We start from the raw sequence: 57,671 nt of genomic DNA, 5'->3' as shown, positions 1-57,671 counted from the left end.
CATATCCGTCCGGCCCACCGCCAGCCAGACCCGCACACCCGACGGCACCGGAATCATCGCCGCTCCAGAATGTTGAGGACACGGCGGAGCGCCCTGCCATCAACCGTGGCCTCAACCCGGAGGCGGTAGCCGTTCGGCAACTCGATCTCGATCCGCCCAGCATCCGCCGGTGCCGACCTCTTCTCCGCGCTTCGCACGTCCGTGATCGTCACAGGCAGCAACGCGAGGCCGTCCTCACACGTAGGAGCCAGCAGACCGTCGCCATACTGCCGCCGCCAGATGAACAGCTGGTTGGTGTTCACGTCGTAACGCCGCGCAACCACCGAAGCCGACGCCCCAGGCTCGAACGACGCTGCCACGATCTCCCGCTTCAGCGCTTCACTCCACGTCCGACGTCGGCGCTTGCCGCCCATCGTGTCCATTATCCCGTTCGTGGACACTTCCCACCCTCACAGGCCAGATCTCCTGCCATCTTCAGCGAACAGCATCACGGATGAAAGGCGGCCCTCGCCGGAGGAGTACTATGAGGCGGCATCTGAACGGTCAGGTTCAAATGCCGCGCGTATTATTCATGATGACGAATCCCTTGGTGCCGGGTTCGGGGCATGGGGCGACGACGTGGTCAAATCGGCTTGAGGCTGTCGACCAGCGCCCTGACCCCCTCGGCAAAAGCGTCTTGCGAGAACATTTGCGCGCGGGCGCGGGCGGCGGTTCCCATGCGCTTCAACTGATCCGCGTTCGGTTTGGAGAGCAGTGCCAGGGTCTTTTCCGCCAGCGTGTCGGGTGAGTCGTAGAGGAAACCCGTCTGCCCATCCGCGATGATCTCGCGGGGCCCGCCGGAATTCAGGGCGAAGGGGACGGCCTGTGCCGACATCGCTTCCAGCACGGTGATGCCGAAATGTTCGGCCTTGCCGGGTTCCCCGTTGAGATCGGCGCCTATGCCCGTGCCGTGCCAGTAGATGGCCGTGTCGCGATACAAGGCCTGCAGGGCATCGGCGGAGACATTGACGTGCAGGTGGATGGGATGACCTTCGGCCGCCGCCCGGATCTTGGCCAGATAGTCCATGTGCTCCGGCCCCGGCATCGACGAACCGGCTACATGCAATTCCACCGGCTCGCTGAACTGCGGCGCGATCTTCTTGAAGACGTCGATCAGGACATCGTGGCGCTTGGAATGGCCGCCGACGAAGAAGCGCCCGACGGTGAGGATCATGCGCTTCTTGGCGGGGACCTCACCCTGGATGAGTGGCACCGGTGGGTAGAGCACCTCGACCGGCCGGTCGGGAAGCTGATAGGCGCTCAGATTGGCGAAGATGTGGGCGCGGGTGTAATGGGAATAGACAATGATTTTCTGATAGCCGGCGTAGGTTTCCCGGTCCGCCGGCGCCACGGGGCGCCCCAGGGGGTACGGGAACTGGCAGATATAGACATTGGTCTTGCCCCGGGCGGGGGCCGTCGGAATGATGTGGTTGCCCAGGGTGACCATCAGGTCCGGCGCATCGGCCTTCGCGAATTCTGTCTCGATCATCACGTCCAGGCGTGACAGGTCCAGGTTGAATTCGCACCCCAGGTTGCGCAGCCGCAGGCGGCTGTAGCGCCAGGGCGTCACCACCGTGACGTCATATAGTTCACTGAGCGTCATCGCCAGGGTCAGCAGGAAACGCTCACCGCCGCCGGGCGTCAGTTCATAAGGCGTGTAGACCACGGCCCTGGGCCGCTCCACCCCGGGAGCCAGCGTGGCCATGGGCGGCAACAGGGGGGCCGAGGGCAGGAATTGCTGCCGCACGGCACGCAGGTGCGCCTGCCGCCGGGTTTTCAGGTAGTCACCCCAGCGGGCGGTGAACTTGTCACGGTTGAGGTCGCCCAACGCCGTGCGCCGCGCCGTGGCGGCGGCGTCGCCATTGGCGGAAGAACCCTCGATATGAACGACCCGGGCGTCGGGGCAATACAACACCTTGTGCCCCAGCGCCTGGATTTTCAGGCAGAGGTCGGTGTCTTCGTAATAGGCCGGCTCATAGGCCAGGTCGAATCCGCCCACGGCCATGAAAATGTCGCGGGGGACCAGAAGGGCGGCGGCGGAAATATAGTCGACGAACTTGGGCCGCAGAATCTCCGCCGAGGCCTCCTGCTCACCCCGACCGAAGCGGATGGGATAGCCGCCCGGATCGACGATGCCGCCGGCCTCCTGGATGGTTTCGTCGGGATAAAGGAACAGGGGGCCGGTGGCGCCCACCCGCGGATCCGTCTGCAAGGGGGTGATGAGGGCGGTGAGCCAGTCGCCGCGCACGAAGGCGTCGTTGTTCAACAGGCAGAGATAGCGGCCTTGGGCAGCCTCGGCGGCGATGTTGTTGGCTTCGCCGAAATACCGGTTCCGGCCCAACTCCAGCAGGCGGATGCCGGGGCCCAGGTTGCGCAGCTTCGCCACGTCGTCCGGGGCGCTGCCGTTGTCGGCGATGATGATTTCGTAGGTGTGGCTGTCCGTCTGGGAACTGATCTGGCGGATGCATTCCAGCGTCAGCGAGGCGGCGTTCCAGTTGATGATCAGGATGGAAACGTCCGGGTTCCGATCCGTGCAGTAACGCGCCGCCTTGGTGAAGGCGGCGGCCGTATCGTAGGCCTGGGCGCCTGGGAAGGTGACATCGGCGCCGGTCTCCGTGGTGCCGGCCGGCGGCGGCACGAACCCGACGGGCGGGACGGTATCCAGCATGTCCAGGAACGTGTCGCGCCACTCCGCCGGGACGAAGTCCCGCAGGATGTGGTCCTCAGCTTCGCGCCGGGCCGCCTGGTCACCGAGGGCGCGGGTGAACAGGTCAATTGCCCCGTCCGTATCGTCCGTCGAGAAATACCAGGCGAAATCACCGCCGTTGGCCTGGATCTCGGGCAGGTCGGACGTCAGGCACAGCTTCCCGTACGACAGGCTTTCGACGACAGGCAGGCCGTAGCCCTCGCTCAAGGACGGGAACGCGGTGAACAGGCAGCGGCGATACAGATCGGCGATCTCCGCGTCCGTCAGGTTTTCCAGGACGCGGATCTTCCCCCGGGCGAACAGCGGCGCCATGGCGCCATCCGCCTCGGCGATCTTCAGGTCGTCGCGGCCGGCCAGGACCAGCAAGGGCAGGGCCTGATCATCCAGCCGCTCGGCCAATTGCGCCCAAAGGCGGCACAGGAACAGCTGGTTCTTGCGCTTGTCGATGGTGCCGACACACAGGACGAACTCTTGCCCTTCCGGAATGACGGCCGTTTCGGCGCCGCGCGTGCTGTCCTGTTGCCCGATGGCGCGGCGCAGGCCGAAGGTGATGGTGACGATCGTCGGTACGGTCTGGATCTTCTGCAGAAGGGCGAAACGCGCGATCTTCTGTTTCACATGGTCGTTCGACACATAAATGACGGTGGCGGTTTGCAGGACCGTCACCATCCATTCCGTGAACATCTTGAAATAGTCGGGCCCGACCAGGTCGGGGTTTTCAATCGGAATGATGTCGTGGACCAGCACGCTGAAGCGGATGCCCAGCGACTTCAGGTGCTTGAATCTCTCGGCGAAGGCCGGGCCCCAGACCAGGCCGGTGAAGAAGACGTGGTCGCCGGGAAGCGGCGAATGCCGGGGCTCCACCGCCAGTGCCGCGGTCGGCCGGCCGGCCAGGGGACGTTTCAGTTCGTCCGACAGGTATTGAACATGGTCCGTCGCCGACGCCGTGACGATGCCGGAGGGCGAATCGCCAAAGACACAGGGTTTGATCTCTATGTTGCTCGAATTCTCGATCGCCGCGAAAAACAGTTCCGTCGACACGCGGCCAACGCCGGTGAGACTGGGTTTCGCCTTCAGCCAGTCGACGCTGTCGCCGATGAAATACCAATAGGTCGGGTTGGTCGCCGGCAGGATGACGGAGACCGAGAACTTCCGCCCTTCCGCACGGCCATATTTGATGAAATGGACGAGCGGGTTCAGGCCGGAAGCGGCCACGTCGGGATTGGCCTCCAGATATCCTCCGCTATTGAAATCGGGTCCCGGCTGTCGCCCTTCCCGGGCGCCATGGTCCAGATAATGCTGAATTGGGTCCAGCTTGGCGGCCGCGACATCACTGTAAGTCAGCAGGTACCAGGCCGGGCTGAACAGGGACGAGGAGGCGAGAGTCAAATAGTCGTCGGAGGGGCCTCGGGTCTGTTGCCGAATGTTCCTTGCGCGCAGGCCGTCCACCAATGAAGATAAGCGACGCTTATGGCGGGATAATACAGACCTGTAGGTATTGTTTTCGCGCAATTGAGAAACCTCCAATATGACAAAATAAAAATCAGTTTTCCGGTATTTCACCGATACCCTTCGATCGGCATCCTGATACCGCTATCATCTGTCTCAGATCTAATCTGGCCTCGACGCGTCACATTCTCAGGAAAAGGTGCCATGCTCCTGGATGTGCGGAATTTTCCCACCATGGCCCAACTACCTTGAATTCATTGCTATAGGCCTGTTTTCGCATCCATAAGCCCAAAACCCCGGTAGGCCGGTCCCCAGTCTTATGAATGGCGCCTATTCAATCGCCTCAATGGGCGGAGGCTGTCAATCGGTGCTTTCGACTTTTGGCAGGCCATCGTCAACGGATGCCGGGCCGCCCCGGCGGCCGGCCGGGCGCCTTGCCGGAACGTCGTCCCCGGCCGCTTGTTCATGGGTGTAATCCACCGTTGCGCCGGTCCCGACCGATAGCCTAAGACAGTTGCAGGAACGGGTGCGGTGCAACAGATCCGGCAGGCCGCGCCGCCGTTTTTTGGCGATGATCGCTTACGAGGAAAAAGTGGATAAGCAACAGCTTGCTGATGGGCCGATGTCCTCGGAAACCGGTGAAGCGATCCTGGGCAAAATCCGCCCCGTCCTGTTGTCCGGCGGCGTTGGTTCCCGCCTGTGGCCCCTGTCGCGGGAGCGTTATCCCAAGCAGTTGCAGCCCGTCCATGGCCACCGCAGCATGATCCAGGACACCGCGCTGCGCGTTTCGGACACCGGGGTCTTCGCGAACCCCCTCATCATCTGCAATGAGGACCACCGCTTCATCATCGCCGAGCAATTCCGTGAAATCGCGATCACGCCGGCCTCGATCATTCTTGAGCCCTTCGGCCGCAACACCATGCCGGCGGCGGCCGTCGCCGCCCTGGTCGCCCTGGCCCAGGATCCGGACGCCGTCCTGCTGCTGCTGCCGGCGGACCATGCGATCCTGAACAATGACGCGTTCCAGGCGGCGATCGGCACCGCCCATGCCCTGGCCCGCCAGGGTTATCTGGTGACCTTCGGCATCACGCCGCAGCATCCGGAAACGGGCTACGGCTATATCCGCCGGGGACAGCCTTTCGATACCCAGACGAACGCCTACACCGTGGCCGCCTTCGCCGAAAAGCCGAGCCAGGTGGTGGCGGAGCAGTTCCTGGCCGAAGGGTCGTATTACTGGAACAGCGGCATGTTCATGATGTCGGCCGCCGTGCTGGTGGCCGAACTGGAAACCCACGCGCCGGAGACCCTGGCGGCGGTGCGGGCCGCCTTGGACGCGGCCCAGCGGGACGTCGATTTCCTGCGCCTGGACGCCGACGCCTTCGCCCGGGCGCCCAATGTGTCCATCGACTACGGTGTCATGGAAAAGACCGACAAGGCGGCCATGGTCGCCGCCGACATCGGCTGGACCGACATCGGTTCCTGGTCGGCCCTGTGGGACATCAGCGACAAGGACGATGCCGGCAATGTCGCCGTCGGTTCGGTCATGCACATCGACAGCCGCGACACCTATGTCCGGTGTGAGGACGGCCGCATCGCGGCGGTGGTGGGCGTGGACAACGTCATCCTGGTGACCACCGACGATGCCGTGCTGCTGGTGCATCGTGATCGCGCCCAGGACGTCAAGAAGGTGGTGGACGGCCTGAAGCGCGACCAGCGCACCGAATATCTGGAACACCGCAAGGTGCACCGCCCCTGGGGCAACACCCAGGGCCTGCTGCATGGCGAGCGTTACGCCGTGCGGCGCCTGTCGGTGAAGCCGGGCGGCAAGCTGTCCCTGCAAAAGCATTATCACCGGGCGGAGCACTGGGTGGTGGTGCGCGGCACCGCCCTGGTCACGCGCGACGGTGAGGAGATCCTGGTGCGGGAGAACGAATCCGTCCACCTGCCGCTGGGCTGCGTCCACCGGCTGGAAAACCCCGGCCGGGTGCCGCTGGAACTGATCGAGGTGCAGTCCGGCGCCTATCTGGGCGAGGACGACATCGTCCGCCTGGAAGACAGCTACGGCCGGCTATAGGGGCCAAGCCCCCCGCGCTTTGCAGGGCGGGGGGCGGTCTTGTCAGCCTGCGTACTTCTTCACCACGGCGTACAGGAACTCCCGTCCCTCATAGAGCGAGCGCACGCGGATGCGTTCGTTCAGGCCGTGGACGCCGCTGCCGTCGGGGTCGCGGAACATGCCGCTGAGGCCGTAGGTGGCGATGCCGGCGGCGTTCAGGAAACGGCCGTCGGTGGCGCCGGTGGACTGGGTGGGCACCACCGGGATGCCCGGCCACATCTGGGCGGCCACGTCCTTCACCGGGCCCAGCACCATGGGCGACAGGGCCGGCGGCGGCGACACCGGGCTGGGCTCACCCACCGCACTCACCTTGATGGCCGGATCGTCCAGCACCTTCACCAGGGTCTGGCGCACCTCCTCCAGCGGCTGGCCGGGCAGGATGCGGCAATTCACGTTGGCCTGGGCGTGCTGGGGCAGGGCGTTGGGCGCGTGGCCGGCGTTGACCATGGTGGCCACACAGGTGGTGCGCAGGGTGCTGTTCCAGCCCGGATCCTGGCTGACGCGGGCCAGGGCGGCCGCATCGGGATTGTCCTTGGTGACGGCCAACAGGTCGGCGCCGGTGGCGCCGCCGATGACCGGCGACAGGGCGGTGAAATAGGCCTTGGTCACCGGGTTCAGCGCCACCGGGAAATCATAGGCCGCCAGGCGGTCCAGGCCCGCCGCCAGATGGTAGATCGCGTTGTCCTTGGCCGGCCGCGAGCTGTGGCCGCCGGGGTTGGTCGTCTCCAGCGTGAAGTCCTGGTAGACCTTCTCCCCCGCCTGGATTTCCAGGGCCAGGTAGTTGCCGTCCTTGTCCAGCCGCCCGCCCGCCCCCTCGTTCAGGGCGAATTCCGCGTCCACCGCGTCGCGGTTATGGTCCAGCAGGTATTGCACGCCGTCGAAGGTGTCCGACGTCTCCTCCCCGCAGGTCAGCGCCAGCTTGATGTCGCGCTTGGGGCGGAAGCCTTCCTGGCGCAGGCGGACCAGCAGGTCGGCGAAGACGGCGGCCATGGCCTTGTCGTCGCTGGAGCCGCGCCCGTAGAAATAGCCGTTCTCCTCCACCAGGGTGAAGGGGTCGCGCTGCCAGTCCTCGCGCTTGGCCTCCACCACGTCGATGTGGGCCAGCAACAGGATGGGTTTGGCCGACTTGTCGGTGCCCGGCAGCACCGCCGCCAGCGCGCCGTCCTTGGGCCGGCCCTCGGGGATCAGCACGCGCACGTCGCTCTTGCGCAGGCCGATGGACGTCAGCTTGGTGGCGATGTTCTGGGCGGCGGCGGTGCAGCTGCCCACCGACAGGGTGGTGTTGGTCTGCACCAGCTGCTGGTACAGGTTGCGGAAGGCGATCCAGTCGGGGCGGGTCAGGTCGACCTTGATGCCCTCCGTCTTGGCGCCCGCCGCCAGCGCGGTGCCGGACAGGGAAAGCGCCGTGCCCAGGGCCAGTGCAGCTGCCGCTCGTGTCGTCTTCCTCATCACCCGCCATACCCTACGCTGGTTATCGTTGGGCGATGATAGGGAACGGTTCCGCAAAATCCACAAGCATCCGTCGCGCGGATGGCCCAGACCGCCTCGTGGACAGGATGAAAAGCCATCGCGGTGCGACTTCGTCGCCCATGCCATCTTGCCCGCCAATATGCTTGTGTGCTCAACCAACACCGGGCAGCGCCACCACGCAAAACAGCAATCCGACCACCGGCCGCATCGTCGCGGCCGGTTCGATCACCCGTGGAATGTGTGCGATGAAATCGAGTGTGCGTGCCCTGGCCTTGATCATGACCGTGGCCTTCTCTCCCCTGGCGCAGGCCGAGTCCGGCGTCTCCCGCCCTGACGCCACCGCGTCCGCCGCCGCGCCTTTGCCGGCTTTGCTGGCGGAATGGAACCAGGCGGGTTTCGCCGCCCCGGCCAAGCCGGGCCAGCCTCTGGTGCACGGCCGCAACGGCGCCGTCACCACCGGTGCCGACTACGCCACCCTGGTGTCCCTGATCCGCACCGCCACCCAGGCGACGCGGGAAGGCCGCGGCCAGGACGCGGCCGCGGCCATCGCCAAGGCGCACGTCCTGCTGGCGGCTTCCCGCGCTTAATTATGTGCGCGGCCTTTGATCGATCCCGATCAAAGGCCCCCTCACGCGCCGGGCGCCAGCATCCGCTGGCTTGGGCTTCCTCCCTTTCCAGTCCGCCTTTGGCTTCCCGGAAAGGTCCGGCGGCCCCCGTCGGGGCCTAGAAGCGGCACATGCCGCTACCGGTCCAAATCCCCCGCCGGGCAGCCGGCGGGGGCCGTCACCGGGTTGCAGCGGGCGGCGACACCACCGGGCAGGGCGACGACGAAGCCGTTGGCCGCCGGTTCGCTGGCCGGATAATCGGTGCTGATGATCTGCGCACCGCTGCCCAGCGCCATGTCGCGCCGGCGGGTGTCGTTGGCCCGCGCTTCCTTGGTGTCGGCGTCGGACCGGGTGCGCACCAGGTAGCCCTGGCGCACCAGGGCCGCGATGGCGTCGCCGGGGCCGTCGTTCATCTCGATGAAGGCGGCATCGTCGGTGCCGGCCTGGGCATTGGTGAACATCACCCGGCCCTTCAGGGCGGCGTGGCCGTCCAGATACCGGTCGCTGATCTTGCGCTGGTCCAGCAGGAAGACGACCTTGCCCCGGGCGTCCGCCAGGGTGGGCCAGCCGTGCTGGCTGATGGCGGCCGGCAGGGTGGCGGTGGTCCCGCGCACCCGGTCGGGGGTGATGACCTCATCCGCCTGGAACACCGACAGCACTTCCCGGTCCAGCGCATCCAGGCTGGCGGGGGTCAGCGGCTCCGGCTTCACCGTGGGGAAGGGCAGGGGCAGCGCCTCCTCCTTGGTTTCCACCAGGATGAAGATCGGGGCGTGACCGGGGTGGGCCTTTGACCAGGTGCGGATTTCCGACAGGCAGGCCGTGAAGGGCTGGCAGGTGCTGCGGTAGTCCACGTCCTGCACGTGCATGACCTTGAAGCCCGGCTTGTCCATCACGTGATTGGGATCGAACGCCGGATCGGCCGGCAGGCCCGCCTTGGTCACCAGGCCGGGGCCGGCGGGGTGGGCGTACAGGCCGCCCTTGCTGTCGGCATAGACGTCCAGTTCCACCTGCCGCACGCCGGCCGACAGCTGCGCCGTCAGGCTCTGGTGGTGATAGTCCAGCAGGGCGTACTGGTCGGGGTTGGTCTTCTTCCACAGCACCGATTCATTGGCGGCGATGCCGGCGTGATAGCTGTTGTGGGTGCCGATCACCTGAATCTGGTTCAGGCGCAGGCCGTCATCCTTGGGCGTGGCGGCGCAGGAGGTCACGGACAGGGCGATGCCCGCCAACAGCAGGGCGCGGAATGAGGGGGGGACCATCAGGCGGGGTTCCTTCAGGGGGCCGGCGTCGGGGCGACGCACAGCATGGGCCGGTCGGTCTTGGCGTCCGACAGCGAGGGCGGCGGGGTGGTGGTGCCCCAGGAGGTCGGTTCCGGCCCCATGACCAGGTCCAGCACGCCGCCGTCCTTGATCTGGCCATGGCGGAACCAGTTGGTGTCCAGGGGCTGGCCGTTCAGGGTGGCGGACTGGACGTAGCGGTTGAACCGTTCGCCATCCAGGTTATGGGCAATGATCTTGAAGGTTTTGCCATTGCCCAGGTCGATGCTGGCCTCGGGGAAGCTGGGCGTGCCGATCAGGTAGATGTCCTGCCCCGCGTTGGGGAAGAAGCCCAGCATCTGGAAGATCAGCCAGCTGGACATGGCGCCGCTGTCGTCGTTGCCGGGGATGCCGCCGTGGGTGCCCAGGAATTCCCGTTCCAGGCCATAGACGGCCATGTCGGCGGTGCGGTCGGGCCGGCCGATCCAGTTGTAATAGAGCGGCAGCAGGAAGCCCGGCTCGTTCGACATGTCGAAATGCCGCTTCAGGAACAGGGTGTCCAGCCGGCGCAGGAAACCCATCTTGCCGCCCGACATGGCCACCAGGCGGGCCACGTCATGCGGCGCGTACAGGGAATAGGTCCACTCATCCCCCTCATAGAAGAAGTCGGGCCAGGTGCCGCGCTTCAGGGTGTTGGGCGGACCCCAACTGCCGTCGGGATTCTTGGGCCGCAGGAAGCCCTTCACCCCCTCCTTGGCCAGGTCGGGGTCCCACAGGTTGGCCCAGTTGCCGGAGCGCTGGGCGTACAGCTTGGCGTCGTCCGTGCGGCCCAGACCGCAGGCGACCTCGGCGATGGCGAAGTCGTCGTAGGCGTATTCCACGGTGCGGGAACCGGAGCGTTCGCTGTCCAGGCTGATATAGCCCTTGGTGTTGTATTCGGTCAGGCCGCCGCGGCCCCATTTGCGCGGGTCCTGGGGCGGCACCTCGGCGTCCTTGCGCATGCCGGCGTAGGCGGTCTTGTAGTCGATGCCGGTCAGGCCCTTCACATAGGCGTCGGCGATCACGACCTCCGCATTGCTGCCGCCCTGGGTGCGGCCGGTGTCGTTACCGCTGCGCCCGTCGGGCAGGTAGCCCTCATGCCGGTAGATGTCGATCAGGGACCGCACCAGGTCGCGCTGGCGATCCGGGGCGATCAGGGTCAGCAGGGGCCCCGACGTGCGGAAGGTGTCCCACAGGGTGTAATAGTCGTCGTAATAGGGCTCGGTGGATTTCCACAGCGGGTTCTCCCCCGTGCGGTCCGCCGGCATCAGCATGATGTGGTAGAGGGCGGTGTACAACTGGCGGCGCTGGTCGTCGGTGGCGCCCGCCACGGTGATGGGCGACAGCGCCCGGTCCCACCCGGCCACGGCCTGGCGACGGGCGGCGTCGAAGTCCCAGCCCGGCGCCTCCTTCTCCACATTGCGGCGGGCCTGGTCGGTGCTGACGAAGGAGATGCCGACCTTGACCTGCACCACGGTGCCCGGCTGGGCGGTGAGGTCGAAGCTGGCGCCGATGGCCTGGTCGCCATCCACCTTGGCGGCCGGCTGGTCGCTCAGCGTGGTGCCGGTCCAGGTGCGGACGTGGGCGTCCTTGGCATCGATCTCGATATGGAAATAGACCTTGTACTCCCCACCCTCGTTCCAGCCGCCGGTGTAGCGGGCGACACCCTCGATGGCGGTGGCGGAGACGGCCTTGACCTCGGCGCCCAGGAATTTCTGGGATTCCGAACCGGAACCCTTGCTCAGGCACTGGTCCAGATCGATGGTGATATGGGCGTCGCCGCCGGCCAGGAAGGTGTAGCGGTGCAGGCCGACGTGGGGGGTGGCCGTCAGTTCCGCCCGCGTCTGGTAGCGGGTCAGGGTGGCGGCGTAATAACCGACCTTGGCCACCTCATCCACCCGCACCGATTTGATGTCGGCGGGGGTCAGGGCGCCGGTGACGGGCGCCACCAGGATGTTGCCGTACTTGCCCGACGCCCCGCTCAAATGCAGGTGGCTGAAGCCCAGCACCCGCCCCGTGCCGTAGTAGCCCGACCCGATGCGGAAGCCGTCGAAGGTTTCCATGTCCGGGCCGACCTTGACCATGCCGAAGGGCGTGGTGGCGCCCACGAACACCTCGCCCCCCCAGTCGATGCCCAGATAGGGATAGACGGCGTCGCTGGGCGTTTGCGCCAGGGCGGGGAGGGTGACGGCGGTCAGCAGCATGGCGGAGGCCAGCAGGATCTTCTTCAGCAAGGGGGGCACCCGGATGATGGGAGGAAATGGGCAATGGGGGCGGCGGTTCCGCCACCGCCCCTTGTGATCCACCAGCAGCGGCGTGAGCTTTTGACTCACGCCGCTGCTGTAGCCCGCGACCGCGGGCGCCGGAGCGAGCACCGCAGGGCGCAGTGAGGAAGCCACCGCGGATGCGGCCGCGCGGCGCCCGAGGGACGCATCAGAAACCGACGGTGATGGAGCCCATGTAGTTGCGGCTGGGCAGGTAGTAGTAGGTGGGGTTGGTCAGGCTGCCGCTGCCCTCGGTGGCGGTGCGGCTGTCGAACAGGTTGTTGACCATGAAGCTGACCTTCAGCCGGTCGCCCATCTTGTAGCCCACCACCACGTCGGTGAAGGCGTAGTCGGGCAGCTTCACGTTGGAATTGCCGTCGGCGCGCTCGCCCGTGCCGGCGTAGCGGGTGCCGACATACTTGGTCATGACCGACCCGAACCAGTTGTCCTTGTCGTACAGGGCGCCGAAGGCCAGGGTGCTGCTGGGGGCGTTGGCGATCTGCAGGCCGGTGGCCTTGGTCGCGGCGCTGTTCAGGCTGCCGTTGGCGGTGACGGCCAGGCCGTTGAACAGGGTGTAGGTCACCTCCGCCTCGATGCCCTTATAAATCACGCCGCCCTGGTTGTAGTAGACGGTGGTGTTGGCGATGCCGTTCACCGTCTCCAGGTCGCTGCCGACCTTGTTGCGGAAGTTGATGTAATAGCCGTCGAAGTCGGCGACCAGCCGGTCGGTCTTGTAGACGACGCCGGCCTGGTAATTGATGGTCTGCTGCGGCGTGACGCGGTTGGCGCTGGACCCGCTGGTCTCCAGCACGCTGACCTGCGGCGCCTGGAAGCCCATGGCCCACTGGCCGTACACCGCCATCTGGTCGTTGACGCGGTAGTTGACCATGGTGGAGCCCAGGTCGGCGCTGTAGTCGCCCCGGCTGTTGTAGGGCACGAAGTTAAGCGTGCCCTGGAAGGTGCGCGAGAAGTCGATGTGCTTGAAGCCGGGGATGATGGTCAGGTCGGGGATGGGGTGCCATTCCACCTCGAAGAAGGGCTGGGTGGTGTCGCTCTCGGTCGCGTAGTTGAAGATGGTGCTGCCGTACTTGGTGTAGGGCGTGAACGGCATGATGGTGCCGGTCTTCAGGTCGACCGACTGTTCGAACTGGGTGTCGCGGGCGTGTTCCGCCCAGACGCCGGCGCGCAGCGTGCTGGTGAAGAAGCCCTCGCCCACGTCCTTTTCCACCTTGGCGATGTCGCCCCAGGCCCGGTAGTACCCGGCGACGTTGGCGCCCGGCACGCCGCTGGACAGCAGGCCGGAGTTTGGCGTGGCGCCGCTCTGGTCGGCGCCGCCGGTGGCCTTGTCGTCCAGGGCGTAGGTGTAGGCCTTGTTGTCGATGCGCAGGAAACCCAGGTCGCTTTCGACGCCGATATACTCGAAGTCGGACTTGCGATGGTCGACGTTATAGTCCTGGTACTGCTGCGAATTGGGGTCGTTGTTCAGGTTGGCGAAGGACTTGCCGTACTTCGCCGTGGCGGCCTTCGTCTGCTGGGTGAAGTTGTTCCAGGTCAGGTCGCTGTAGTCGGCGAAGGCGGTGACGGTGGTGCTGGCCCCGATGGGCTGCTTCACCTTGATCATGCCGTTGTCGCGGTTGAAGCCGGCGTAATCCAGCAGGCCGTCCGACTGGGTGTGGTCATAGTTCAGCAGGATGCTGGTGCCGGTCTCGGGCAGGGTGCCGGTGTTGACGCTGCCGCCGCTTTCAAAGCCGCCGCCGCTGGCGAAGGCCATCATGCCCTTGCCGCCGAAGGTGTCGGTGGGCGTGCCGGAGGCCAGCGCCATGGTGCCGCCGAAGGTGGCGTTGCCCACCGTGCTGGCGGTGCCGGGGCCGCGGTCCACCGTCACATGGTCCAGCGTGGGGGCGGGGAAGAAGGACGTGGTGGCGTGGCCGAAGGCGTTGGGGTCGCCGAAGGGGATGCCGTCGAAGGTGACGTTGTATTCGCCGTCCTGGAAGCCGCGGATGGTGGCGTTCTTGCTCGACATGCCCATGCCGTTGGGCGTGGAGTTGCTGCTGGACGGCGAGAATTCGACGATGGCCAAATAGTCGGACATGGGCGAGGCCACGTCCTCGATGAAGTGGCTGTTCAGCAGCGACTGCGGCTGCACGGCGGACAGCGAGGCCTGGGTGGGCGCCAGGCTGGCGGCGGTCCCCCGCTCCCGGTCGGCATTGACCACCACCTCTTCCGACACGCCGCCGGAGGCCGCCGCCGCGTCGGCGGACGCGTCGGCCTCGGCCGCGCGGGCGGTGCCCTGGGCGATGGCGGTCAGGGACAGAAGGGAAACACTGAGAAGAAGGACGCGACGCATGGGGGTGGGCTCCGTTCGGTCGTGCGGCATCGTTCGCCCTTCCGGGTGGGAAGGACGCGGCCGCGTTCGGGTGTGGAACGGCACCGACGGACAAGCCGGTGCCGGATGGTTGCAGAAAGAAGAAAATTGAAAAATTAATTACGAAGCCCAGACGCCTTGCTGAGTGAAGGCAAGCCGCAGTCACAAAAATTTGAACGCCGATTCTTTAAAATCGCGTGTATTAAGACGACATGGGGGATCACAGAGTTCAGGCGTGCTTGATTGCGCCCGATTCTACCTTAGGGTGTCTGCCAATCTTTTGTTTGGTTACTTCCTTCGATAGCGAAAGCTATCGAATAAGTTTTGCGGATTTATGTCAGATAGATAACTTTTCGTGGGGGAAGGCGTGCCCATGCGCGGCCCTGCCCCGCCACCGGGATGGGGGGGCGGTTTGCGGGCGGCTCGGCAAAGGTGGGGCTTTTCAGCCGGCTCGCGCTGTCGCGGCCAGTTCCGCTTCGCGGTCGGCGAACTTCTGGAAATAGCGGACCACCATATCCGCGATCTCACGGTTGATGTGGTCGGCGTCCAGGCCGGGTTCGTCGAACACCATTTCCGTGGCGCTGTACATCACCTCCACCGACAGGCGGGTGGCCAGCCGCAATTCGGCCTCGCTGGCGGACGGGTAATAGGCGCGGACTTCCCGATAGGACCGCTCGGCGACGAAGTTGTGCGATTCCAGGCGAACCTGCTGCAGGATGGGCACGGCGCGCAACGCCCGCAGGATCCAGACGGCGCCGGGGAAATCCTGCGTCACGGCGTTGGTGATTTCCTGGATCTGGCGCAGGCGGTCCGCCTGCTGCGCCGTGGTGTGTTCCGCCGGCGTGGGGTGGCTGGTCCGCACCCATTCCAGATAGGCCTCGTTCTGCCGGTGCATGAGGCGGGTCGCCAGTTCCTTCAGCACGGCGTACTTGTTGGGGAAGTAACGATACAGCGCCGGCGGCGTCAGGCCCGCCCGGGCGCAGATCAGGTTGGTGGAAAGCCGCTCAATCCCCACTTCGCCCAGTAAGATAGCCGTGACGTTCAGAATGGTTTCCAGTGTATCGATGGACCGCTTCTGGACGGGCGTCTGTTTCTTACTGAGATCCGGTCGAAAGACCATGCCGGTATCGTGGGTCGACATTGGTATTTCCCAGCCGGCAGGCTTGATTGCCGACATTCGATTGTTGGGGGCGGCGCACTGTAAGTGGCGTCGGGACGACATTCAAGCCTCGGTCGTGGCGGTCCCGCCCTTATCCCCACGATTCGCGAGTGCAATATATCGTATGCAAAGTCCGCGCTGATTGCGCAAGTGGCGATGGGCGCCGCCCCGCACAATTTTTGATAGGCGGCGGGCCTTGCCCGGGCCCGGAACCTGTTTGATGGGCGGCCCACACTTTCAAGTATCAAAAATTTGCGCATACTCTCCCGCAAACAAACGGGCCAACAAAAACGGGAAGCGCTTCATGTTCAATCGTCGCCAGTTCCTCGCCACCTCCTCGGCCGCCGCCTTGATGGCGCCGGGCCTATCGGCATTCGCGCGGGCGGCTGACGCGCCGGCCACCGGCGCCGGCGCCTCGCTGACCGCCTTGCTGGACACCTTCTTCGAGGAGGATCTGCAACGCCGGCCGGAGGCCGCCACCCAGATGGGCCTGGACAAGGGGGCGAACGCGGGTCTGCGCGCCCGCCTGGGCGACCGCTCGCCCGCCGGCACGGCGGCGGAGCGTGAGGCGACGGCCAGCCACATGCGCCGCCTGGCCGGCATCGACCGCCGGGCCTTGAGCGGCATCGACGCCGTGAACTACGACTGCGTCGCCTACGTCCTGTCCAACCGGCTGGAAACCTTCAAGCGCTTCGACTACGGCCGCGCCGGCGAACGCTCCCCCTATACCATCAGCCAGCTGACCGGCTGTTATCAGTCCGTGCCCACCTTCCTGGACACCAAGCACCCGATCGAGACCAAGGACGATGCCGAGGCCTACCTGTCCCGGCTTGAGGCCTTCGCCACCGCCCTGGACCAGGACAGCGACCAGCTGACCCATGACCGGGGCGAGGGCGTGGTGGCGCCCGATTTCCTGCTGGACACGACGCTGACCCAGCTGCGCAACCTGCGGGTCGACGCCGACAAGACCAACCTGGTGGCCTCCATCGTCCGCCGCACCAAGGCCAAGGGGCTGGAGGGCGACTATGGCGCCCGCGCCGCCGGCATCTACACCTCCAAGGTGCTGCCGGCGCTGGACCGGCAGATCGCGGCGGTGCAGGCGGCCCGCGCCGTGGCCACGCACGACGCCGGCGTCTGGCACGTGAAGGAGGGCGACGCCTGGTATGTGGACGGCCTGCGCGGCAGCACCACCACCAACCTGTCGCCGGAGGAGGTGCACAAGCTCGGCCTGGACCAGGGGAAGGAGATCACCGCCCGCCTGGACGCCGTGCTGAAGACCCAGGGCTACGCCAAGGGCACGGTGGGTGAACGCATCAAGGCCCTGTACCAGGACAAGAATTCCTTCTACCCCAACGACGATGTGGGCAAGGCCCAGTTGATCGCCGATTTGGGCGTGCGCCTGGCCGACGTGGTCAACCACCTGCCCAAGTACTTCTCCACCCTGCCCAAGGCCAAGGCGGAGGTGAAGCCGGTGCCGGCGCTGATCGACGCCGGCGCGCCGCTGGCCTATTACCAGTCGCCGGCGCTGGACGGGTCGCGCCCCGCCACCATCTACTTCAACCTGCACGACACCGCCGAATGGCCCAAATGGGCGCTGGGCACCACCCTGTACCATGAGGGCATCCCCGGCCATCATTTGCAGGTGGCGCTCGCCCAGGAGACGGCGGGCATCCCGCGCTACCGTTCCAACATGTTCTTCTCCGGCTACGGCGAAGGCTGGGCGCTGTATGCCGAGCAGCTGGCGGATGAGATGGGCATGTATGAGAAGGAACCGCTGGGCCAGGTCGGCTACCTGAAGTTCCTGCTGTTCCGCGCCGGCCGCTGCGTCATCGACACCGGCATGCACCACAAGCGCTGGACCCGCGAGAAGGCGGTCCAATACATGGTGGACCTGACCGGCGATACCCAGACCGCCATGACGCGTGAGGTCGACCGCTACTGCGCCTGGCCGGGCCAGGCGTGCAGCTACAAGATCGGCCACACCATGTGGACCCGCCTGCGCGCCCAGGCGCAGAAGGAACTGGGGCCGAAGTTCGACATCCGCGAATTCCACCACGCCGGCCTGGCATCCGGCAGCATGCCGCTGGACGTGCTGTCCAGTGTGATCCAGGACTACATCAAGGCGCGTCAGGTGGGGTGAAGAATGGCGCCGGCCTCGATGGGGCTGGCGCTTTCCCATCATATCGGGGCAATCAACTTCATTGCGTCCGTTCCAAGGAAGACTGATATGCGCGCCCTCAATGATCTGGAGAGAGGCATCATATTGGCTTTCGCCGAGAGGATGGAAAGCAAAGCCGCCAACGGATTAATGGAAGACCTAAATCTCGCCAGCGTTCGCGAGACCCGGTCGAATGAAGAGTGCATAATATTTGAATTGCGCGGCTATGAGCGGCCGCCCTATCGAGGTCAGCACTCATATCCCGTGCATGCGGATCTGATGGACGGCGATGGGGCACAGATCGACGTAATTCTTTATGCCGATGCGAATAACCGGCTATTTGAGCTGGAGTTTATACGGTGGGAGGACGGCGATCTCGTAGGATTGAGATTGGAAACGTTATCATTTTATTGAAAAGTTCCTTCATCGCCGATCAGGTGGGGGGAGCATGAGCACCCGGTCCGCCCGGTTTCAGTCGGCGTCAGAACCAGCGCCGCTTGCCGCGCACGTACAGCGTCTCGAACTCGGCGTCCGACTTGACCAGGTACAGGACACCCTCGATCAGGCCGATGGCGCCGACGATCAGCGAGGGGATGCCCATGAAGACGAAGCCGAGCACGAACGCCAGCAGCATGACGAAGCCGGTGACGCTGTAACCCAGATAGAATTTATGCAGGCCGAGGCTGCCCAGGAACACGGCCAGGGCGCTGGCCACCAGCTTGCTCTTCTCCGCGCCCATGGGGTCGATGGTGTAGATTTGCGAGGCGACGCCGTTGATGCCGACGAAGTCCAGCCGCCGACCGGCCGCCGGCGCCAGTTCTGACAGCCATTCCCCCTGCTGGAAGGTATAGCGCTGGTTATCGGCGCCACCGATGATGCCGTGGCCCGTGGCCCGGGAATACGACAGAACCGTGCCCTGCATGACCTTATCCCTTGATCCGTCTTCCGCGCGGGCGGCCCCGGGGCCCCCATGCGTCCTGGAGTAGAATAACCGGACCGGAAAGTCTAGGGGGCCATCACTTTTTAGGCTGCCAGGGATCGTAGCTGCCGACGTGCCAGATGTGCCCCTCCGCATCGCGGCAGCTGAAGCCGCGGCCGCCGTAGGGCTTGTCCTCGATGTCCATCAGGATGGTGGTATTGGCCGCCTTGGCGCGGTCGTAGACGGCGTCGGGGTCGGGGACCACCAGGTTCAGGCTGAGGGTGACGAAACCCCCGACCTCGTTGGGCAGGCGGATCATCTGGCGATACGGGTTGTCGAAGGCCGGCAGGGTACCGACCATGACCATGCCGGTGCCCAGCGTCAGTTCCGAATGCAGGATGGTGTCGCCCTCACCGGGGTAGAGGGCATGGATCTTGAAGCCCAGCACCTGCACCAGCCAGTCGATGGCGGCGCGGGCGTTCCGATAGGTGATGGATGCGGTGACGGTAGGGGACGACATGGGTGGATGCTACCTTCGCGTGGGCTTGACGCCCACGCGAAGGTAGCATCGATAGGCTTACTCGGAAACCGAAACGGGTGTGGTTTCCGACCCACCCAGCACCTTGAACAGGGTGACGCGGTTCTCCAGCAGCGACAGCTGAACCGCGATGCGGGTCTGCTGGGCGCTGTACAGGCTGCGCTGGGCATCCAGCACGGTCAGGAAGCTGTCGATGCCGCGGTCATAGCGCTTGGTCGACAGGTCGTAGGTCAGCTGGCTGGACTTCACCAGCGAGGACTGGGCCGCCAGCTGGCGGTCCAGGGTGCCGCGCGCCGCCAGGGCGTCCGCCACCTCACGGAAGCCGGTCTGCACCGCCTTCTCGTAGCTGGCCACGTCGATGTCGCGGGTGGCCTTGGCGATGTCCAGGTTGGCCTGGTTCTTCCCGTTGTCGAAGATGGGCAGGCTGACGCTGGGGCCGAAGCTCCAGGCGCTGCTGCCCGGCGCGAACAGGTCGGTCAGGCCGGTGCTGGCGGTGCCGTAGCTGCCGGTCAGGGTGATGGCGGGGAAGAAGGCGGCGCGTGCCACGCCGATGTTGGCGTTGGCCGCCTTCAGGGTGTGTTCCGCCTGGCGGATGTCCGGGCGGCGCAGGATCAGGTCGGACGGCAGGCCGGCGGGCAGGTCGCCCGCCACGTCCTGGTCGTCCAGGTTGGCGCCCTGGATGTCGGCGTCGGCCAGCGGCGCCCCCACCAGCAGTTCCAGGGCGTTGCGGTCCTGGGCCACCTGGCGGCTATACAGTTCCAGGTTGGCGCGGGCGGTGTCGACCGAGGTCTGCGACTGCGCCAGGTCCAGGGCGGAACTGCTGCCCCGGTCGAACATGCGCTGGTTGCGCTCATGCGTCGCCAGCTGGGCCTTCAGCGTCTCTTGCGTCAGGTCCAGCAACTGCCGGTCCGACACCAGCGCCAGGTAGGCGTTGGCCACCTCCGCGATCAGCGACAGGCGGGTCACGGCGGTGGCCTCGGTCGTCGCCAGGTACTGTTCCAGCGCCTGCTGCGACAGGTTGTGCACCCGGCCGAACAGGTCCAGCTCGTACGAGGTCACGTTGACGTTGACGGAGGAACTGTTGGCCGTGACTGGCCGGCCGGTGTAGCTGAGGTCGGCCGGGGTGCGCGACCGGGTGGTGCTGCCACCCAGCGCCAGGGTCGGCAGGGTGGCCGAATCCTGGACGCGGTACGTGGCCCGCGCCACCTCGATGTTCAGCACCGCCACCCGCAGGTCACGGTTGTTGTCCAGCGACTTCTGGATCAGGGCCTGAAGCCGGGGGCCGCGGAACACGGCCTTCCAGCTGTCGGGGCCCTGAAGGGGGGCCGCCGTGGTCGCCGCCTGGCCCTCATACGCCTGGCCGGTGGGCCAGGCGTTGGGGACCGGGTTTTCCGGACGGGAATAGTCCGGCGCCAGCGAGCAGGCGGTCATCAGCAGCAGGGCGGTGAAGGCCGCGATGCGCTTGGGGGCTTTGCTAGTGTTCACGGGCATCACGGATGTCCTGCGGTATCGGCCGTCGGGGCGGCGGGCCGCTTGCCGAAGCGCCGGAGCACCGAAACGAAGAAGACGGGAACGAAGAAGATGGCCAGGAAGGTGGCGGAGATCATGCCGCCCATCACGCCCACGCCGATGGCGTTCTGCCCGCCCGAGCCGGCGCCGTTGGCGATGGCCAGCGGCAACACGCCCAGGATGAAGGCAAAGGACGTCATCAGGATGGGACGCAGGCGCTGCTTGGCCGCGACGGTCACGGCGGTGATCAGGTCGTGCCCGGCCTCATACTGCTCCTTGGCGAACTCCACGATCAGGATGGCGTTCTTGGCGGACAGGCCGACGGTGGTCAGCAGGCCGACCTGGAAGTAGACGTCGTTGTTCAGGCCGCGCAGCCAGGCCGCCGCCACCGCACCGATGACGCCCAGCGGCACCACCAGCATGACGGCGAACGGGATGGACCAGCTTTCATACAGGGCCGCCAGGCACAGGAAGACGATGGCGATGGAGATGGCGTAGAGGGCGGGGGCCTGCGAGCCCGACAGCCGTTCCTCATACGACAGGCCCGTCCATTCGAACCCGATGCCGGCCGGCAGCTTGGAGGCGATCTGTTCCATCGCCGCCATGGCCTCACCCGTGCTGTGGCCAGGTGCAGGATTGCCCTGGATGTCACGCGAGGAGACGCCGTTGTACCGCTCCAGCTGGGGCGAACCGTACTGCCAGTAGGCCGAGGTGAAGGCGGAGAACGGCACCATCTGGTTGGTGGAGCCGCGCACGTACCAGCGGCTGATGTCGCTGGGCAACATGCGGAAGGGGGCGTCCGCCTGGGCGTAGACCTTCTTCACGCGGCCCTTGTCGATGAAGTCGTTGACGTATGAGGAACCCCAGGCGGTGGACAGCACGGTGTTGATGTCGCTGAGCGACAGGCCCAGGGCGCTGGCCTTGGTCTGGTCGACCTTGACCCGCAGTTCCGGCACGTCCTCCAGGCCCATGGGGTGGACCTGCAGCAGCACCGGGTTCTGTGCGGCCATGCCCAGCAGCTGGTTGCGCGCGGCCATCAGCTTCTCATGGCCCAGATTGGCCTGGTCGATCAGTTCGAAGTCGAAGCCCGAGGCGTTGCCCAGCTCGATCACCGCCGGCGGCAGGATGGTGTAGATGGACGCGTCGCGGTAGGACATCAGCTTCATCATCGCCCGCTGGGCGATGGCGCCGGCCTTCTGGTCCGCGTGCGGACGTTCCGACCAGTCGCGCAGGTTGACGAAGGCGAAGGCGGAGTTCTGGCCGCGGCCGGCGAAGTTGAAGCCGACGACCGTGAACAGGCCCGACACGTTGGCCTTCTCATCCTCCAGGAAGTGCTTTTCCATGGCCTTCGCCGCTTCCATCGTGCGTTCGGCGGTGGCGCCGGGCGGGGTCGCCGCCTGCACGAACAGGAAGCCCTGGTCCTCATCGGGCAGGAAGCCGGTGGGGACGCGGGTGAACAGGAAGGCCAGGCCGGCGACGATGACGCCGTAGACCAGCAGGTAGCGCACCGTGCGGCGGCTGACATGGTTCACGGCGTCGCCGTAGCCATGCGACAGGCGGTTGAAGCCGCGGTTGAACCAGCCGAACGCGCCGGTCTGCACCCCGCCCTCGCCGTGGTGGGCTTCCGCCTTCAGCAGGGTGGCGCACAGGGCGGGGGTCAGGACCAGGGCCACCAGCACCGACAGGCCCATGGCTGACACGATGGTCAGCGAGAACTGGCGGTAGATGACGCCGGTGGAACCGGAGAAGAAGGCCATGGGCACGAACACGGCCGACAGCACCAGGGCGATGCCGACCAGGGCGCCGGTGATCTGGTCCATGGACTTGCGCGTGGCTTCGCGGGGGCTCAGGCCCTCTTCCGCCATCACGCGTTCAACGTTTTCCACCACGACGATGGCGTCGTCGACCAGCAGGCCGATGGCCAGCACCATGGCGAACATGGTCAGGGTGTTGATGGTGAAGCCGAAGGCCGACAGCACGCCGAAGGTGCCCAGCAGCACCACCGGGACGGCGATGGTGGGGATCAGCGTGGCCCGCCAGCTTTGCAGGAAGACGTACATGACGATGAAGACCAGGACGATGGCCTCCAGCAACGTCTCCACCACGTCATGGATGGACAGCTTCACGAACGGGGTCGTGTCGTAGGGGTACGCCACCTCGAAGCCCGAGGGGTACAGGGGCTCCATTTCCTTCAGCTTGGCCTTGATGGCCTTTTCCACCTGCAAGGCGTTGGCGCCGGTGGTCAGCTTGATGGCGAGGCCCGCACCCGGGTGGCCGTTGTAGCGCGCCTGGGTGTTGTAGTCGTTGCTGCCCAGCTCCACCCGCGCCACGTCCCGCAACAGCACCTTGGACCCGTCGGTGTTGACGCGCAGGATGATGTTGGCGAACTGCTCCGGCGTTTCCAGGCGGGTCTGGGCGATGATGCTGGCGTTCAGCTGCTGGCCCTTCACGGCGGGCAGACCGCCCACCTGGCCGGCGGAAATCGCCTTGTTCTGCACGCCGATGGCGGTGGTGACATCGTCGGCCGTCATCTGCACGGCGGCCAGCTTGGTCGGGTCCAGCCAGATGCGCATGGCGTGCTGGGGCCCGAACAGGGTGATGTCGCCCACGCCGTCGATGCGGCTGATGGGGTCCTGCAGGGTGGACGCCACGAAGTCGCCGATGTCGGTGTCGTTCAACTGCCCGGAGGGGGAGAAGAACGCCAGCACCATCAGGAAGTTCTTGGTGGCCTTGGCGACCGTGACACCCTGCTGCTGCACTTCGGTGGGCAGCAAGGGGGTGGCCAGCTGCAGCTTGTTCTGCACCTGCACCTGGGCGATGTCGGGATCGGCCTCGGGGTTGAACGTCAGGGTGATGACGACGTTGCCGGCGCTGTCGCTGGTGGAGCTCATGTAGCGAAGATGATCGATGCCGTTCATCTTCTGCTCGATCACCTGGGTGACCGTGTCTTCCAGCGTCTTGGCGTCGGCGCCCGGGTAGGTGGTGCTGATCGCCACCGACGGCGGGGCGATGCGGGGGAACTGTTCGATCGGCAGGGTGTAGATGGCCAGGGCACCCGCCATCATGATGACGATGGCGATCACCCAGGCGAACACCGGCCTGTCAATGAAGAAACGTGACATGGGGCCGGCCTCAGAGCGGCTGTTGCGTGGTGGGGGCGGCCGCGGGCTTGGCCTGATCCACCGGATCGGGCTTCACCTCGGCGCCGGGGCGCAGGCGCTGCACGCCTTCCACGACGATGCGGTCGCCGGCGGCCAGGCCGCTGGTCACCACCCACTTGTCGCCCTGGGCCTGGGTGGTGGTCACGGGGCGGATGTTGACCTTGTTGTCCTGGCCGACCACCCAGACGGTGGCGCTGCCGTCGCCGCCGCGCTGCACCGCCTGCTGCGGCACCAGCACGGCGTCGTTACGCACGCCTTCCTCCACCCGCGCCCGCACGAACAGGCCCGGCAGCAGGTCCGCCTTGGGGTTGGGGACGATGGCGCGCAGGGTGACCATGCCCGTGGTGGTGTCCACGGTCACGTCGGCGAACTGCAGGCGGCCCGGCTGGCCATAGGCGGCGGGTAGGCCGTCGATGAACAGGGTCACCGGTGCCTCGCCGGCGGTCGCGTCCTTGACGTGGCCGGCGGCGATTTCCTGGCGCAGCTGCAACAGGTCGGCGCTGGACTGGGTGATGTCGACGTACAGCGGGTCCAGCTGCTGCACGGTGGCCATCACCGTCGTCTGGTCGCTGGTGACCAGCGCGCCCTCGGTGACGTTGGACCGGCCGATGCGGCCGGAAATGGGGGAATAGACCCGGGTGTAGTCCAGGTTGATCTGCGCGGTCTTGACCTGGGCCCGGGCGGCCTCCACCGACGCCTGGTCGGTCGCCAGCGAGGCGACGGCGTCGTCGTAGTCCTGCTTGGAAATGGCGTTCACGGTCACCAGGTCGGTGTAGCGCTCGGCCTTGGCCTTGACCGACTTCACGGCGGCCTCCGCCTGGGCCAGGCTGGCCTTGGCGCTGGCCAGCGTCGCCTCATACGGCGCCGGGTCGATCTGGTACAGCTGCTGGCCGGCCTTGACGTCCGACCCTTCGGTGAACAGCCGCTTCAGGATGACGCCGCTGACCTGCGGGCGGACTTCGGCCACGCGGAAGGCGGAGGTGCGGCCCGTCAGTTCGGTGGACAGGGTCACCGGCTGCGGGGTCACGGTGACGATGCCCACCGACGCTGGGCCCATGGCCGGCGGCGCCTGCTTCTTGCCGTCACACCCGACCAGCGCCACCGCCGCCACGGACAGCGTCGCCACCAGGGCCACTCTTGGAATAATGCGCGTCATCAATGCCTCATCGACCGTAAATGCCCCCAACCGGACCATCCCCGCCCAAAGCAATCAGGCAGGGAAACAACCTCTGGCTGGAAAAGAAACAGGGTAGAAGATAGGCAGGAATGCGACTAACAGAAGTCCCACCCCTTGCCGATGCGGCATTACGTACTGTATCATACAGTACAGTCCTGTGATGGACGTCACCGGGCCCTTGATTAAGCTATGAAAAAAATGATGGCCGCCCCTGAAAACGCCCCGGATGGCGTCATATTTCCGTCACCCGACGCCCCCGCCGACTTGAGCGGCGCGCACCCCAAACTGGGCCGCCGGGCGGAGGCGCGCCGCGCCGCCATCATGGATGCGGCCCTGAAGGTTTTCCTGCAAAAGGGCTTTGAGCGGGCGACCCTGGGCGACATCCTGGCCCTATCCGGCGGGTCGCGCGCCACCTTGTATGAGCTGTTCGGCGGCAAGGATGGCCTGTTCCTGGCGGTGCTGGAACAGGCGACGGCCGAGATCACCCACGTGATCGGCGAGGTGGCGGAAAGTTCCGGCCCGCCGGCCGATGTGCTGGTGCGGTTCGGCACCTCGCTGCTGGACGCCCTGGTCCAGCCCGAGGTGATGGCCATGACCCGCATCCTGGTGGCGGAGGGGCGGCTGTTCCCCGACCTGATGGGCCGTTTCTTCAATGAAGGGCCGGACGAATCCCGCCGCAAGGTCGCCAACTACCTGCGCCGCGCCGCCGACCAGGGCCTGCTGCGGCACGAGGATCCGGAAGGGGCGGCCCACATCTTCTTCGGCATGGTCACGGCGGGATATTCGTTCGAGGGCATGGTCGACCCGACACGCATCGGCGATGCCGGCCAACGCCGCCGCCATGTCGAACTGACGGTGCGCATTTTCCTGAAGGGGCTATGCCCGGGCTGATAAGCCCCGGCGACTGAGGGCATGAACTACCCGTGCCGGCGGTGCCGCTGGTTCAGCTGGAAGAACAGGGTGATCAGCGCCGCGGCGGCGGCGGCGAAGGGCGCGCCGATGAACAGGCTCATCAGGAAGGTGTAGCGCGACACGCCGATCAGCAGCAGGAACAGGGCCAAAACGACGATGGCGGCCACCGCCGCGAACGCCATGGCCCAGCTGACGATGGAAAGACAGGCAACCGTCGGGTCGCTGGTGTCAACGACCACGGCTTCGGTATCCGGATTTTCACTGGCGCCCGTCATGACCGCTCCAGCACTTTATTTTACATCCGTGTGACGGAGGGTAGCACGTTGGCCGGCGGAATCCAGTGTCGGCCGCCCCTGGGGCGACCCTATCCAGGCGGATGGGGCGCTTTGCCCGCCGTCGGCATGGCATTCCGGCACGGGACGCGGTAGTCATGGCAGCAGGCGCCGCGCGGCTTCGCCGATGCCGCCCGAGCTTCCGCGTTTTGAGAGATCGCGCCGTGCCGCCCGTGTCCCCCGCACCGTCCGTCCCATCCAACGCCCCGGATGCCGCCGGCGCCGCCACCGACCGGGCCGCCGCCATGCGCCAGCGCCTGATGCTGGCCGGTGCCGAACTGCTGGGCGAGGTGGGGATCGAGCGTATTTCCACCAACCAAGTGGCCAGCCGCGCCGGCGTGACGCCGCCGGTGTTCTACCGCCATTTCAAGGACAAGTACGACCTGCTGGCGGCTTTGGGCGATGCCATGATGGCGGCCCAGAACGACATCCTCTACGACTGGCTGGAACGCAACGCCCCGGCGGGGCTGAATGAGCTGCTGGAGAAACACCACCAGTTCCTGCTGTCGACGATCGAGGCCACGGCCGCCGTGCCGGGGGCGGTATGGATCATGCGGGCGCTGCGCGCCGTGCCGTCGCTGGCCGCCATCCGCCTGGCCTCGCATGAGGCCGTCACCGACCGCATCTGCCGGGCGATGGAACCGCTGCTGCCCGAGGTCAATCCCGTGGAGCTGCGCCTGCGCGCGCGCATTGCGGTCGATGCCGGTTACGCCGCCGTGGAAATGGCGCTGGACAACCCGGACCTGGAACCGGCGCGCATCTGCCGTGCCCTGACGGAGATGTGGATCGGCGGCCTGCGCCACGGGTTGTGAATCGCGCAGGATTTTACACAACGCGCTGATATTAAAATATTTTTCACCTGACACCTCGTCACCCCGTCTGGAACCCTGCGGCGGCCGGATCGCTTACGGTCCGGATGGCCGCCCGTTCCAGGGTGGGGAGATGAGGAGCCAGGCGATGTTCAAGAAGCTCATGATGGGGTGCGCGGCGCTGGTCGCGATGCACGGTGCGGCCCAGGCTGCCGCCCCGGCCGCGACCGGTGGCGTGGTCGCCTTGACGCACGTGCGGGTGATCGACGGCACCGGCGCCCCGGCGGTGGAAGATGCGACGGTGGTGTTCCAGGGCGGCCGCATCCTGGCCGTGGGCAAGAACGCCGCCATCCCGGCCGATGCCCAGCGCCTGGACTATACCGGCCGCACGGTGATGCCGGGCCTGATCTCCGACCACAGCCATGTCGGCTCCATCCTGGGCATCTCCGTCGGGCCGGAGAACTACACCGCCGCCAACATCACGGATGAACTGGCACAGTACCGGCGCTATGGCGTCACCACGGTGACAGCCCTGGGCAACAACCGGCCGCTGTTCGACGAACTGCGGCAGGAGGCGCATGCCGGCAAACTGCCGGCCGACCTGTTCGGCGTGGACCAGGGCATCGGCGTGCCCCAGGGCGCCCCGCCCCAGGCCATGATGAAAAGCGCCACCGACCAGATGTTCCGCCCCACGACGCCGGCGGAGGCGCGCGAGGCGGTGGACCGGATGGCGGATGAGAAGACCGACCTGGTCAAGATCTGGGTAGACGATTTCATGGGCAGCCTGCCCATCAAGATGGATCCGGAAATCATCAAGGCGGTGGTGGTCGAAGCCCATGCCAAACATTTGCGCGTCGCCGCCCACATCCACGACCTGTCGGATGCGCAGAAGGTGGTGGCGGCCGGTGCCGACATCATCGCCCATGGCGTGCGCGACCAGCCGGTGCCGGCGGACTTCGTGGCGGAGCTGAAGAAGCGCGGCATCTGGTACATCGCCACCCTGGAACTGGATGAGTCCACGGTGGCCTGGGCGGACAAGGCGCCGTGGACGCAAACGCCGCTGGCGCGCGCCGCCCTGTCGCCGGACCTGGCCAAACAGATCGATGACCCCGCCTGGCAGGACAAGACCAAGGCCGGCAAGGCGGCGGACGGCGCCCGCGCCTCGCTGGACATCAACCTGCGCAACCTGAAGACCCTGTATGACGCCGGCGTGAAGATCGGCTTCGGCACCGACAGTGGTGCTACCCCCTTGCGCGTGCCCGGCATCGCCGAACAGCGCGAACTGGTCCTGACCGTCCAGGCCGGCCTGACGCCGCTGCAGGCCATCCGCATGGCCACCGGTGATGCCGCAGCATTGCTGCACCTCAAGGACCGGGGCGAGCTGAAGGCCGGCAAGCGCGCCGACCTGCTGGTGGTCCAGGGCGACCCCTCCACGGACATCGCGGCCGCCGGCGACATCGTGGAAACCTGGTCCAACGGCACCCGCGTGGCGGGCCCGCTGGAGCATTGAACGCGGTTTCCGGAAGAAACCCCGGATGGGCGCCACGCTCATTCGGGGGTTTTCTTTTGGCCCTGTCGTCACAGAATCGTGTCACGGCACCTATGGTTTGGCTCGCTTCATAGATTAATATATTGATTTCCAAGAGATTTTTTGGCGTGGCGTCTTACCATTTATCCGCAACGTCGGCATAGTTCGCCAAAAAAGCCCGCCGAGGGCGGGCTTCAGGTGGATCAGACTTGAAATTCTAGGTTAATTTCATCCCATTCGTAGAAGCATATTGAACTCCCACCGGCGGCAATTCTTGGTTCAATCCGCCGCGACTTGCGATCACAGCGAAGGATCGGGATCCATTCGCGCCCGGGCGAGCGCGTCGGACAGCTCACTCCACGCGGTTGGACCGACGTGCATCATGAAGAACCGATCAACCGCAATTTGCTCGCGCTCGACCGCGGCGACCACTTCGCTCACCGTTTGTGGAATGAAATAGCTGCCGTCGGCACGGCGCTGAAACGGATCGCTTGCATATAGCAGTCTGGCTTGCGGGAAATAGGCCATCATCTGTCGCTCGCTGGTCTCGCCGCGCAGGGGATAAAGCACGATTCGGTTTGTGCCCGCACCGATCGCGGCCCTGTCGCCGACCCATTGAAAGATCGGTTGGCGCGGTGCTCTCGAGAGTGCGTCCGGCTTGCTTCGCCGCGGATCGGCCAGCATGCGCTCGAGGATCGGTCGATTGCGGTCGAGCGCATAGATCGCGATGCCCTGTGCCGCATATTCCCGAATTCCGGCAAGGTGCGGCCAGGAATCGGAGGTCGTCACCACGGCCTTGATCGGCAAGCCCGGAAAGCGCCGCCGCGCTTCGGCGATGACCTTGGCCGAGTAGCCGGAGGAGATCGGAGCCTCTATCACCACAATGCCATCATCCTGGCGCACCAGCGTGACGTTCCAATTGCCCGGTATCTGGACGATCCCGGGCGCAATCTCGACTGCGGGCGCCTGCGGGTCGCCGAGCGGGAGAGCCTCGAGATCGAATCGGCCGGGCAATGGCCGGAATGCGGCCCGCACATCCGCACCAATCGCGAAAACCTGGTCATCGACTGGCCCATTGATGACGACCGCCCGAATCGAGGTCGTCGTGTCTGGAAGGCCATTGCCCTCCACCTCCCACTGCATCGGTAACCTGACGCCCCCGCTGCATAGCCACCAGAAGTTCCAGTAGGTCCGCTGGGTGACGTCCCCCAGAAAATTCCAGAACCCGCGATGGGCCATCGGCCCGGAATAGTCCCAGGCCGTCGGCAAGCCGGTATCGCCGTTGAGATAGACGGTGACGGGTGCGCCATCCAGCGTGAAGCGAACGACATGATGCAAGACGCCTTGCAGAACCGTGTCGGCGGCGATGGCGAGGTCGGGGGCCGTTCGCGCCGTCAACAGCAATCGCTCGGGACTGAGCGCTAGCCTTTCTTGCGCATAGACGAGCATGTCGGAAGAGCCAGGCACGCCATGACCGGCGACGAGGCGCATCGCGACGCCGTCCGCGACCACCATTCCACCGCTACCTTTGTAGGCAGGATATACCGCGACGTCAGTGCTTTCGCGATAGCGGGCGTGGGAAAGGTCGTGCACCTCGGTCGCGCTCCGAAACTCGGTGATATAAGGCCCCTCAGGCCGTTCCGATTGCTCAAGCTGATTGCGATACCCCACCGACGTCCAGGAAATGCGGTCAATCGCGCGCAATGCCGCCTCACCCCCCTGTGCGGCGAGCCCAGTCTCGACAAGGCCAACCGCGCGCTGATCCGCCGCGCTGGCGGGTGCAAAATTGAGGCTGCAAAGAATGACACATGCCACGCAACGTGCCACCCGCATGACACGTCGAGGGCGCCGTCCCCTCATGCACCTATCGCCGACAATCACATGGGCCTTCGCGACATTCCGCGCAGCCGTGGGTGGGGCAACCAAAGTGGCGGTGAGTGCGAGCAACTTCACGGAGGCGCTCCAGGACGAGAGAGGGAAGTTTAGCGGATCGCTTCGATTTGACGGTTCTCTTTGATAAGTAGCTGAATCTATTAAGTGCGACATGCCCAGCATCCGGTCATTACGACGAATTATGTCGCTAAACGCCAACAATGATCGCGGCGTGACTTGGATGTTGTGGCACGGATCACTGCACGACTACGATCCGGAGTGGGGCGCGGCCGGGCCCCGATCGGCAGACGGCGGACAGGTGCCCCGGATCACCGACCCGAGGCACCGTACAATCGCGCCTATCGGGGCGGTTGATGCTCGTCGGCGGGATGGGCGATGATCGTCACCCGCGTGCCGCTCGGCGGTTCGACGATGGTACAGCCTTGCGCCTGCGCCTTCTCGTAAAGCGCGGTGACGCTGCCCGGATCGCCGTCATCCATCGAGGAGCCGGGCGGCGACGGCATGGCTTCGGCGGCACCGCCATCGATCGTGAGCTGCTGTTTCGGCTGCGTGGCGGAGGCGAATATCAGCGAACCGTTGCGTTCCATCGCGAACTCGAAGCCGAGCAGCCCCTCGCAGAAGGCGCGGCTCGCGAGCAGGTTCGTGGACCCGATGTCGGGCAGGGTACGAACGATGTTCATGACTGTCTTCTCCAGTGATGGCCGGGGGCCATGGGGTTGGAGGCGTCTGAGGACGGCGGAATAGGGTTGCCCGCTCACCCGGGCCTTGGCCCGCACAATCCGCTTGAAATCCTTGTCGACCGTCATTCGGCACGCCTCAAGCCGAAGACCCCCAGCGTCCCTGTCGGAGGGTAGGCTGCCGAAAAACGGCGACCGTGAGGATATCCTTTCCTTTGCCTCCACGAAGACGGCCCGACTGGGGCAGGTCGAAGAAGGTCAAGCGTGCAGTCACGCGGAGAAGAAAGTCCCTCCGGCAACCGCAAGAGTCAAGATCGGCACCGCTCCATCCGGCGTGGTGCGGATCCGACATTATTCGTGCCAGACCAGCGGCTGGATCGTCTCGATCGCGCGCGGGAATGCGGGATCGCCAAACCCCCGGGTCCATGCTTGCAGCAGGGCGTCGCGCGCGCCCTTGAGCGCCTTCCATTTGTGCAGGATATGGTCGTCGTCGAGGATCAGCAGACGGCTGTCGCGATAGCGACTGGCGATGGCGATCTGCTCGCGATAGTCGCTGATGTGATCATGGCGCCCGCACACGATCAGCATCTCGGCGGTCAGGTCGTTGAGTTTGGTCAGATCGAATATGGGGGCGGGTAGCCTGCCCTGCGCCTGGAGGTCGAGCAGCGGCCTGGCCCACATCTCGGACACCTCGACATCGGGCCGAAACTCCGTCCCCTTCCAGCGCGTGTCGGTCAGGATCGGGGCGACGAACTCATATTCCCGGACGCGGATCGGCCAGGCCGCCGGCGATGCCATCATCTGCGCCAGCGCATCGACCTGATAGTCGGCCGAGGCCTTGGCCAGGACAGCTTGGTCGTCCCGGCCGATCGCCGCGATCAACGCGCCGCGTGCGGCGGCGAGACCCGCCAGGTCGACGAAATAATTCTGCCGCTGCAGGATCTGCGCATAGAAGGATCGTTTATCCGGGTGGGCGCGTATCGCCGTCCACAGCGTCTTCCGGTCGGCGTCGTCCAGTTCCTCCCAGAATTTGTCGTGGCGAAGATGGAGCGCGGCTTCCAGCTGCGGGAGAACTGCCACTTCCGAATAGGCGCCGCGTACGTGGCGTCCATAATCGGCCATATAGGTATGCAGCAGGTAGCCGCCGCCCGATGTCCCGAAGAGCAGGATTTTACCATCCAGCCCCAGTAACTCGACCCGCACCCTGTCGATGTCGGCGGTCCATTGCCGGAATTGCAGCCATCGCCAACCGCGCGCCCAATCGGCGGTTGCGGCGGCCGGATCGCCGAGGCGATCCAGCAATGGCGTGGCGAAGCCGCGTCCGGCGATGCCGACGATGTTGACGTGCGCACCGAACGTCTGGCGGAAGCTGGAAAGTGTATCGGCCCGGATGTAGAATTGCTGGCCATCGCCGATGAGAAAGACGGTGGGCCACCGCGGATCGATCCGGCCGTCGACGATCAGGCATTCCAGCGGAAAGGTCGGGCCACTCGGCGCGTCGTGGTCGACCGGCACGGCGATCGACCGGATGGTGGCCGCAGGCGATACCGCTGGCTGCGAGCGCGCTGCGGCGGGAAACAAGGCCGCCGATGCGGCTAGCACCTGTATTACGCGCCTCCGGCTAAACACGGGCAGAAAACTCCAGCATGACGATATCGATACCATCGGATCACGACGGTAATTGGTCAATAGGCTTCGAAGTGATGCTTGTCCGACTCGAAGATAACAGTTGAGATTGTCTTGGGAGGGGTGCGATGCGCTGCGCGATTATATCGGACATCCATGGAAATATCACGGCATTCGAGGCTGTTGTCGCTGATCTGAAGCAGATGGCGCCCGATATGGTATTCCATGGCGGAGATCTGGCGGACGGTGGCGCCGACCCCGTCGCGATCATCGACCATATCCGCGATGCGGGCTGGCGGGGCGTGCTCGGCAACACCGACGAGATGCTGTTCCGCCCGGCCTCGCTGACGACCTTTGCGGCAGGCTTGCCGGGCCTGGCATCGCTGTTCGACAAGATCGCGGAAATGGCGGGATGGACCGCAGACCAACTCGGCGGCGATCGCCTGGCATGGTTGAGTGGCCTGCCGGAAATCGAGCGAACGGAGGCGCTGGCGCTTCTCCACGCCAGCCCCGGCAACCTGTGGTCGGCACCGCGGCCCGATGCGGAGGACGCCACGCTGCGCGCGACCTATGGCGGGCTCGACCGTCCGACCATCGTCTACGGCCATATTCACCTGCCCTTCGTTCGCTCGCTCGGCGATGTCATGCTGTGCAACGGCGGCAGCGTCGGACAGCCCCATGACGGGGATCCCAGGGCATCCTATCTACTGATCGATGATGGGCGCCCGCTGATCCGCCGTGTTGACTATGATCTTGACCGGGAGATTGCACGCCTTCGCGATTCGAAGCTGCCTTACGCCGATTGGGTCGTGCGCATGATCAGTCACGCACGGCCGGAATTGCCTTGAAGACCCGGTCAGGCGGGCCGCGAACCAGCGCCCATCATAGCGCAGGAATGGGCTGATGCCGGAATGGATGACACCGGGATAAGCTTGTTCAGGCTAGCCAGCGTTCCGTTCGAAGTCAGACGATGCTGTCATTCGAAGCAGGCTATGGCCCTAATTGGCCAAACTATGGTGCCCCTGACACCTGTCGCAAACCCCCTTGCCACCGAAGCGTGTTTTAGTTATCACTAACCAAAGAGTTAGTTATGACTAACAAAGCCGCCCGCGAAGACGGGCGGCGGCGGGGTGCTTCATGGGCCTGGGATGCGGAAATTTTCCGAAATGCCTCCGCTTGTCCGCGTTGATCGTGGCGGTCGGGCTGGCGGGCGGCTGCGGCAAGGCGCCGGAGGCGGCCCCGCCCACGGCGGCGGCGCTGGCGGCGTTGCGCCCGGCCGACGCCCGTTTGGCGGGCCTGTATGAGACCAGCTGCAAGGCCTGCCACGCCAATCCCGATTCCGGCGCACCCCTGGCGCGCCATGCCACCGCCTGGACGCCCCGCTGGGCCAAGGGGCCGGACCTGCTGCTGCGCCACACGCTGGAAGGCTTCAACGGCATGCCGGCGGGGGGCCAGTGCTTCTCCTGCACGGCCGATGATTACCAGGCGCTGATCCGCTTCCTGGCGGGGCAGGGGCCGGCGGCCAACACTGAAGGGGACCGATAGGCATGCTGACGCGGCGCACCCTGTTCCTGTTGATGGGCGGCACGGCCCTGGTGGGCGGCGGCATCGCCGCGTCGCGCGTGGGTGTTCCAGCCTGAACCGCCGGCCCCGCCGGCGACCGACGCCGCCAACCACCTGCTGTGGCGCAACTGGTCGGGCATCCAGCACGCCTACCCGCAGGTGCGCGCCGCCCCGGCGGATGAGGGCGAACTGGCCGATCTGGTGCGCAAGAGCCCAGGCCCCATCCGGGCGGTGGGCGCCGGCCATTCCTTCATGCCCCTGGTGCCCACGCCTGGGACCCTGGTCACGTTGGACCGCATCGCCGGGCTGGATGGGCAGGACAATGCCGCACTGACCGCCGGCGTGCGCGCCGGCACCCGGCTGGCGGACTTAGGGCCGGCCCTGTCGGCCGTGGGGCAGGAGATGCCCAACCTGCCCGACATCAACAAGCAGTCGCTGGGCGGGGCGCTGTCCACCGCCACCCACGGCACGGGGGCGGCACTGAAGGCCCTGCACGGCAACGTGCTGGATTTCCGCCTGGTGACGGCGGATGGGCAGGTGATGGACTGCGCGCCCGACCGCAACCCCGACCTCTACGCCGCCGCCAAGGTGGGCCTGGGCGCCTTCGGCATCCTGACCCGCGTGACCCTGAAGAACACGCCGGTGACACGGGTGGAACGGCGGGTGTGGCTGCAACCGCTGGAGCAGACCCTGGCGGATTGGCCCACCCTGCAGACCGTGCACCGCAATGTGGAGTTCTACTATCTGCCCTTCACCGGCATGTCGGCGGTCATCACCCATGACCCCACCGACGCCGCCCCCACGCCCCGGCCGCCCACCCAGGACAATGACGCGGTGATGAGCCTGAAGGCGCTGCGCGACTGGCTGGGCTGGTCACCCGCCCTGCGCCGCCGGGTGGCCAAGCACGTGCTGTCCACGCTGGAACCGGAACGGGTGGTGGCGGAAAGCTGGCAGCTGCTGTCCAACGAGCGGCCCATCCGCTTCAATGAGATGGAATTCCACCTGCCGCGCGAGGTCCAGATCCAGGCCCTGGCCGAGGTCATCCAGGCGATCGAGACCCGCCGCCCGGACGTCTTCTTCCCCATCGAGGCGCGGGTGATCGCCCCCGATGACGCCTGGCTGTCCCCCTTCCACGACCGGCCGTCGGGCAGCATCGCCGTCCACGCCTATTACAAGGACGACTACCAGTTCCTGTTCGAGGTGGTGGAACCCATCCTGCGCCGCCATGGCGGCCGGCCGCACTGGGGCAAGCTGAACACCCTGAAGACGGCGGACTTCGCCGCCCTCTATCCCCGGTTCCGTGACGCCATGGAAATCCGCCGCCAGGTGGATCCGGAGGGGCGTTTCCTCAACGACTATCTGCGCGGGGTGCTGACCGATGCCTAAATCCACCAGCCGCAGGCGCGTGCTGGCCGGGGCCGTCGCCGTGGGGGCGGTGGGTGCCGCCGGCGCCCTGGCCTGGCCCGAGCCCGACCGGGGCGGCGGCCATGACGCCTATTTCACCGGCCTGTCGGCGGCCCTGACCAAGGCCGGCGTCGCCGAACCGGTGATGGTGGTCGACACCCCCCGCCTGGCCGCCAACATCAAGGCGGTGGGCGATACGCTGGGCAAGGTGGGGGGACAAGCGGGCGGTACGCCCAAGGCCCTGCGCGTGGTGGTGAAGTCGCTGCCCTGCCATGACCTGCTGGACGCGGTGACGGCGGGCCTGAACACCAACCGCTACATGGTTTTCAACCAGCCCATGCTGGTGGAAATGGCGGGCAGGAACCCCGATGCCGATGTGCTGATGGGCAAGCCCCTGCCGGTGGCGGCGGCGGCAGCCTATTACGACAAGCTGGGTGCGGGCGCCCCCGGTCCCCAATGGCTGATCGACACGCCGGAACGCCTGGCCCAGTACACCGCCATGGCCAAGGCGCGCGGCGTGGCGCTGAAGGTGAATTTTGAGATCGACGTGGGCCTGCACCGGGGCGGCTTCACCGACCCGGCGGTGTTGGCCGCCCTGCTGGCCGGCCTGGACCCATCCGTCACCGCCTGCGGCCTGATGGGCTACGACCCGCACGTGGCCAAGATGCCGCCGGTGTTCGACATGCGCGGCCGGGCGCTGGCCAAGGCCAAGGCGATCTACGCCGACATGGCCGGCGTCCTGCGGGAAAAGGCGCCGCTGAAGGACGGGCAGGCACCCTACACCTTCAACACGGCGGGCAGCCCCACCTATGCCCTGCACACCGACGACCCGGTGGCGACGGAGCTGGCGGTGGGCTCCGCCTTCGTGAAACCCACCGACTTCGACATCGACACCCTGGCCCACCATCAGCCGGCCTGCTTCATCGCCACCCCGGTGCTGAAGGTGGCGGAACCGGGACTGATCCCGGGGCTGGAAGGGCTGGCCGGCATCGCCGCCTTCTTCGACCCCAACACCAGGAAGGCCTTCTTCGTGCAGGGTGGGCACTGGCTGGCGCAGGCGGTGTCCCCGCCGGGCTTGCAGTTGAGCGGCCTCTACGGCCGATCCAGCAACCAGGAACGCTGGTCGGGCTCGGCCCACGTGCCGCTGAAGCCCGACGATTGGGTGTTCCTGCGCCCGACGCAGAGCGAGGCGGTGTTGCTGCAGTTCGGGGCGCTGGTCGCCTTCGATGGACACACGGTCACGGGACGATGGCCGGTGTTCGACATGTCCGCCTGACGGCGGTTTTGGGTGCGTGAACCCCGGCGGGCACCGGGGTGAGTGAATGAAAAGAAGAGTTGGCTGAGGGCGGTTGCGCAACGACGGAACCAGAACAGGGAGCCATAACATGGATCGGAAGCGGAAAACGGGCATACGCGGGCTGGTGTTGCTGTCGGGCGTGGCGCTCGGCGTACTGAATACGGCCGCAAGCGCGCAGCAGGCGCCGGCGGAATTGGGTGATGGCCTGCAGGAGGTGGTGGTGACGGCGCAGAAGCGGGCGGAAAACCTGCAGGACGTGCCCATGGCCATCACCGCCCTGTCGGCCCAGACGCTGGAGAAGATGGACGTGCGCGACGTCCAGGATCTGCCCAACCTGACACCGGGCTTGCAGATCAAGACATCGGACGCCAGCGCCAACCCGAAGATCTTCATTCGCGGCGTCGGCCTGAACGACTTCAACGCCAACGCCGCCGGCGCCGTCGGCATCTACATGGATGGGGTCTACGTCGCCTCCCCCTTGGCGCAGCTGGGCCAGTTCTTCGACCTGGAACGGGTGGAGGTGCTGAAGGGCCCGCAAGGCACGCTTTACGGCCGCAACACCACCGGCGGCGCCATCAACGTCACCGCCCGCCAGCCGACGTTCGACACCACCAGCGACGGCAGCCTGGAATACGGCCGCTTCAACGCCGTGAAGGCGGAGGCCGGGGTGGGGGGCGCCGTCGTGCCCGGCAAGCTGGCCATCCGCATCGCCGGCGATTATGAACGCGACGACGGCGACACCTACAACCGCGTCAGCGACAGCTACGTCAATGCCATGAACCGTTGGGGCGGGCGCGTCGGCCTGCTGTTCACCCCCAGCGACGATCTGTCGGTGACGGTGCAACTGCACGGCGGGCAGAACCGGGGCGACAGCCGTTATACCCAGGCGCGGCCGCTGATCCCGCAGACGGCGGCGGCCACCGGGGCCGACGGCCTGTGCGCCGCCGGTTTCTACGCCACCGGGCAATGCACCGACGCGCTGGGCTACGCCGACACCGACAACAACCCGTACGCCGGCGACTACAACCTGAAGGGCGAGGACAAGGTCGACACCTGGGGTGCTTCCGTCAACGTGCGCTGGGACGCGGGCAAGACCACGCTTTATTCCATCACCGCCTTCGACACCGCCGAACGCGACGATGTCGAGGATACCGACGCCAGCCCCGACAGCCTGATCCACAGCACCTACAAGGCGACCCAGCATGACGTGTCGCAGGAATTCCGGGTGGAGGCGCCGCTGACTGACAAGCTGCGCGGCGTCGCCGGCGTCTATTTCCTGCACGACTACCTGACCACCACCAGCGAGTACGACATCCTGCGCGACCTGCGCCCGATGTTCGTCACCGACGACAACCCCACCGGCGTCTCATTGGACAACAACGTGGCGCTGGTGGGGTATCCCTATACCCAGATCACCAACAGCTACGCCGCCTTCGGCCAGGTGGATTATCAGCTGACCGACATGGTCACCCTGACCGGTGGCCTGCGTTATTCCAAGGACGACAAGGACTTCACCTACCGCAGCACGGTGGAGGAGGTGGTGGACGTCTTCGACTACGCCAATTCCAAATCGTTCAGCAGCGTGTCGGGACGGGCGTCCATCCAGGTGAAGCCCACCGACGATGTCATGGTCTATGCCAGCTATAACCGCGGCTACAAAAGCGGCGGCTTCTTCGGCGGCTACACCCGCGATCCGGCCGATCTGGCGCCCTACGCGGATGAGACCCTGGACGCCTATGAGGTGGGCGCGAAGACGGAGTTCTGGGACAAGCGCCTGCGCGTGAACGCCGCCGGCTTCTATTACGACTACAGCAACCTCCAGGTCTTCCAGATCGTGACGCGCGACGGCATCCCGACCCAGACCTTCAACAACGCCGCCAGCGCCCGCCTCTACGGCGTGGACGCCGACATCACCCTGGCGCCGCTGAAGGGGCTGGAGATCAGCCTGGGTGGGGAATACCTGAACAGCGAGTACCTGGATTACGTCTCGGAAGGGGAGGAGTTGAGCGGCAACCGCCTGCCGTCCGCCCCGCGCTGGACCCTGACGGGCCTGGTCAGTTACGACCATCCCCTGGACGGTGTGGGTGGCAAGGAGAACGGCACGCTGAACGCCGTCGTCGACGTCTCCTACCGGTCGATGATCTATTTCGACAGCCACAACCTCAGCCGTCTCAGCCAGCCGGGTTATTGGCTGACCGACGCCCGCCTGGGCTGGACGACGCCGGGCGGCACCGTCAGCATGGGCCTGTGGGTGCGCAACCTGTTCGACAAGACCTACATCATGGACATCAACAACCTGGACAGCTTCGGCCTGGATGCCCTCAGCATAGGGTCGCCCCGGCGCTTCGGCGGCTATCTGCAATGGCATTTTTAATGTTCCTCAAGCGCCGGCAGGCCCATCCGGGCCTTTGGCTTATCCTCGATTTCCAGTCCGCTGACGCTCCCCCGAAATCTACGGGGGCCGGCGGTCGCCGGCCTGGGTGAACGGGCGGTGCGTTCAGTGATTGTAAGGAGACGGTGATGATAGCGGTGGAGCAGGGAGCCGGGAATGACCTGACGGCGGTGTCCCAAGCCTTCGACCGCCTGCGCGCGGCGGCGGTGGCGGATCCCTATCCGCCGGCCGAGCGCCGCCAGGACCACCTGGCGGCGCTGGAACGGGCACTGGTGCGGCGACAGGACGCCCTGGTCCAGGCGGTGGATGCCGATTTCGGCGGCCGGCTGGCCCATGAGACCCTGTTCGCCGAAATCTTCGTGACGCTGGAGGGCTTTCGCCATGCCCGTCGGCACCTGAAGGGCTGGATGCGCCGCCGCCGCCGCTCGGTGCCGCTGACCCTGGGGCCAGGCCGCGCCTGGGTGCAGCCCCAGCCGCTGGGCGTGGTGGGGGTGATCGCCCCCTGGAACTATCCCCTCATGCTGGCGTTGACGCCGTTGGCGGGCGCGCTGGCGGCCGGCAACCGGGTCTTGCTGAAACCGTCGGAACTGACCCCGCGCACCACGGCCCTGATCGCCGACATCGTGGCCGAGGCGGTGCCGGCCGACATGGCGACGGTGGTGTCGGGTAGGGCGGAGGTGGGGGCGCGCTTCGGCTGCCTGCCCTTCGACCACATCCTGTTCACCGGCTCCACCCGCGTCGGGCGCCTGGTGATGAAGGCCGCGGCGGAAAACCTGACGCCGGTGACCCTGGAACTGGGCGGCAAGTCGCCGGCCCTGGTGCTACCGGGGGCGGACCTGGCATCGGCGGCCATCGACATCGCCTACGGCAAGTTCACCAACGCCGGCCAGACCTGCGTGGCGCCTGATTACGCCTTGGTGCCGCGCGGCCAGGTGGCGGACTTCGTGGAGGCCCTGGCCCAGGCCGTGCCGGCCTATTTCCCGGCGCAGGAGGGCGTCAGCGCCATGTCCGCCGTGTTCGGCGCGGCCGGGCGCCAGCGGGTGGCCGACATGGTGGCGGAGGCCCGGGCCCGGGGTGCGGTGGTGCGCGAACTGGGCCCCCCGGTGCCCGGTATCGGCATCGGCCCGGCCGTGGTGCTGGACCCGCCCGACGACATCACCCTGTCGCGGGAGGAGATATTCGCGCCCCTGCTGCCCATCGTGCCCTATGACGATGTCGACCAGGCGCTGGCCTACATCCGCGCCCGTCCCCGGCCCCTGGCCCTCTATCTGTTCGGCCGCGACCGCGCCGTCATCGATCGCGCCCTGCTGACCACCGCCGCCGGCGGCGTGGTGGTCAACGACACCCTGATCCACGTGGCGGTGGAGGATCTGCCCTTTGGCGGCATCGGGCCCAGCGGCATGGGCCGCTATCACGGCCGCGACGGTTTCGACACCTTCAGCCACCTCAAGGCCGTGTTCGACCGCAAGGGTCCCCGCCTGGACCGCCTGGTCCGCCCTCCCCTGAAACCCCTGCACCGCTGGGTGGCGAAGCTGCTGATCGGGGGGTAGGGGAGGCTGGAAAAAGACGGGCCGATGCCCTAACTTTAAGATATGACCACGCTCGACATCACCCGCTTGTCCGCGCAGGAGCGCCTTGATCTTATCGGTCGACTCTGGGATAGCCTGGAGGCCGAGGACGTGCGTTTGACGCCCGCGCAGCAAGCGGAACTAGATCGCCGACTGGCCACCTTCGATGAGGACATCAAGAGTGGCCTGTCGTGGGAAGAGGTTGAAGCGGAGCTTGAGCGGCGCTTCCCGTAATGTACCGGGTTGTTTTCACCCGGGCAGCGAACGCTGACATTATCGATGCTTTTGGCTGGTACGCTCAGCATGTTCCGGGAATGATCCCGCACCTGAAACAGGAGTTGCGCCTGATTCAGCAGCGGATCAGCGAAAACCCGATGCAATTTCCCGCGTGCGCAAACGATATTCGTAGGGCGTTAACCCGACGTTTTCCGTACTTCGTCGTTTTCCGTACGCGCGGGGACGCGGTCTATATTCTTGCTTTTCTTCATACAAGCCGTGATCCGGCGGTATGGCAGGGGCGTTGATTGAGGATGCCCGCGTGAAGGACTAATCCAGCTCCGTGCCGCGATTGGCCGTTAACGGTATAGACTTAATCCGGGAAAAGATGGGACAGTGGCTGGAAGGCGGCGGCACACAAAGTGAACAGGTTCAGGCCAACCCAGACCCAGAAGTCGAATGCCACCTTATCCCGGCGATATTCATTGCCCCGGATATCCATGATGACGTTCCGGCGCCATGCCCGCCAAAGATTCCAGCCAGAGCCGACAACGAAGACCAATGAGAATGCCCAGTCCCACCGATGACTGGCAATGGCGATCCTGGCGGCCGCCGCAACCGCTTTTCCAAGTGCGGCCACGTCTTCCATGCCCCACAGCACACGCCCTGAAGCTTGGGCCAAAAGCGCCAGGCTGAAATAGCCTGCGATGACGAAAATCAGAATGTCCAATGCGACGGCGCGCCAGAACCGGATGGGTGTGGCGACCCGGTCATGGAATCGACCGCCGCGGTCCGGCACCCTGCCGTAACGTTTCGCCTGCCAGAGCCGCCATCCTGAGAAGCCGCAAGCCCCAAAAGGCAGCGCCCAATATAAGTCCGACATGAAGGGTTCACGGGTCCTGAAATAGGCGAAGATATCGGCAAGTTGGTAACATGGGCGTCCCCCACGTGCCATTGCACGGATCGGAGCGTCGTCCCTGTCCCCCTATCCCTTGACACTTACGCCCCGCCTTTCCAGGCTGCGCGGGTTTGCCGCCTCGAAGGTCGTTCCAAATCCGCGCCGCTGTTTGCCTTGCCCTACTGGCCTGCCTGCTGCCGTCCGCCCCCGCCGGGGCGGTGGACGTGTGGGACTATGCGCGCTCCGCCGGGCCCATCATCGGCCAGGCGGCGGCCTGTGGCGCGCCCGCGGACCGGGTGGCGAAGGCCGACGCGCAGGTGCGGGAACTGCTGTCGCTGTCGGCCAAGGATGCGGATGAGCACCGCAAGGCGGACGAGCTGTTCGACTTCATGCGCGCCGCCGCGGTCACGGAACAGACGGGCGCCCCGGGCCAGGGCGCCTGCCCGGAAGCGCTGGTGACCTTCACGGATTTGGAGCGCCGGCTGCCGGCGTGGCGGTCCATGCTGGGCGGGCGCTGAGGCGCATTTCCGACCGCGCGTGGCGGATGATGGTGATGCCGCCGCTCAGGCCCAGCGCCGCCATGACGGCCGCCACCAGGATGTCCGGCCAGGCCGTGCCGGTGCCGAACACGCCGGCCGCCGCCAGCAGCACGGCGGCATTGCCGATGACATCGTTGCGGGTGCAGATCCAGACCGACCGCATGTTGGCGTCGCCGTCGCGGAAGCGGTACAGCAGCAGGGCGACAATGCCGTTGGCGGCCATGGCGGCCAGGGCCACGCCGCCCATCACCGGCGCCCGGGGCAAGGTGCCGGCCCAGGCGTGCCAGGCGGTGCCGCCCGCCACCCACAGCGCCAGCGCCGACAGGCTGAGGCCCTTGGCCAGGGCCGCGTGTGTGCGCCAGCGGACCGCCATGCCGGCCACCGCCAGGCTGATGGCGTAGTTGGCGGCGTCGCCCAGGAAATCCAGCGCGTCGGCCTGCAAGGCGGCGGAGCCGGCGGCCAGGCCCGCCACCACCTCGCCCACGAACAGGGCAGCGTTGATGACCAGGGCGACCCACAGCGCACGGCGCCAGCCGGCACTGGGTTGATCGGCCGTGGTGGCGGCGCAGGCGGGATCGTGACAGCAGCCGGGCATGGTGGGGCATCTCGCTTTCCAGGGTCCGGCATCCCATATGCACCCTGTAGTCACTACAGGGTCAAGCCAGGACGGGAGGGGGAATGCAAGACGGCCTTACCATCGGCGCGCTGGCGCGCGGCACGGGCGTGAAGGTGGAAACCATCCGATATTATGAACGCATCGGCCTGCTGGCGCCGCCGGCGCGGCGGGGCAGCGGGGCCTATCGCGACTATGACGCGGCGGCGCTGGGGCGGCTCAGCTTCATCCGGCGGTCGCGGGATCTGGGTTTCGCCCTGGACCAGGTGCGCGCCCTGCTGGCCCTGGCCGACCAGCGCGATCGCGACTGCGCCGATGTGGACACCATCGCCCGCGCCCATCTGGCGGCGGTGGACGCCAAGATCGCCGACCTGATGGCCCTGCGCCAGGAACTGGGCGGCATGATCGGCAATTGCGCCCGGGGCACGGTCGCCGATTGCCGCATCATCGAGGCGCTGTCGCCTGGCTAAAATAACCCACAAACGATCTAACGGCGGCCTTCGGATAAACAGGCGCATAAATTTTATATAAAATTGCGACGACTCTTTTGCAGGAATGCGTGGAAGGGGCGTCGGGGGGCGGAAACGGGGCTACCTCTCGGCGTTTCGCACCCACCCCGGCGACGGAGAGTCTTGATGTCGATCTCTTCCCTGTCGTCGTCCACCAGCAGCGTGTACACGACGAGCAGCAGTGGTACCCAGTCGTCCGCGAAATCGTCCATCAAGAACGATTTCAAGGCCTTGAGCGATGCCTTGTCTTCCGGTGACCTGGATACGGCCAAGTCGGCCTATGCCACCCTGACCCAGGATCTGCAGGCCAACGCGCCCCAGTCCTCGTCCTCCACCTCCTCCAGCGACGCCAGCGGGTCCAACCCGTTGAAGGACGCCTTGGACAAGGTGGGCACGGCGCTGGAAAACGGTGACCTGTCCGGGGCCCAGAGCGCCTATTCCGACATCCAGAGCCATGGCGGTGGCCGTGGCGGCCCGCCCCCGGGCCCGCCGCCGTCCGGCGACGCCGGTGGTGGCAACGGCCAGGCGTCGGCCGTGCGGTCGGCGTTCGAAAGCCTGTCCGACGCCCTGTCGTCCGGCGACCTGTCCAGCGCCACTTCGGCCTACGGCAGCCTGTCGCAATTGCTGGGCGGCGACGACACCAGCAGCAGCGACAGCACCGACGGCACGTCGTCCACCAGCACCACCAGTTCCAATGACAACAGCAACCCGCTGAAAAGCCTGCTCAGCCAGATCGGCAGCTCGCTCAGCAGCGGCGACGTGTCGTCGGCGGAAAGCCTGTTCGCCTCCTTCACCCAGCAGACGGGGGCGGGCACGTCGGTGAACATCACGGCCTGAAGACCATTTCCATAAGGGCTAACAATCGCCCCGATCACGCCTCGGATCGCCCCCGTAACTTGGGCGTTTTCGTCCCCCGTGACCGTCCGAACCGGTGGCGCCGAGGCCGCGTATGGCGGCCTCGACCTCCGTTTCCGGATGCACCCTCAAGCGCCGGGCGCCGGCATCCGCCGGCTTGGCTGGTCCTCGCTTTCCGGTTCGCTCCGCTTCCCATAAAGCTCCGGCGGCGCCAGTCGGCGCCTCCATCGGCATGAGTCGAAGTCTCATGCCGATGGAAGTGCATGTGCCCAGAACTCACGCGCCGTATTGGCCCCAGCCCGGTTGGGCCAGGGTGGGGTCGGCGCCGCCGATGGACAGGGCTTCCGTGCGGTTACGGCCTGTATCCTTGGCCAGGTACAGCGCCTGGTCCGCCGCCGCCACCAACTCTTCCCAAACATGGCCGTCGGGCCCCAGTGTGGCGAGGCCGATGCTGACGGTGCAGCGCAAGGCCCCCTGCGGTCGCTCCAGAGTGATGGCGGCCACTTGCTGGCGCACCCGTTCCGCCACCGCCCAGGCGTCCTCCAGCCCGGTTTCGGGCAGCAGGGCCAGGAATTCCTCACCCCCCACGCGGGCCGGCAGGTCGCTGCCGCGCAGTTCGCGCGCCAGGGATTCCGCCACCGCCACCAGCAGGGCGTCGCCCGCACCGTGGCCCCAGCGGTCGTTGACCGCCTTGAAATGGTCGATGTCGATCATCAGCAGCGACAGGGCGCGGCCGTGGCGCAGGGCGCGGGCCACCTCCATCTCCCCCGCCGTCCAGACCACCCGGCGGTTGGCGATGCCGGTCAGCGGGTCCTGGCGGGCCTGTTGCCGCACCTCGCAATCCAGCCGCCGGCTGATCATCCACAGATAGCCGTGGGTCACGATGGTGGTGACGCAGATGATCACCAGGCGGGTCAGGACCTTCAGGGCGTGCGGCTCCGCCACGTTGCCCTGCCAGTCGATGACCAGGGCCCAGCCCGCCCGCGCCAGGGCCAGCGCCGCCCAGGCCAGATAGATGGTGGCGGTGACGGTGGCCGGCGGGCGCAAGTCGCGCTCCGCATGGCGCAGCAGGCGCCAGGCCATGGCCGCCGACAGGAGGGCGAAGAACAGGCTGCTGACCAGGATGCGGCCCCGGCTTTCCGGCGCGCCAAGGGTGAACCACAGGAAGATGGCGGCCAGGACCAGGCCCAAGCCCAGCACCGGCCAGGTGCCGCGCACCGGCCGCCCCAGGAAACGCGCGATCCCCACATAGGCCAGGCCGTAGCCGGTGAAGATCAGGAAATGGCTGGACAGCAGGGCCAGCCAGCCCGGCAGCCAGTCGAACGGGCCGGTCAGGGCCAGGCCGGCGGCCTGCGCCAAACCGGATGCCGCCCAGTAGCGCAGGCCCGGCTGGCGGGGCAGGGACAGGGCCGCCAGCAGCAGGCAGATCGCCGCCACCGCCTGCAACAGCGTGTTGACCACCAGCAGGCTGGGGATGTGCAGTTCCATGTGGCTGACGCGTCCCCAGGGGCCTGGGCTTGCCGCCCAATCGTTCACCAGGATACGGGAGCGGGCATCAACCTACAATGGAACAAGTGTTCATTCGCCGTTCACTTGGCGGCCGTTTCCAAGGCATGACCGGCGGTACGGCCTCCCGCGTCCGGCCCGGATTTCGCGGACCTTGAGCGTGGCCTGATCACGTCCGCTTCGGCCCGTACCGCTTGCGGGGCGCGCCGCGGAAGCCGGGCTTGGGTTTGTTGGGGGCCTCGCCGGCCGCGCGTGCGCGGCTGCGGATGGCCAGCACCTGGGCCAGGCGTTCGGCCACGGCGGCGCGGCGTTCGGTGACGGCCTCGCGGTCGGGGAACATGGCGGCGAATTTGCGGGTGGCCCAGTAGTACAGGTCGCAGATGCGCGACTGCGCCTCCAGCCCCAGATCGTCCAGGCTGTCGATGCGCTTGCCGGCCACGTTGTCCAGCAGCAGGGGCTGGTTACGCTCCAGCGCGCGGCAGATGCCGTAGACCAGGTCGGCGTCGGTCTCGCGGTCCAGGTCGGCCGGCATGAACAGCAGGACCAGGCGGCGCTCGAAATCCAGCCGGCGGGCATCCAGCGCCACCGCCATCTTGCGCACCGGCGTCAGGTCCGACAGTGCGTAGGGCGATCCCCTGGTGTCGGCGGCGGCGAAGCAGTCCACCAGCGGCACCAGCCGGTCGGTGCCGACATAATCGGCCAGGCGTTCCATCATGGCGCGGGTGGGGCGCAGGGTCAGGGACATGGCGGCGTGCACCTTCTCGTCCGCCGCCTTGTACATGTGGCGCAGGGCGTTGGGGCTGCCGCGCCCGACCACGCCGTACTCACCCACCTCGAACTTGCCGTAGCGGCCGGCGCGGCCGGCGATCTGCCGCACTTCGGACCCCGTCAGGGGCCGGACGGCATGGCCGTCGAACTTCTCCAGGTTGGTGAACAGCACGCGGCGCACCGGCAGGTTCAGGCCCATGCCGATGGCGTCGGTCGCCACCACCACGTCGGCCTCGCCATTGGTGAAGCGCTCCGCCTCCCGCCGCCGCACTTCGGGCGCCAGCGCGCCATAGATCACCGCGGCGCTCAGGCCCTTGGCGCGGATCGTTTCGCGGACGGAATGAACCTCGCGCCGGGAAAAGGCGATCAGGGCGTCGCCCGCCTGCACGTCGCCCCAGTCCAGCCGCCGGTCGATCAGCTTCAGCGGCGTCTTGCGCTCCAGCTCCACCACCTCCAGCGGCTCGCCCAGATACTCCGCCATGCGCTCGATCACCGGGCGGATGTCGGGGGACCCCAGCAGGTAGACGGTCTCCGCCGGCACGCCGACCACGGCGGCCGACCAGGCCCAGCCGCGCTCCAGGTCGGCCAGCATCTGCACCTCGTCGATCACCGCCACGTCCAGGCGGGACTCCGGGTCCAGCATCTCGACGGTGGAGGCGGTGATGCGGGCGCCGGGGACGCGGATTTCCTCCTCCCCCGTCACCAGGCTGGCGGCCACGCCTTCCTTGTTCAGGCGGTCCATGATCTCCAGCGCCAGCAGGCGTAGGGGCGCCAGGTAGGCGCCGGCACGGGCATCCTTCAGCGCCTGCATGGCGCGATGGGTCTTGCCCGAATTGGTGGGGCCGATCACCAGCACCAGCCGGCGCGGCATGCTGCGCGCCAGGGGGAACAGGTCCTCATAGCGCTTCAGGTCGAAATGGGTGTCGACGAAGCTGCGGCCGCGGGCGTGCACGCGGTCCTGCGCCCAGGCCGCCACCTCGCGTTCCCAGCGGCGCAGCACCGACGGCGCGTCGCTCAGGTGGTGGGTGGCGCGCCACAGGCGGTCGCGGATTTCGGTCACCGCGTCGGCGTCGCTGGCCACCTCCGCCTCGATTTCGGCCAGGCGGCGGGTCAGGCTGCCGACGGCGTCGCGCTTGCGGCCCTGGAACTTGGGGTCGCCGGCCAGCAGGCCCAGCACGGCGCCGCCCTCAAGGTCCGACAGTTCACCCACCGCGAAGGTGCGGTCCACGCTCAGGCGGTAGGGGTGGGGGAAACTGGGCAGCGCCACTTCCATGCGCTGGCCGATGCGCACCCGGTCCGGCACCACCGCCGGCGTGATCTCATACCCCGCCTCCCGCAGGGCCGGCCGGGCCGCGGCCAGCAGGGCGGGACGGGCCACCGCCTCCGCCGCGCGGCGCTGGACGGTGGCCAGCAATTCCTGTTCCCGCGCCGCCTCGACCCATACCTGTTCCTTGTCGGGAAAGACCAGGGGCAGGGGCACCAGGCCCATGGCCGCCGCCTGTTTGGCGCGCACCAGGCCCAGTTGCGCCAGGGTGGCGCAGCCTTCCTCCGTCGTCGCGACGGCCAGCAACAGGTCGGGATCCCAGCTGTGGCTGCCGGGCTGGTCGATATCGGGTGTGTCGGGGGTCATTGGGCCGTGGAAAGAAGCGAAAAGGGACCGGATATGTCCCCTTTATGGGGCCAGGCGGCCGCCGCGTCTACCGGCCTTGGCCGCAAGCGCCCCGGAAGGGGTAACGCCTGCCTCTCAACGCCCGTCGGCGATGGCCTTGTCGAAGGCGGCGATGACGTCGTTCCCCACCGACTGGGCGCACATGATGTGGCCGCCGGCGCTGCTGCGCATGTCGGGGAAATGATGGGTGGCCAGGACGGCCGGGTCGATGCCCAGGGCGCTGGCGGCCAGGGCGACGGAAGGCCCGTCGGCCAGGATGATGTAATCCACATGGCCGGAAATGACCATCTTCACCAGATCGGCCGGCGTTCCCCGGATGGGACGGACATGACGGGTCTCTTCCGCGATCGTGCGGTCCAGGGCCGGCCCCTGGGAGGCGCCCAGCAGGTCGCCGTACACGCGCGTGGTGTCGTGCATCAGCGCATCGACCGAGTCATAGGAATCGACCCAGGCCGCATCCTTCTTGGTGACCACGACCTGATCAAGGGCGGGGAAGATCGGTTGGGTGAATTTGAAGCGCGCCTCGCGGTCCGGCGTCTTGATGGCGTTGGGCGTGCAGGCGGCCCGCCCGTCCTGCATGTCCGCCAGGATGCGGTTCCGGGGAATGGGGCCGGTCCATTTGATTTCGTATCCGGCTTTGGTGGCCAGCGCCTCCACCCGGATGGCGATGGGGCCGCGCGCGTCGCCGGATTCAGCGGCACTTTGCAGGAAGGGGCCGGCATCAGGGTATAGAAATTCAATAACGGGCTTCTCCGCCGCGTCACCCATAGGGGTGGGCAGTCCGGAGCCGGTTGCGATGACGCTGAGGAATAACCGACCAACTAAACCGGCGGTGGATTCCACGTCTCAACCCCTCAAAGCACGGAAAACGACGCCACAATGGGTCATTTCTGCCTACTCGCCAAGAGATGTTATTGCCCATCGGCAATAATATTATTACCACAGGGGCCGAAGCCACATTTTTAATATCCCAAATCTTAACGGATTAACAATGGGTTGATGTTCGGCGGCGTCATTTTGGGAATTGGCCCGGCGCTTGCTTTTCCCCCCTCGCACTGTCCGGCGGAATGGTCCGCCCGGCGCGAATGGGGGAAAATACCATGTCTTTCAAGAAGATCGCTCTGGCTTGCCTGGTTCTGGCCGGTGTTGGCTTCTATGCCGCTGGCCACCATGCCGCCCAGCGCCAGGTCGCCGTCGCCTCCCTGCCGGAGAACTGCGGCGCTTGCCAGCCCTGGTAAGTCACGCTGACCTGCTGGGGCCGGGTTCGCCCGGCCCTCAAAGGGAAACGGCCGCCCCCGTGGGGCGGCCGCTCTCTTTTCTGGGTTCCCTCATGCGCCGGGCGCCGCCATCCGGCGGCTGGGCTTCCTCAGTTTCCGGTCCGCTACGCTTCCCGGAAACTTCCGGCGGCCGCGGTCGCGGCCTATGGCGGCATAAGCCTGGCTCATGACGCCGGCATCGGGCCCTGGGTTGACGGGCTTTTACTCCGCCACCGTCACCGCGTCGCCGTCGTTCAGCATGGTGTTGGGGTTCAGGACCACGCGGTCCTTGTCGCTGACGCCGGCCACCACCTCCACCGTCGTATCCAGTTCACGCCCCAGGGTGACGGGGTGGAAACGGATCTTGCCCTCGGCATCGATCACCGCCACGCGCTTGCCTTCCGGCCGGGTGACGATGGTGTTCACCGGCAGGGCCAGCACGGGCGCGCCGGCCTCGGGGAAGCGGGCGTTGCCGCGCATGCCGGCGGGGATGGTCAGGTCGGCGTTGGGCAGGTCGGCTTCCACCCGCATGGTGCCGCTGGTGGTGTCCACCGCATGGGCCAGGCGCACGACCTTGGCCGGGAAGGTGCGGTTGGGGAACTCACGGAAGGTGACATCCACCGGCGCGCCCACGGCCACCGACGGCACCTGGCCCTGCGGCACGTCGATCACCACGCGCAGGTGATCCTGCTTGGACACCTGGTACAGCGCCTTGGCGGTGGAACTGTCGGCCACCACCAGGTCGCCCTGTTCCACCAGGCGCTGGGTGACGATGCCGTCGATGGCGGTGGTCACCGTCTTGTAGCCCGTCGTCTGTTCCAGGCGCTTCACGTTGGCGATCGCCGCCTCCACGTCGGCCTGGGCCGCCTTCAGGGCGCTGTCGCGGGTGTCATAGGTCTCACGCGTTACCCAGCCGTCGCCCAGCAGCGACTTGGACCGGGTGTAGTTGGACTTGGCCAGCGCCAGGTTGGCTTCCGACTGGTGCTGGGCGGCGCGGGCCTGCATCAGCTGCTGGTCCGCTTCCGGCGCGTCGATCACGGCCAGCACCTGGCCCGCCTTCACCACGTCGCCAATGTCCACCAGGCGCTTGCCGATATAGCCGGAGATGCGGCCGTAGACGGTGTATTCGGTCTGCGCCGCCGTCTGGGCCGGCAGCAGCAGGCCGTCGGCGGCCTTCACCGGCTTGGGCAGGGTGGTCTTGACCTTCAGCGGCGCCTGGGGGGCGGCAGCCTCGGGCGTTGCCTTGGCCCCGGCGGCCAGCTGCGGGGTCGACGCCAGGGCGATGCCGGCCAGTGCCACGGCGGCGGTGCCCAGCGTCCAGGTGCGGCGGCGGTGGGTGGTCTTAGGGGCGGCGCTCATAATCTTCAGAACTCCTAAAATCACTCGGCGGCCGAGCCGGCGGGAACGTGGGTGGCGATGGCGGCCGCGTGGCGCCGGCGGTGCAACAGGACATACAGGGCCGGAACGGCCAGCAGGGTCATGGGCGTGGAGAACAGCAGGCCGCCGGTGACGGCGCGCGCCAGGGGGGCGTTCTGCTCCCCGCCCTCGCTCAGCGCCAGGGCCATGGGGATCATGCCCAGCACCATGGCCAGCGCCGTCATCATGACGGGGCGCAGGCGGGCGCCGCCGGCCTCCGCCATGGCGTCCACGGGCGCCAATCCCTGTTCACGCCGCTGGTTGGCGAAGGACACCATCAGCACGCTGTTGGCAGTGGCGACACCGATGACCATGATCATGCCCATCAGGGCCGGCTCGCTGAAGGTGGTGCCGGTCAGCAGCAGCATGACCGCACCGCCCAGGATGGCCGCCGGCGTGGCGCCCAGCACGATCAGCGGATCCAGCCAGGACTGGAAGTTGATCACCATCAGCATGTAGACGAAGACCACGGCCAGGGCCATGCCGGTGGCGATGTCGGCGTAGGCGCCCTGCATGGTCTTGATCTGGCCGCCGATCTCGATGCGGTTGCCGGGCTTCAGCTGCGGCCGGACCTCGGCCACGGCGGCGCTGATGTCGCGCGCGACCGAACCCAGATCGCGGCCCGACACGTTGGCGATGACGTCATAGCGCGGCGAGAATGAGGTACGGCTGATATCGGCCGCCACCTTGGTCGGCACCAGGGTCGCCACGTTGCGCAGCAGCACCGGGTCGGTGACGCGGGTGGAATGGATGGGGGTGTTCATCAGGTCCTCGGCCGAGGACAGCATGCGCTGCGGCGACTGCACCACCACCGGGTAGATGATCAGCGAGCTGGTATCCATCCAGTAGTTGGGGTTGACCACGGAACTGGACGCCAGCGACACCAGAACCTCCTGCGCGATGTCGCTCTGGGTCAGGCCCAGCTCGGCGGCGCGCGCCCGGTCCACCTCGATGCGGTAGGCGGGGGTGGCGGTGATCTGGCGCAGGGTCACGTCGACCAGGCCGGGGATGCTCTTCAACCGCTGGCGCAGATCATCGGCGATGATGGCGTTGGGCCCGCGGGCCGTGCCGATGATGCGGATGTCGATGGGCGTCGGCACGGCGCCGTTCAGGATCTGGCTGGTGATGTCGCCGGGCTTCTGGAAGATGTCGACGTTGGGGAAGTCCTTCGCGATCTTGGCCCGGATGGCGTTCACATATTCCTGGGTGGGCTTGGACCGCTTCTCGGTCAGGGCGCCCAGGATTTCGCCGTCGGCGGAACTGACGGTGACGCTGTCGGTCAGGCCCAGGTTGACCGGATCGGGCAGGCCGATGTTGTCGATCACCAGGCTCAGTTCGTCCGCCGGGATGATCTGGCGGATGGCGCGCTCGATGGCGCCGAACTGGCGCGACGCCTCTTCCAGGCGGGTGCCGGCGGGGGTGCGGACGTGCAGGCGGAACTGGCCGGCGTCCACCTCGGGGAAGAAGTTCATGCCGACGAAGGGGATGGTCAGGCCGGCGCCGATCAGCAGCAGCAGGGCCACCGCCATCACCCGCCACGGCCGGGCCAGGCCGCCGCCCAGGATGCGCAGGTAACGCTGGCGCAGCCGCTCGAACGCGCGCTCGAACCCGGCATGGAACCGCGACCAGGCGCCGCCGATGCCGCGCTTGGGGGCGGCATGGCCATGGGGCAGGTCATCGTCGCCATGGCCATGGCCGCGCAGTTCCGCCGGCAGCAGCCAGGCGGCCATGGCGGGCACCAGCGTCCGCGACAGCACGTAGCTCATCAGCATGGAGGAGATGACGGCCAAGGCCAGCGGCGAGAACAGGTACTTGGCGATGCCGTGCAGGAAGAAGATGGGCACGAACACGATGCAGATGCACAGGGTGGAGACCAGGGCCGGGAAGGCGACCTCGTCGGAGCCCTCCAGGATGGCTTGGCGCAGCGGCTTGCCCATGCCGATGTGGCGGTGGATGTTCTCGATGGCCACGGTGCCGTCGTCCACCAGGATGCCGATGGCCAGGGCCAGGCCGCCCAGGGTCATGACGTTCAGGGTGTGGCCGGCCAGCGACAGCACGGTCACGGCGGTCAGGATGGACAGCGGGATGGAGGTCAGCACGATGGCCGTGCTGCGCCAGCCGCCCAGGAACAGCAGGATCAGGATGGCGACCAGCGCGCCGACGATCAGGCCCTCATGCTGGATGCTTTCCATCGCGTGCTTGATGAAGGTGGTCTGGTCGAACAGCGGCTCGATGCGCATGCCGCCGGGGGCCGCCTTGCGGATCTCCGGCAGGCGGCGCATGACCTCGTCCACCACCGCCAGGGTGCTGGCGCCGCCCAGCTTCATGATGGTCAGCAGCACGGCGGGCTGGCCGTCGGCGTGCACCACGTTGGTCTGCACGGCGGCACCGTCGCGCACGTGGGCCACGTCGCGCATGAAGATGGTGCGGCCGCTGACGTCGCGCAGCGGGATGCTGTTGAACGTTTCCACCGCGATGGGGCTGCTGTTCAGGCCCACCTGGTATTCGATGTCGCCGATCTTGGCCGTGCCCGAGGGCAGGTTCAGGTTCTGGGCGGTGATGGCCTTGTTGACATCGTTCGGCGTCAGGCCATAGGCGCGCAGCTTGTCGGGGTCGATGTCGACCATGATCTGGCGCGCGTTGCCGCCATAGGGCAGGGGCAGGCGCAGGCCGGGGATGTCGCTGATCTGCGAACGGATGGTGATGCGGCCGTAATCGTACAGCTGCGCCTCGGACATGGTGTCGGACGACAGCGCCAGCTGCAGGATGGGCACGCTGGACCGGCTGTACTGCACGATCAGGGGGGGCTGCGTGCCCGTGGGCATGCGCTTCAGGATCGTCTGGCAGATGGCGGAAATCTGCGAGATGGCCAGGTCGATGTTCACGCCCGGCTGGAAGGTGGTGCGGATGATGCCCACACCGTTCGACGTCTCGGACTCCACCTCCGCCACGTTGTCGGCGGTGTTGATGATGGCCAGTTCACCGAAGGCGGTGATCTTGCCGGTCATCTCCTGCGCGTCCAGGCCCGAATAGCTCCACACCACCGTCACGGTGGGGATTTCCACCTCCGGGAAGATGTCGGTGGGCATGCGCAGCAGGCTCATCACGCCCAACAGCGTGATCAGGCCGGCCAGCACGGCGAAACTGTACGGGCGCCTCAGGGCGTAGGCGACGATCCACATGGGGCGGTGGCTCCGGCAAGGCGATGCTATATTGATGGCAGCACTATGCGCAGATACACCGGGGTCGCCCCCGCCCGGCACAGCCCGGCATAATTAACCCGCTTGTGTAAGAAGGGGAACCTACTTCGATACGCAACGGTTCGAATTTAGGGATGTTGCGGCTTTACGCCGCCCGCTTGCAAAGTTGTGTCTTTGGTCACTGCATCCAGGAATGGCGGTGATGCGGTATTTCGGGTCGGAACGGTTGATCTTGCCTAATGGTTGGGCATCTTCGCCATCGACTGTTGAAAGGCGCCGTCCTCCCAGGCGGCGATGGTTGGCCCGATGGGCATCGCACCGCCGCCGAATCCAGCGGGAATGCCCTATTCCGAAACGGTCCGTTTTCATTCGCCGTCCGGCAATGGGGTTTTCGGCCGAAAGGTTGCAGCCCTGCGCCGATCCGCCGGGTCCTGTCGCGGGTATTGCGCCCCGCCGGGCTTTGTCTTATGGCTTGAGGCACCGATGGTTCCGCGTTCGCGCGGATGAAAAGGGAACGTGGTGAGGACCCTCACGGGTTTGACTCCACGGCTGTCCCCGCAACTGTAAACGGTGAGCGCCCGCCCGCTCATGGCCACTGGGAAACTGGGAAGGCCGGGCTGGTGCTGTGACCCGTAAGCCAGGAGACCTGCCACCGGGAATGCGTCGCGCAGCCGTTGGGCGGGGTGTCCTGGCGGAACGGTTCCTACCGTCTTGCGCCGGCGCTTCGGGTGAGCGGTGCCGGCGCGTCGAACGGGTGATCCCCTTTCCACGATCCTGTATTCCGTGCGCGTCCGCGCCTTGGTCCCCGATTCGTCCGCATTTGGCAAACGGGGGACCCGAACCATGCCAAGCCCATTTCCAGTCCCACTCTGGCCCGCGCTGTTGGCGGGGATCGCCATTTTCATGCTGCCGGCCGTCGCCTTCGCCGATGATGATGATGGCACCGATGGCCTGAACGACGTCGTCGTCTCCGCCACCCGCACGCCTACCCCGGCCTACGCCGTGGGCAGCAGCGTCACGGTGATCGACCAGCCCACCCTGGAACGCCTGCAAACGGTGCAGGTGCTGGACGCCCTGGCCCGGGTGCCCGGCGTTGCCATCAGCCGCGCCGGCGGCTTTGGTGCCACATCCCTGGTGCGCCTGCGCGGCGGCGACCCGGGCGAGGTCAAGGTGCTGGTCGACGGGGTGGAGGTGAACGACCCCGCCAGCACCGACAATTCCTTCGACTTCGCCGGCCTGACCACCACCGGTATCGAACGGATCGAGGTGCTGCGCGGGCCGCAGAGCGCGCTCTACGGCAACGACGCCATGAGCGGCGTCATCTCCATCACCACCCAGCGGCCCCAGCCGGGCCTCAGCGGCACGGCGCTGGTGGAGGGTGGCAGCTATGGCACCCAGCGGGCCCAGGCCGGCGTGGCCTATGGCGGCACCAATGTGGAAGGGGCGCTGAACGCCTCGGAAATCCGCAGCGACGGCTTTCCCCGGCAAGCCACGTCCACCGGCGACGACGCCACCCTGGGCCGCACCCTGGACGGCCACGTCCGCGCCCAGCTCAGCGATGACCTGGCCATCGAGGCCACGGGCGGGTGGAGCTACCTCAACGGCGCCTACGACCCGTCGCCCGCCACCCTGCAACGGCGCGACCTGCACGGGCGCGTGGCGGTCGACTACACCATCCCCAGCCTGCGCTGGACCCAGACCCTGGCGCTCAGCGGGGCGCGCACCTGGCGCGGCTATGATGAGCCCGACGGCTATTACCGCTATTCCTCCTACGATGGCGGCCGCTGGGCGCTGGACTACCAGTCCAGCCTGGGTCTGCGCCGGGACGACACCCTGACCTTCGGGGCCGGCACGAAGACGGAGGATGTGGCCACCAGCACCACGGTGGGTGATTTCACCAGCGCCGGTCCCGCCAGTTCCATGCGCACCGACGGCGGTTTCGTGCAATACCAGGCCGACGTGGGCGGGGGTGTGTACCTGACGGCCGGTGGCCGGGTGGACGGCAACACCCTGTTCGGCAGCCACGGCACCTATCGCCTGGCGGCGTCGTGGGTGGCGAATGAGGCCCTGCGCCTGCGCGCCAGCTTTGGCACCGGGGCCAAGGCGCCCAGCCTGTTCCAGCTGCTGGATCCCTATTACGGCAACCGGTCACTGAAGGTGGAAACCAGCGAGGGCGCGGATATCGGCGCCACCCTCACGGTGCTGGGTGGCCGGCTGGTGGTGGACGGCGATCTGTTCCACAACGATTTCCGCAACCTGATCGCCTTCACCGACGCCTACGCCAACGTGGCCAAGGCGATGACGCAGGGGGCGGAACTGGCGGTGACGGTGAAGCCGGTGGCGGCGCTGACCCTGGCCGCCAGCTACACCTACCTGGACAGCCGGGATGAGACGACCGGCCTGGTCCTGCCCCGCCGGCCGCGCCACACCGCCAACGTCTCGGCGGATGTGGATTTGGGCGGCCGGCACCAAGGTGGGTGCCGATGTGCGCGCCGTGGCCGACCAGCTGGACAGCAGCTACAGCACCGCCCAGACGCGGGGCTACGCCGTGCTGGGCCTGCGCGCCAGCCAGGATTTGCCGTGGTGGGGCCTGACCCTGTTCGGCCGGGTGGAGAACCTGACCGACCGCCGGTACCAGGAGGTGCTGGGCTACAACACGCCCGGCCGCTCCTACTACGGGGGCTTGAGCGCCAAGTTCTAAAAGGCGGAGTCGATAAAGCTGGGGATGGGCCCGTCCTGGGGCGTGGTGTCGGGCAGATCGACCATGATCTCGTCGACATAACACCAGCCCCAGCCCTCGGGCGGGTCGTACCCTTCCATGATCGGGTGCCGGGTGGCGTGGAAATGGCGGGTGGCATGGCGGTGCGGGGATTCATCACAGCATCCGACATGGCCGCAGGTTCGGCACAGGCGCAAATGCACCCACTCGGACCCGATCTTCAGGCATTCCTCACAGCCCCGCGCGCTGGGCGTCACGGTGAGGACGGAGGAAAGATGGCGGCAGGCATTGTCCATGGGGAACGGTCCTCTTCAGGTGGGTGCCAGCACGCGGTGCAGGGATGCCACCACCTGGGCGCCGTCGCCCACGGCGGCGGCCACGCGCTTGGCGGAGCCGGCACGGATGTCGCCGATGGCGAAGATGCCGGGCACGCTGGTCTCCAGCGTCAAGGGCGCGCGGCCCAGCGCCGTCCAGGTCGGGGAGTCCCACGCCTCCCCCGTCCGCACGTATCCGTGCGCGTCCAGCGCCACCGGACAGCCGTCCAGCCAACCGGTGTTGGGGTCGGCGCCGATCAGCAG

General features: G+C 66.7%; 46 protein-coding genes, 1 pseudogene and 1 riboswitch (2 of these 48 cut by a window edge). Of the genes and pseudogenes, 20 read left to right on the top strand and 27 right to left on the bottom strand.

Annotation, left to right across the window (positions count from 1 at the left end):
• The 3 genes from tnpB to PW843_09340 form a co-directional block, all read right to left on the bottom strand.
• Window positions 1-57: the 5' portion of an IS66 family insertion sequence element accessory protein TnpB gene (gene tnpB / locus PW843_09350; protein ID MDE1146812.1), read on the bottom strand. The gene continues 291 nt to the left of window position 1, outside the view; only the first 57 of its 348 coding nucleotides appear in the window; it begins with the start codon at window positions 55-57; the stop codon falls past the left edge of the window.
• Entirely contained in the window at window positions 54-422 is a 369-nt protein-coding gene (locus tag PW843_09345; GenBank protein ID MDE1146811.1) for a transposase, read from the bottom strand. Before PW843_09345 ends, tnpB begins: the two co-directional genes overlap by 4 nt.
• A 200-nt stretch (window positions 423-622) precedes the next feature.
• Window positions 623-4,309, bottom strand: coding sequence for a glycosyltransferase (locus tag PW843_09340; GenBank protein MDE1146810.1), 3,687 nt, complete (start codon window positions 4,307-4,309; stop codon window positions 623-625).
• Window positions 4,310-4,817: 508 nt separating this feature from the next.
• Here PW843_09340 and PW843_09335 point away from each other — a divergent pair.
• On the top strand, window positions 4,818-6,269 hold the full coding sequence (locus tag PW843_09335; protein MDE1146809.1) for a mannose-1-phosphate guanylyltransferase/mannose-6-phosphate isomerase: 1,452 nt from the start codon (window positions 4,818-4,820) through the stop codon (window positions 6,267-6,269).
• A 42-nt stretch (window positions 6,270-6,311) separates the two neighbouring features.
• Here the strand turns inward: PW843_09335 and PW843_09330 are convergent, their stop codons facing one another.
• On the bottom strand, window positions 6,312-7,757 hold the full coding sequence (locus PW843_09330; protein MDE1146808.1) for a M20/M25/M40 family metallo-hydrolase: 1,446 nt from the start codon (window positions 7,755-7,757) through the stop codon (window positions 6,312-6,314).
• A gap of 266 nt (window positions 7,758-8,023) precedes the next feature.
• Here PW843_09330 and PW843_09325 point away from each other — a divergent pair, with 266 nt between their 5' ends.
• Window positions 8,024-8,365 carry a hypothetical protein gene (locus tag PW843_09325; GenBank protein MDE1146807.1) on the top strand — a complete coding sequence of 114 codons (342 nt, stop codon included), beginning with the start codon at window positions 8,024-8,026 and terminating at the stop codon, window positions 8,363-8,365.
• Window positions 8,366-8,520: 155 nt separating this feature from the next.
• Here the strand turns inward: PW843_09325 and PW843_09320 are convergent, their stop codons facing one another.
• From PW843_09320 to PW843_09305, 4 genes are all read right to left on the bottom strand, one after another.
• Window positions 8,521-9,642 carry a phosphatidylinositol-specific phospholipase C1-like protein gene (locus tag PW843_09320; GenBank protein ID MDE1146806.1) on the bottom strand — a complete coding sequence of 374 codons (1,122 nt, stop codon included), beginning with the start codon at window positions 9,640-9,642 and terminating at the stop codon, window positions 8,521-8,523.
• 14 nt (window positions 9,643-9,656) lie between these two features.
• Window positions 9,657-11,912 carry a GH92 family glycosyl hydrolase gene (locus PW843_09315; protein MDE1146805.1) on the bottom strand — a complete coding sequence of 752 codons (2,256 nt, stop codon included), beginning with the start codon at window positions 11,910-11,912 and terminating at the stop codon, window positions 9,657-9,659.
• A 199-nt stretch (window positions 11,913-12,111) separates the two neighbouring features.
• A complete protein-coding gene (locus PW843_09310) occupies window positions 12,112-14,289 on the bottom strand; it encodes a TonB-dependent receptor (protein ID MDE1146804.1) in 2,178 nt (725 codons plus the stop codon).
• 460 nt (window positions 14,290-14,749) lie between these two features.
• Window positions 14,750-15,448, bottom strand: coding sequence for a TetR/AcrR family transcriptional regulator (locus tag PW843_09305; protein MDE1146803.1), 699 nt, complete (start codon window positions 15,446-15,448; stop codon window positions 14,750-14,752).
• Between the two features lie 322 nt (window positions 15,449-15,770).
• Here PW843_09305 and PW843_09300 point away from each other — a divergent pair, with 322 nt between their 5' ends.
• Together PW843_09300 and PW843_09295 are read left to right on the top strand one after the other, a co-directional pair.
• Entirely contained in the window at window positions 15,771-17,606 is a 1,836-nt protein-coding gene (locus PW843_09300; protein ID MDE1146802.1) for a DUF885 family protein, read from the top strand.
• 3 nt (window positions 17,607-17,609) lie between these two features.
• Complete coding sequence (locus PW843_09295) at window positions 17,610-18,038, top strand: hypothetical protein (GenBank protein ID MDE1146801.1); 429 nt, start codon at window positions 17,610-17,612, stop codon at window positions 18,036-18,038.
• Between the two features lie 67 nt (window positions 18,039-18,105).
• On the opposite strand, the gene PW843_09290 is transcribed toward PW843_09295, so the two are convergent.
• The 5 genes from PW843_09290 to PW843_09270 form a co-directional block, all read right to left on the bottom strand.
• Window positions 18,106-18,546, bottom strand: coding sequence for an NINE protein (locus PW843_09290; protein MDE1146800.1), 441 nt, complete (start codon window positions 18,544-18,546; stop codon window positions 18,106-18,108).
• Window positions 18,547-18,640: 94 nt separating this feature from the next.
• Entirely contained in the window at window positions 18,641-19,063 is a 423-nt protein-coding gene (locus tag PW843_09285; protein MDE1146799.1) for a VOC family protein, read from the bottom strand.
• Window positions 19,064-19,120: 57 nt separating this feature from the next.
• On the bottom strand, window positions 19,121-20,572 hold the full coding sequence (locus PW843_09280; GenBank protein MDE1146798.1) for an efflux transporter outer membrane subunit: 1,452 nt from the start codon (window positions 20,570-20,572) through the stop codon (window positions 19,121-19,123).
• Window positions 20,572-23,712 carry an efflux RND transporter permease subunit gene (locus tag PW843_09275; GenBank protein ID MDE1146797.1) on the bottom strand — a complete coding sequence of 1,047 codons (3,141 nt, stop codon included), beginning with the start codon at window positions 23,710-23,712 and terminating at the stop codon, window positions 20,572-20,574. The genes PW843_09280 and PW843_09275 overlap by 1 nt, the downstream gene beginning before the upstream one ends.
• A 10-nt stretch (window positions 23,713-23,722) precedes the next feature.
• Window positions 23,723-24,907, bottom strand: coding sequence for an efflux RND transporter periplasmic adaptor subunit (locus tag PW843_09270; GenBank protein ID MDE1146796.1), 1,185 nt, complete (start codon window positions 24,905-24,907; stop codon window positions 23,723-23,725).
• A 219-nt stretch (window positions 24,908-25,126) separates the two neighbouring features.
• On the opposite strand from PW843_09270, the gene PW843_09265 reads away from it, so the two are divergent.
• Complete coding sequence (locus PW843_09265; GenBank protein MDE1146795.1) at window positions 25,127-25,819, top strand: TetR/AcrR family transcriptional regulator; 693 nt, start codon at window positions 25,127-25,129, stop codon at window positions 25,817-25,819.
• A gap of 26 nt (window positions 25,820-25,845) precedes the next feature.
• Here the strand turns inward: PW843_09265 and PW843_09260 are convergent, their stop codons facing one another.
• Window positions 25,846-26,079, bottom strand: coding sequence for a hypothetical protein (locus PW843_09260; GenBank protein MDE1146794.1), 234 nt, complete (start codon window positions 26,077-26,079; stop codon window positions 25,846-25,848).
• A 257-nt stretch (window positions 26,080-26,336) separates the two neighbouring features.
• On the opposite strand from PW843_09260, the gene PW843_09255 reads away from it, so the two are divergent.
• Together PW843_09255 and PW843_09250 are read left to right on the top strand one after the other, a co-directional pair.
• Window positions 26,337-26,984 (top strand): TetR/AcrR family transcriptional regulator, encoded by a 648-nt coding sequence (locus PW843_09255; GenBank protein ID MDE1146793.1) that lies wholly within the window; start codon window positions 26,337-26,339, stop codon window positions 26,982-26,984.
• 145 nt (window positions 26,985-27,129) lie between these two features.
• A complete protein-coding gene (locus tag PW843_09250) occupies window positions 27,130-28,491 on the top strand; it encodes an amidohydrolase family protein (protein ID MDE1146792.1) in 1,362 nt (453 codons plus the stop codon).
• A 318-nt stretch (window positions 28,492-28,809) separates the two neighbouring features.
• Here PW843_09250 and PW843_09245 read toward each other — a convergent pair whose 3' ends face one another.
• From PW843_09245 to PW843_09235, 3 genes are all read right to left on the bottom strand, one after another.
• Window positions 28,810-30,462 carry a hypothetical protein gene (locus PW843_09245; protein MDE1146791.1) on the bottom strand — a complete coding sequence of 551 codons (1,653 nt, stop codon included), beginning with the start codon at window positions 30,460-30,462 and terminating at the stop codon, window positions 28,810-28,812.
• A 278-nt stretch (window positions 30,463-30,740) separates the two neighbouring features.
• Window positions 30,741-31,208: a hypothetical protein gene (locus PW843_09240; GenBank protein ID MDE1146790.1), complete on the bottom strand. Its 468-nt coding sequence runs from the start codon at window positions 31,206-31,208 to the stop codon at window positions 30,741-30,743.
• A 222-nt stretch (window positions 31,209-31,430) separates the two neighbouring features.
• Window positions 31,431-32,681 (bottom strand): alpha/beta fold hydrolase, encoded by a 1,251-nt coding sequence (locus PW843_09235; GenBank protein MDE1146789.1) that lies wholly within the window; start codon window positions 32,679-32,681, stop codon window positions 31,431-31,433.
• A gap of 152 nt (window positions 32,682-32,833) precedes the next feature.
• On the opposite strand from PW843_09235, the gene PW843_09230 reads away from it, so the two are divergent.
• From PW843_09230 to PW843_09195, 8 genes are all read left to right on the top strand, one after another.
• Window positions 32,834-33,553, top strand: a complete 720-nt coding sequence (locus tag PW843_09230; GenBank protein ID MDE1146788.1) for a metallophosphoesterase family protein — start codon at window positions 32,834-32,836, stop codon at window positions 33,551-33,553.
• Window positions 33,554-33,881: 328 nt separating this feature from the next.
• The gene (locus PW843_09225) at window positions 33,882-34,250 is read left to right on the top strand and encodes a c-type cytochrome (protein MDE1146787.1); all 369 of its coding nucleotides are present in this window, start codon (window positions 33,882-33,884) and stop codon (window positions 34,248-34,250) included.
• Window positions 34,251-34,331: 81 nt separating this feature from the next.
• The gene (locus tag PW843_09220) at window positions 34,332-35,654 is read left to right on the top strand and encodes a D-arabinono-1,4-lactone oxidase (protein ID MDE1146786.1); all 1,323 of its coding nucleotides are present in this window, start codon (window positions 34,332-34,334) and stop codon (window positions 35,652-35,654) included.
• Window positions 35,647-36,948 (top strand): alanine racemase, encoded by a 1,302-nt coding sequence (locus PW843_09215; protein ID MDE1146785.1) that lies wholly within the window; start codon window positions 35,647-35,649, stop codon window positions 36,946-36,948. Before PW843_09220 ends, PW843_09215 begins: the two co-directional genes overlap by 8 nt.
• Before the next feature lie 109 nt (window positions 36,949-37,057).
• Complete coding sequence (locus tag PW843_09210) at window positions 37,058-39,343, top strand: TonB-dependent receptor (GenBank protein MDE1146784.1); 2,286 nt, start codon at window positions 37,058-37,060, stop codon at window positions 39,341-39,343.
• A gap of 146 nt (window positions 39,344-39,489) precedes the next feature.
• On the top strand, window positions 39,490-40,911 hold the full coding sequence (locus tag PW843_09205; protein ID MDE1146783.1) for a coniferyl aldehyde dehydrogenase: 1,422 nt from the start codon (window positions 39,490-39,492) through the stop codon (window positions 40,909-40,911).
• A 42-nt stretch (window positions 40,912-40,953) separates the two neighbouring features.
• On the top strand, window positions 40,954-41,163 hold the full coding sequence (locus PW843_09200) for an addiction module protein (GenBank protein ID MDE1146782.1): 210 nt from the start codon (window positions 40,954-40,956) through the stop codon (window positions 41,161-41,163).
• Window positions 41,163-41,453 (top strand): type II toxin-antitoxin system RelE/ParE family toxin, encoded by a 291-nt coding sequence (locus tag PW843_09195; GenBank protein ID MDE1146781.1) that lies wholly within the window; start codon window positions 41,163-41,165, stop codon window positions 41,451-41,453. The genes PW843_09200 and PW843_09195 overlap by 1 nt, the downstream gene beginning before the upstream one ends.
• 65 nt (window positions 41,454-41,518) lie before the next feature.
• On the opposite strand, the gene PW843_09190 is transcribed toward PW843_09195, so the two are convergent.
• Complete coding sequence (locus PW843_09190; protein ID MDE1146780.1) at window positions 41,519-42,028, bottom strand: hypothetical protein; 510 nt, start codon at window positions 42,026-42,028, stop codon at window positions 41,519-41,521.
• Between the two features lie 146 nt (window positions 42,029-42,174).
• Here PW843_09190 and PW843_09185 point away from each other — a divergent pair, with 146 nt between their 5' ends.
• Window positions 42,175-42,561, top strand: a complete 387-nt coding sequence (locus PW843_09185) for a hypothetical protein (protein MDE1146779.1) — start codon at window positions 42,175-42,177, stop codon at window positions 42,559-42,561.
• On the opposite strand, the gene PW843_09180 is transcribed toward PW843_09185, so the two are convergent.
• Entirely contained in the window at window positions 42,506-43,177 is a 672-nt protein-coding gene (locus PW843_09180; protein MDE1146778.1) for a cation transporter, read from the bottom strand. The genes PW843_09185 and PW843_09180 overlap by 56 nt on opposite strands.
• 83 nt (window positions 43,178-43,260) lie before the next feature.
• Here PW843_09180 and PW843_09175 point away from each other — a divergent pair, with 83 nt between their 5' ends.
• A complete protein-coding gene (locus PW843_09175; protein MDE1146777.1) occupies window positions 43,261-43,665 on the top strand; it encodes a helix-turn-helix domain-containing protein in 405 nt (134 codons plus the stop codon).
• 165 nt (window positions 43,666-43,830) lie between these two features.
• The gene (locus PW843_09170; GenBank protein ID MDE1146776.1) at window positions 43,831-44,541 is read left to right on the top strand and encodes a hypothetical protein; all 711 of its coding nucleotides are present in this window, start codon (window positions 43,831-43,833) and stop codon (window positions 44,539-44,541) included.
• A 294-nt stretch (window positions 44,542-44,835) separates the two neighbouring features.
• Here PW843_09170 and PW843_09165 read toward each other — a convergent pair whose 3' ends face one another.
• From PW843_09165 to PW843_09155, 3 genes are all read right to left on the bottom strand, one after another.
• A complete protein-coding gene (locus PW843_09165) occupies window positions 44,836-46,047 on the bottom strand; it encodes a GGDEF domain-containing protein (GenBank protein ID MDE1146775.1) in 1,212 nt (403 codons plus the stop codon).
• A 187-nt stretch (window positions 46,048-46,234) separates the two neighbouring features.
• The gene (locus PW843_09160) at window positions 46,235-48,463 is read right to left on the bottom strand and encodes a helicase-related protein (protein ID MDE1146774.1); all 2,229 of its coding nucleotides are present in this window, start codon (window positions 48,461-48,463) and stop codon (window positions 46,235-46,237) included.
• A gap of 114 nt (window positions 48,464-48,577) precedes the next feature.
• Window positions 48,578-49,270, bottom strand: coding sequence for a transporter substrate-binding domain-containing protein (locus tag PW843_09155; GenBank protein MDE1146773.1), 693 nt, complete (start codon window positions 49,268-49,270; stop codon window positions 48,578-48,580).
• A 332-nt stretch (window positions 49,271-49,602) separates the two neighbouring features.
• Between PW843_09155 and PW843_09150 the strand changes: the two genes are divergently transcribed.
• Window positions 49,603-49,740 carry a hypothetical protein gene (locus tag PW843_09150; GenBank protein ID MDE1146772.1) on the top strand — a complete coding sequence of 46 codons (138 nt, stop codon included), beginning with the start codon at window positions 49,603-49,605 and terminating at the stop codon, window positions 49,738-49,740.
• A 240-nt stretch (window positions 49,741-49,980) separates the two neighbouring features.
• Here the strand turns inward: PW843_09150 and PW843_09145 are convergent, their stop codons facing one another.
• The 3 genes from PW843_09145 to PW843_09135 all read right to left on the bottom strand — a co-directional run bounded on the left by PW843_09145 (window position 49,981) and on the right by PW843_09135 (window position 56,302).
• Entirely contained in the window at window positions 49,981-51,117 is a 1,137-nt protein-coding gene (locus PW843_09145; GenBank protein ID MDE1146771.1) for an efflux RND transporter periplasmic adaptor subunit, read from the bottom strand.
• 20 nt (window positions 51,118-51,137) lie between these two features.
• Window positions 51,138-54,356 (bottom strand): efflux RND transporter permease subunit, encoded by a 3,219-nt coding sequence (locus tag PW843_09140; protein MDE1146770.1) that lies wholly within the window; start codon window positions 54,354-54,356, stop codon window positions 51,138-51,140.
• 485 nt (window positions 54,357-54,841) lie between these two features.
• Window positions 54,842-55,043: riboswitch (cobalamin riboswitch) on the top strand.
• Between the two features lie 1,127 nt (window positions 55,044-56,170).
• Window positions 56,171-56,302, bottom strand: a complete 132-nt coding sequence (locus PW843_09135) for a hypothetical protein (GenBank protein ID MDE1146769.1) — start codon at window positions 56,300-56,302, stop codon at window positions 56,171-56,173.
• 443 nt (window positions 56,303-56,745) lie between these two features.
• Between PW843_09135 and PW843_09130 the strand changes: the two are divergent.
• Window positions 56,746-57,075: pseudogene (locus tag PW843_09130) on the top strand (TonB-dependent receptor).
• Here the strand turns inward: PW843_09130 and PW843_09125 are convergent.
• The gene (locus PW843_09125; GenBank protein MDE1146768.1) at window positions 57,072-57,389 is read right to left on the bottom strand and encodes a UBP-type zinc finger domain-containing protein; all 318 of its coding nucleotides are present in this window, start codon (window positions 57,387-57,389) and stop codon (window positions 57,072-57,074) included. The pseudogene PW843_09130 and the gene PW843_09125 overlap by 4 nt on opposite strands.
• 15 nt (window positions 57,390-57,404) lie before the next feature.
• On the bottom strand, window positions 57,405-57,671 hold the final stretch of the coding sequence (locus tag PW843_09120; protein ID MDE1146767.1) for an FAD-dependent oxidoreductase. Its footprint extends 1,416 nt past the window's final position; only the last 267 of its 1,683 coding nucleotides appear in the window; its start codon lies off the right edge, out of view; its stop codon occupies window positions 57,405-57,407.

Source organism: Azospirillaceae bacterium (assembly GCA_028283825.1).
Lineage (GTDB): Bacteria > Pseudomonadota > Alphaproteobacteria > Azospirillales > Azospirillaceae > Nitrospirillum.
This window is presented reverse-complemented; position numbering and strand designations above follow the sequence as displayed.

What these genes read in the sequence shown, in the direction of transcription:
- PW843_09345 (MDE1146811.1), bottom strand. Translation starts at nt 422, where the DNA reads ATGGACACGATGGGCGGCAAGCGCCGACGTCGGACGTGGAGTGAAGCG.
- PW843_09335 (MDE1146809.1), top strand. Translation starts at nt 4,818, where the DNA reads ATGTCCTCGGAAACCGGTGAAGCGATCCTGGGCAAAATCCGCCCCGTC.
- PW843_09330 (MDE1146808.1), bottom strand. Translation starts at nt 7,757, where the DNA reads ATGAGGAAGACGACACGAGCGGCAGCTGCACTGGCCCTGGGCACGGCG.
- PW843_09325 (MDE1146807.1), top strand. Translation starts at nt 8,024, where the DNA reads ATGAAATCGAGTGTGCGTGCCCTGGCCTTGATCATGACCGTGGCCTTC.
- PW843_09320 (MDE1146806.1), bottom strand. Translation starts at nt 9,642, where the DNA reads ATGGTCCCCCCCTCATTCCGCGCCCTGCTGTTGGCGGGCATCGCCCTG.
- PW843_09310 (MDE1146804.1), bottom strand. Translation starts at nt 14,289, where the DNA reads ATGCGTCGCGTCCTTCTTCTCAGTGTTTCCCTTCTGTCCCTGACCGCC.
- PW843_09305 (MDE1146803.1), bottom strand. Translation starts at nt 15,448, where the DNA reads ATGTCGACCCACGATACCGGCATGGTCTTTCGACCGGATCTCAGTAAG.
- PW843_09300 (MDE1146802.1), top strand. Translation starts at nt 15,771, where the DNA reads ATGTTCAATCGTCGCCAGTTCCTCGCCACCTCCTCGGCCGCCGCCTTG.
- PW843_09295 (MDE1146801.1), top strand. Translation starts at nt 17,610, where the DNA reads ATGGCGCCGGCCTCGATGGGGCTGGCGCTTTCCCATCATATCGGGGCA.
- PW843_09290 (MDE1146800.1), bottom strand. Translation starts at nt 18,546, where the DNA reads ATGCAGGGCACGGTTCTGTCGTATTCCCGGGCCACGGGCCACGGCATC.
- PW843_09285 (MDE1146799.1), bottom strand. Translation starts at nt 19,063, where the DNA reads ATGTCGTCCCCTACCGTCACCGCATCCATCACCTATCGGAACGCCCGC.
- PW843_09280 (MDE1146798.1), bottom strand. Translation starts at nt 20,572, where the DNA reads ATGCCCGTGAACACTAGCAAAGCCCCCAAGCGCATCGCGGCCTTCACC.
- PW843_09275 (MDE1146797.1), bottom strand. Translation starts at nt 23,712, where the DNA reads ATGTCACGTTTCTTCATTGACAGGCCGGTGTTCGCCTGGGTGATCGCC.
- PW843_09270 (MDE1146796.1), bottom strand. Translation starts at nt 24,907, where the DNA reads ATGACGCGCATTATTCCAAGAGTGGCCCTGGTGGCGACGCTGTCCGTG.
- PW843_09265 (MDE1146795.1), top strand. Translation starts at nt 25,127, where the DNA reads ATGATGGCCGCCCCTGAAAACGCCCCGGATGGCGTCATATTTCCGTCA.
- PW843_09250 (MDE1146792.1), top strand. Translation starts at nt 27,130, where the DNA reads ATGTTCAAGAAGCTCATGATGGGGTGCGCGGCGCTGGTCGCGATGCAC.
- PW843_09240 (MDE1146790.1), bottom strand. Translation starts at nt 31,208, where the DNA reads ATGACGGTCGACAAGGATTTCAAGCGGATTGTGCGGGCCAAGGCCCGG.
- PW843_09230 (MDE1146788.1), top strand. Translation starts at nt 32,834, where the DNA reads ATGCGCTGCGCGATTATATCGGACATCCATGGAAATATCACGGCATTC.
- PW843_09215 (MDE1146785.1), top strand. Translation starts at nt 35,647, where the DNA reads ATGCCTAAATCCACCAGCCGCAGGCGCGTGCTGGCCGGGGCCGTCGCC.
- PW843_09210 (MDE1146784.1), top strand. Translation starts at nt 37,058, where the DNA reads ATGGATCGGAAGCGGAAAACGGGCATACGCGGGCTGGTGTTGCTGTCG.
- PW843_09205 (MDE1146783.1), top strand. Translation starts at nt 39,490, where the DNA reads ATGATAGCGGTGGAGCAGGGAGCCGGGAATGACCTGACGGCGGTGTCC.
- PW843_09200 (MDE1146782.1), top strand. Translation starts at nt 40,954, where the DNA reads ATGACCACGCTCGACATCACCCGCTTGTCCGCGCAGGAGCGCCTTGAT.
- PW843_09195 (MDE1146781.1), top strand. Translation starts at nt 41,163, where the DNA reads ATGTACCGGGTTGTTTTCACCCGGGCAGCGAACGCTGACATTATCGAT.
- PW843_09190 (MDE1146780.1), bottom strand. Translation starts at nt 42,028, where the DNA reads ATGTCGGACTTATATTGGGCGCTGCCTTTTGGGGCTTGCGGCTTCTCA.
- PW843_09180 (MDE1146778.1), bottom strand. Translation starts at nt 43,177, where the DNA reads ATGCCCGGCTGCTGTCACGATCCCGCCTGCGCCGCCACCACGGCCGAT.
- PW843_09175 (MDE1146777.1), top strand. Translation starts at nt 43,261, where the DNA reads ATGCAAGACGGCCTTACCATCGGCGCGCTGGCGCGCGGCACGGGCGTG.
- PW843_09170 (MDE1146776.1), top strand. Translation starts at nt 43,831, where the DNA reads ATGTCGATCTCTTCCCTGTCGTCGTCCACCAGCAGCGTGTACACGACG.
- PW843_09165 (MDE1146775.1), bottom strand. Translation starts at nt 46,047, where the DNA reads ATGGAACTGCACATCCCCAGCCTGCTGGTGGTCAACACGCTGTTGCAG.
- PW843_09160 (MDE1146774.1), bottom strand. Translation starts at nt 48,463, where the DNA reads ATGACCCCCGACACACCCGATATCGACCAGCCCGGCAGCCACAGCTGG.
- PW843_09155 (MDE1146773.1), bottom strand. Translation starts at nt 49,270, where the DNA reads ATGGGTGACGCGGCGGAGAAGCCCGTTATTGAATTTCTATACCCTGAT.
- PW843_09150 (MDE1146772.1), top strand. Translation starts at nt 49,603, where the DNA reads ATGTCTTTCAAGAAGATCGCTCTGGCTTGCCTGGTTCTGGCCGGTGTT.
- PW843_09145 (MDE1146771.1), bottom strand. Translation starts at nt 51,117, where the DNA reads ATGAGCGCCGCCCCTAAGACCACCCACCGCCGCCGCACCTGGACGCTG.
- PW843_09140 (MDE1146770.1), bottom strand. Translation starts at nt 54,356, where the DNA reads ATGTGGATCGTCGCCTACGCCCTGAGGCGCCCGTACAGTTTCGCCGTG.
- PW843_09125 (MDE1146768.1), bottom strand. Translation starts at nt 57,389, where the DNA reads ATGGACAATGCCTGCCGCCATCTTTCCTCCGTCCTCACCGTGACGCCC.